Source organism: Corynebacterium sp. ACRPE (assembly GCF_022347435.1).
Lineage (GTDB): Bacteria > Actinomycetota > Actinomycetes > Mycobacteriales > Mycobacteriaceae > Corynebacterium > Corynebacterium tuberculostearicum_D.
The window spans coordinates 1-57,277 of the sequence record NZ_JAKRNA010000001.1; the positions used below are offsets into that span (position 1 = coordinate 1).

The following is a 57,277-nucleotide window of genomic DNA, read 5'->3' on the forward strand; positions in this document are numbered from 1 at the left end:
CCCAAAACAGGTGCATGGACCCGCGTGTGGACCCACCACAACGTGCGCAAGGCCTACAACAGCCTCAACCATCTTTGGCGGTCCGAGATGCTGTTTGTCTACCTCAACCCGCCAGCAGGAGTCCTTGCGCCCGAGCGGATCAAATCCACCACCAACAGCTTAGAAGGCGGCATCAACGCCCAGCTCAAACTGCTCGCCAGAACCCACCGCGGCAGATCAGGCGAACGACAACGCCGCATGCTGGATTGGTGGCTCTACTTAAAAACGGAACTGCCTGACGATCCAGTACGAATCGCCAGGCAGTCCGACTGGGGCCAGGGCCAACTCGCCAAAGTATCCACCCTGACCCAAACCGAGAACCAAGCCGACCACGAAACAGGACGCCCAGCCCTCTACGACAACGCTATCGACACCGACTACACCCACTCAATCGGCATTCAAAAAGGCCAAATCTAACCCCCGCGACACGCCGAGCCAGACACACATTTTGACCCTTAACCCGCTAAACCGCACAGGTCTTGGATAGAGAAAAAGCTGCGAGCCATCTGGCTCGCAGCTTTCCGTTGGTACCCCGTACGGGATTTGAACCCGTGTTACCGGCGTGAGAGGCCGGCGTCCTAGGCCGCTAGACGAACGGGGCGCGTTCGCAGCAATCGCACGCTGTGCGTTGCGGACTTGTTAAGAGTAAACGATGGGTTAATTCAGCACAAATCGCGCGGTCAAGGACGGTTTTGAGGGAAGTCGAAGGAAAACTCAAAAATTCCCGAGTCCGGTACTGCAGTGAGGTTCTTCGTGGCCGAGGTGCGGATCGAATCAGTGGTTATTCCGCAAGCAATCTGTGGATAGTCCGTGGCCGAGAACGCTGTGCTAGTAGGACTCGGGATGGCGCTGTGCGTCGAAGTGCATATGCTGCAGGCTCCTATACTTCGTACAAACGTTGGTGGGAAGGAAGTTGTGGATTATAGCGTTACTACCTGGCTGTGCTTTCGGGCTGTGCGCCTTGGCTGTGGTGCGTTTCGCTTTCTGTCACCCGCTCTCCTTTCTGTTTGTTTTCTGCTGTACTTGCAGTCTATGCCTGCACGTGCAGGACAGGAAGGGTTTTGCACAACTTCGCGGCGGTCTTAGCCCTGGTCTCATTGGCAGCGGGCTGCGGCCTGCGCATATAAGGCGAATGGTCTGGGGGTAGGTTATAACCAGTTACGCTTGCGTCGTGGCCCCACCCCATACTGACGCCAGAAAAGATGACGCTAGAAAAAGACATTGCCCCGAGTATGAAAAATCCTCCAGCTTTTGGGCTGGAGGGATTTGTACCCCGTACGGGATTTGAACCCGTGTTACCGGCGTGAGAGGCCGGCGTCCTAGGCCGCTAGACGAACGGGGCATAGAACTAGTGAGCCTGCCGTTTAAAGCATTTTCACTGCTGGCCTACCAGGACTCGAACCTAGAATGGCGGTACCAGAAACCGCTGTGTTGCCAATTACACCATAGGCCATTTGCTAACTTGCATTGGAAGCTTACTGCTTTTCGGCTGTTCTCCCTTGCTCGCTGCAACGTGTAATAACTATAATGATCATCGCGTAAACTGCCAAATCGCCAGCACACAGCCCATTTTCAGGCCATTAGGATGGTTAATAAAAATGCGGCGAATGACAGCGCTGTAGTTCAGCTGTCATTCACCGCATCGAGGGGCGGGATAGATATCTATCGCCGCCTTACGGGAGGCACTCCTCCTACTGTGCCGCCGGCGCGTAGGGAGTCACTTCACGAGCCGCACGAAGGCGCGCCAGGGTGGACTCCTTGCCCAGCAGCTCCATAGACTCAAAGAGCGGCGGGGAAACCTGAGCGCCGGAAATAGCTACGCGCAGTGCTCCGTAGGCCTTACGGGGCTTCAGCTCGAGGTCTTCAATAAGGGCCTTGGATAGTGCCGCCTCAATATTCTCGGTCTTCCACTCCGCAATACCCTCGAGAGTCTCGATGCCTACCTCGAGCGGCTGAATGGCCTCTTCCTTGAGGTTCTTCTTTGCTGCCTTCTCATCGAGCTTTAGATCGGCATCCGGGGTCACCAAAAAGCTCATGAGGCCATAGGCATCAGACAGAGTCTTGATACGGGTTTGGACAAGGTCAGCGGCGAAGGCAAACTTCTCGCCGTCATAGTCAGCCGGGAAGTCCGTGTACTCGGTCAAGTAGTTGCGCAGACGGAAGGCAAACTCTTCTGGGTCCAGCTGGCGGATGTGGTCCGCGTTGATGGCCTCGAGCTTCTTCTGATCAAAGCGTGCGGGATTACCCAGCACGTCGTGGACGTCGAAGTTTTCAACCAAGTCATCCATGCTGAAGATGTCCTGGTCCGCGGACAACGACCAGCCCAGCAGGGACAGGTAATTGAGCATGCCCTCAGGGATGATGCCGTTATCGCGGTGATTAAACAGGTTGGACTGCGGGTCGCGCTTAGATAGTTTCTTATTGCCCTCGCCCATCACAAAGGGCAGGTGGCCAAACTCTGGGGTGAACTCGGCAACGCCAATCTTCTTAAGGGCGTCGTAAAGCGCGAGCTGACGCGGAGTAGAAGACAGCAGGTCCTCACCACGCAGCACGTGGGTAATGCGCATCAGGGCATCATCAACCGGGTTAACCAGGGTGTAGAGCGGCGCACCATTGGAACGAGCAACCACATAATCTGGCTGGGTTTCAGATTTGAAGGTCATTTCCCCGCGCACCAGGTCGGTCCAGGTCCAGTCCTGCTCCGGCATGCGCAGGCGCCAGACCGGCTTGCGGCCCTCAGCCTCAAAGGCGTCGATCTGCTCCTGGGTGAGATCGCGGTCAAAGTTGTCATAGCCCAGCTTCGGGTCACGGCCAGCAGCCTTGTGGCGCTCCTCCACCTCTTCGGCGGTGGAGTATGCCGGGTAGACGAATCCGCCGTCGATAAGCTTGTCTAGGACCTCTTTGTAGATGTCCATGCGCTGGGACTGACGGTAAGGCTCGTGCGAGCCGCCAACATTGATGCCTTCATCCCAGCCCAGGCCAAGCCAGGTCAGGGAATCAATGATGGCCTGGTAGGACTCTTCGGAGTCACGGGCGGCATCAGTGTCCTCGATGCGAAATACCAGCTTGCCACCGGTATGGCGGGCATAGGCCCAGTTGAATAGTGCGGTGCGCACCATGCCTACGTGCGGTGTGCCGGTTGGGGATGGACAGAATCTAACGCGTACTTCAGTCATGCCAACCATCGTAGTGGAGGTCGCAATCCCAGTCCGCACCAGCCCAAAGCGGCCCTAAAACCTGCCCGGCGCGCAGCAATTTGCAGTCTATTCCTACACGCAAATTGGGGTAACTGGAAACGGGTTTCACTACAAAACCACAGGTCACTGAAACTGACTTTCATTACGTCTAACAGGTTATGGGAATCATTTTCTATAGTTTCTGGTGAACTTGTGAGAACTGTAGAAAGGCCTTCCCAACTGTGGCTTCCCCACGCACCCGTTTCCTTGCCACGCTGAGCACTTTGGCGCTTATCACTCCCGCCACGGCTGTCGCAGGCCCCGATGATGGCAAGCACATCGCTACCAATACCCACGTTGACTCCCCCAAGTCTTTCTGGGAGAACAACGATTTCGTCCTAAAGTCCGAGTTTGGCGGTCAAGAGCCCCCAATTGCAGACACTGTTGCCTGGGTGGGCAAGGGCTACAGCGCTACGGATAACAGCAACCAGTATCTCTATACGCTTCCGGCAAACGGGACCCAAGACTACATTGGGGCCCCTGGCACGACTTACTACACAGCACCGCACCAGGTATCCGGTAATACTTCGCCCATTTGGCTGGGCTTTGGCGCAGATGCTTCCCTGCCCACGGACAAATTTCGGGATGGCGTAGCCTTCCTTGACTTGCTCAACGTCGATGGCCCCGGCGAGGTGGAGCTTTTTACCAATAAAGATGAAGATGAGGACAGAACCCAGCTGCACCGTATGCTCGGTTCCTTCCCGGATTCGCCGCACTCTGCCTACCTTGTTGCCGGCACACATACGCACAACTCCACTCTGTTTACCAAGCCAGGACGATACCGCCTGACCTACCGCACCAGTGCGCGCGGTAAGGACGGCCAGCTCATAGCCAATGAGCCACAGACCACCACCATCCAAGTTGGCGGTCAAAAGCCCAAAGAGGAGAAAACGCCGAGCCTCAAGGAGCGCTTCGCCCAGTCTGCGGCCGGCAACGCCGCTGCTGCAGGCTACAGCCTGCGCATGGCCCCCAAGTCCAATCCTGAAAAAGACGGTGACGACAAGCTCACCACCATTTCCTTCGACGCCAAGAACAAGGCACAAGGCACTCTCACTCTGCTTATCGACGGCTACTTCCTCACCGACCTTCCCGTTAAGGACGGGCATGCTCAGTGGGACGAATATATGGGCCCCGACCCGTCCCAGGTACAGGCCGTCTTCACCCCAGAGGGCGATGCCCCACGCTGGATATCCAAGCCCCTTGATTTCCAACCCGGTAAATCCAGCCACACCGATTCTTCTGCCGCCGCTGATACGTGGCAGGAAACCTCCCAGCCGCGCCAGCTTGCCCCCACCGAGGAAACCGAGCTAAAAGAGCTGGGCTACACCATCCGCATGCGCAAGCAGGGCAATGGGGGCACCAAGATTGTGGTGGATACCGACGATAAAAACTTCAATGGCCTTCTCACCGGCGGGCTCTATGACACGAAGGGGGCTAAATACCCCACCGTGGATCTGGAAACCCCTATTACTAACGGCCACGGCGAGGTCGCCTTTGATGAGGGCGAGTACTTCGACGGCTATTTTGCCAAGGTTAACCTCCTCCCCCATTCCACAGTGAAGGCCGGACACGCTAGCAGCGTTATTACCGAGTCTTTTGCTTTTGGTAAAAACTATGAAGTCAGTGGGAAGTTCTCCACTTCCAATGAGGAACCGGAAGCTACCCCAGGCGAGGAAGACACTCCGTCTTCCGCGCCGCAGCCAGGCACCGAAGAACCGCAAGCCGGCAATGCACAATGCAGCGACAAGTACCTACTAGACCGTGGTCATGTAGACATCAAGGCCCAGCCTGCCGAGGGAGGCTTTGCAACGGTTCTGCGCGATGACACGGCACAGGTGGACAAGAAATCTGTTGACCGCAAACTCGATGACGTGGTGCTCGGCGTACACGATAATGCACTCACCCCGCGCAATAAGAAGCTCGCGGGCAAAGAGTTCGACTTCCTAGGAAAGCCTGGTGAGCGCTTCTATCACCTGCCGCAGACCCAGGACCAAAACATCATTTGGCCCGGCTATAACACCCAGGACCTGGATTATTCCTCAACCAAGGACAATGCCGTCAACCTCAACTTGAAGCCCACCTCCACGCCGGACGGTGCCGAATGGGGCGCATTTATCGATGGCTCCCATGGCAAAGGTTTTTCGGTCCTCGCCAATTCTGCGGCTAAGGACTACACCATCGAAACCAACTTTCCGGCCCATACCCATACGCACTGGGCCTTTTCCAAGCCTGGCTTGTACACCTTTGAGGCTACCTATACGGCCACGGGCACGGACGGCAAGGAACTAAAGTCCGCGCCCCAAACCCTCACCTTTGCCGTAGGCGATAAGACATTGGATTCCTGTTCCTTCCGCGCACCGGGCACGACCGGGAGCGGAAAGCCCAGCGAGAGTCCAACAGACAAGCCTTCTGCGGAGCCTTCTCAGGAGCCTTCCACGCAACCGTCCACCCCAGATACCCCGGACACACCAGCCCACCCCGGCCGGCCAGAAGAGCCTACAGGCTCCTCGTTTAGCCCGTGGAGTTTGGTCCTACCAGCGGTCCTCGTGGTGATTTTCAAGGCCTTTTATAACTTCTTCCGCGATAACGAGGACCTCATTCGCAAGCGCTTCGGCCTCAACTTCTAAGCCTCTTCTACCCCACTAACTAGACGGGAAACCTCAATGCATCATTCACCTTCTTTTGCCCCTCGGCGCATCCCGCTGCGGCGCCGATTCATTCACGTATTCGCTGCCGTCTTTGCGACAGCACTGGCCTTCTTCTCCCCCGCCGCGGCACTTGCCTTTGATGAGGTCTTCGACTCTGGCCACGTAGACGCCTTCTATGTCACGGCCCCAGATGGCCAGCTACACCTATCGATGAAGGAAGACATCACTGGATCGGGCGTTCCACGCTCCGGCGATGATGTGGTGCTCAAGGTTGTCGAGGATGCCTGGTCGGATGCCACCGAGGCCGTGCCAGAGATCGGCCAACCCACCTATTTCCTGCCGCAGACACAAGATCAGCGCATCATTTGGCCGGGCTGGGATACCCAGCCTGCACGCGATGGCGGCTTTGACAACGTTGACCTAGAATTCGCCGAAGTCTCTGGACCTGGTTCAGTGTATGTTTTTGAAACCAGCGGCTTTGGCGATGTCAAGACGGTGACCGATTCCGGCTCAATGGAGCTCACCAGCGGTGAGGTCATCAATCAACCCACTCCGGCCCACAGGCACGTCAACTGGGCCTTTAGCGAGGCTGGCACCTACACCATGACGGTGCGGGCCCACTCCAACGGCGAGTCCAGCAATGCTGTGACCTACACCTGGGAGGTGGGCGACGGCGGTGATGCGTCCACAGCGGATCGATCGGCTGACACGGGCGAGGTTAGCAATGACCAAGAAGCTTCTAGCACCCAACGATCAGCAGACAAGGGCGGCGCTGCAGCTGCCGATAAGTCCGGCGCCTCCGGGAACGAAGAGTGCACCCCGGGCATGACTCCGCAAATCAAGGACGATACGGTTTCCCCTTCCCAGTGGCGCGATGCTGATGGCGCTACCTTTTATCTCTCCGATAAATCCAGCGTCGATCTGCCCCAAGAGGTAGGCCCAGTGCCAGCCGGTCAGGCGTGGATGATTGGTTCTACCCAGGTCGATGGTGTGCCATGGCTCGGCGCTAATACCCAAAGCCCTTCAATGCGCGAGAATATCCCTGGCGATGTCACCTGGGAGTTAGCAGGCTTCAAGGGCCCTGGCCCGATGATGGTCTACTCCCAGGGCGGACTGGGAAAGATTGTGGGCGATGAGTGGTTCCGAGGCAATGCCGATGCGGCGGAGGGCACCTATTCGATTGCCCCCAATACGCACGTGCATCCCAACTGGGTCTTTGGTGCGCAGGGCACCTATGACGTCACCATTCGCCAGGTGGCCAAGACCGATGAGGGCAAGCAAGTTGCCGGTGAAGCGACACTTCACTTCGTGGTCGGCGGCGACAAGCCGGCTGAAGCCTTTGACAATGGTCACTTCGACTTGGGCGCTGCGGTAAATCCGGAGGGCAGCGACTGCGGGCATGGCGCTGCGGCAGGTGGGGCGTCGGCAAGCGCTGGTGGCTCTGCCGCAAGCACCGGATCAAACACTGGCCAGTCCGGGCAGGCACCCAGCAAGGGCGGTTCTTTAGCCAATACGGGGACTCCTATTGTTCCCTTTGGCATCGGAGCGTTGGGCTTGGGCATGCTCTTCCTCGGCCTAGGCATTGCCCGCCTAGCTGTAGCTAAGGCAGCAGACTAATGGCGCGTGCGCTTTCCCATAGCCGCAGGATTCGGACCATAGGCGCGCTGCTGGGCTCCTGCCTGCTGGCCACTGGTTGTGCCCCCTCGGCTGCATTGGATACCGGAAGCGGAGAAGAATTCACCGTGGTGGCCACCACCCCAATCCTCGCGGATCTTGCGCGCAACGTCGCGGGAGAAGATGCCCGGGTACAAAGCCTTATCCCCAGCGGAAAAGATCCGCATACCTTTGAGCCAACGCTGCGCACGGTGCGCGATGTTGCCAATGCCGATTTGGCACTGAGCAATGGCTACTTGCTGGAGCCGCAGTCTCTCATCGATACGCTGCACGAATCCACGGATGCCCCTGTGGTGGAAGTCGCCGATGCTGCCTCCACCCGCGGTGCCACTCTGGTGCCGTTGGTAGAAGATGTCTCGCTCGAGGCAATTTGGCTGGGTCTGCGCATCAGCGGCGCACAACAGCGTTCTTCCGGAGTGGACTTCCGCATGGTCTCTGCCGATGGGCCAGGTAACGTCGCGGCCTATGTGGTCTCTACCTTCGGCACCCCGGAGGTCCTTTTTAACTCGGCCGATGGCATCGATAGAAAAGAAGACTCAGTGACGCTGCCGGCCAACGCCCACACGCACGTCTCTTGGGGATTTTCCCAGCCGGGGATCTACCACCTCGGGTTCCAAGCAGAGGGCACCGACGTCCAACACCTCACTGTGGCCGTGGGAGTAAACCCACCTAAAGGCATGCAAGTAATAGATTCCGGGCACCTGGATATTGCAGGTGACCTAGCCAAGCACCGCATTGACCTGCGCGATCAGGACAAGCGCTTCGACCCTGCCACCACCGTGGTGTCAATCCCCTCTTCGGTACTGCAGCCCATACCGCCGGATCCGGCCTACCGCTTCCTGGGCAGGCCGGGGTCGGATACCTACCTCTTGCCGCAGGCGGTGCTGGGAAAACACATCCACGGCGAGGTGGACCCGCACCTGTGGCACAACGTGGACAATGCCATCGCCTACGTCGATGCCATCGCCGAGGAAATGGCGCAGGCAGATCCTTCCCACGGGGCGTCCTACCGCCAACGGGCGGAGGCCTATACCCAGCGCCTGCGGAATACGGATACCTATGTTGACCGCGCCATTTCTTCTATCCCTAAAGAAAACCGGCACCTCGTAACTACGCACCACGGCTACGCCTATCTGGAGCAAGGATATGACATGTCGGTGGCCGGCTTCGTCACTCCCAATCCGGCCATCGAGCCTTCCCCACGCGAAGTCATTTCCTTGCGCCGCACGCTGGAGAACCTCCATCTACCAGCCGTATTTGTAGAACCCGTGCAGCAGGCAAGCGCCGAGACCCTGAAGCAGGCTGCCGCGGAGCAAGGCGTGGAGCTGTGCCCCATCTACGGCGACACGTTCGATGACACCGTCAGCTCCTATATCGACCTTATGAAATTTAACGCTGATTCCCTGCAGCGTTGCCTGAACCCCAACCCAACCCATGGAGATAAAAATGCTTAAATTCGCTACTCGTACCGCCACCCGCACCGCCGCCTGTGTCCTTGCTGCAGGTCTGGCTCTTTCTACCAGCCCTGCGTGGGCGGGCGACCTCGCCCAGGTGGTCGGTGCCGATGAACACGTTGCCCCGCAGGGCGAAGAAAAGGTCATCGACACCGGTCACGTAGACGTTGGCGCCCTGCTTGATGGCACGGATTCTGAGCTTATGGCGCGCGATGATGCCGGCGATAAGCCAGTCTGGCGTCACTTGGACGACCTCGTGTTTTCCGTGGGCGATAAAGCACAGCAAACCCTTCCCGATACGGATGACTTTGGCTTCGTTGGCGCTGAGTCCGGCGATAAGGTCTGGGTGGTTCCCCAAACCGAGCAAGTCGGCGTTCCCTGGCTGGGCTGGAATACCCAAGCGCCCTCCCTTGTCGACGCCGCCGACCGCGGCGTCACCATGGAATTCCTCGGCCACTCCGGCCCAGGCGATTTCTCCCTCTTCTTACAAAACGGCGGCTTTGAAGCGCCACAGCTCTTGTGGTCCACCGCGCAGAAGAGCGACGAAGACTTCTGGGTAGACCTCAATACCCACACCCATGCCAATTGGACGTTTACAGAGCCAGGCACCCATCAGGTAGGCATCAGAGTCAAAGGTAAGACCAAAGATGGCGCTGATTTCAGTACCGATGGCGTGCTCACCTTTGCCGTGGGCGATGATGCCGACGTCCAAGCGGCCCAAGACACTACTTGGAATCCAGACGATGCCCAGACCGCAGGCTCTTCCATCCCCACTTGGGTCTTTATCCTCGCCAGCGTGGGTGCAGTCGTACTCCTGCTGGCCCTTGGCCTAGTACTGCGCTCTTCCAAGCGGGGCGATAACCGTGGCTAAACCGCTCATTTCCGTAGCCGACCTGGAAGTATCGCTATCCCACCGGCGCGTAATCACAGGTGCGAACCTAGAGGTCCGATCGGGCGAATTCATTGGGCTCTTAGGCCCCAATGGGGCGGGCAAGACCACACTTATGCGTGCCATCTTAGGGCTCATCCCCTCCTCCGGTACCCGAGAGATCGGGGGAATCGTAGGCTACGTGCCCCAGCGGCACGAGGTGGAATGGGGCTTTCCCATCAATGTCTACCGCACCGTACTCAGCGGGCGCACCGGCATCATTGGCTGGCTCAAACGGCCACGTGCCGCGGACCACGCCGCGGCGGCAGAAGCTCTTCGCCTGGTAAACATGGAAGATTTTTCCACCCGCCCCATCGAAGAGCTCTCCGGTGGTCAGCGCCAACGCGTCCTCATCGCCCGAGCGCTCGCCACGCAACCAGACGTGCTGCTGCTCGACGAGCCCTTCACCGGCCTCGACGCCCCCAATACCGAATCACTACTCGAGCTATTCGAAGAGCTTTCCCAGCGCGGCAAGGCCATCCTCATGTCCACCCACAACCTGTCTGAAGCGGCGCACTCCTGCCACCGCTTGGTCCTCTTCAACGGCACCGTGATGGCCGATGACTCCGCTCCGCGCCTTCTTCACCAGACCGCTCCGTGGACGCAAACCTTTGGTGTACGCGCCGGTTCTCCCCTGCTTTCTGCCATTGGAGTCTCCGCATGATAGAAATTTCCTTCCTCGATTTCCTCCGCGACCTTGCTAACCCCCACCTCGACTTTCTCGCCCGCGCGGTAGGTATTTCTGTGCTTGCGGCCATCGTCTGCGGCGTCGTCGGCTGCTACGTGGTGCTGCGCGGCATGGCCTTTATCGGCGACGCCGTCTCCCACGCGGTCTTTCCTGGCCTAGCCATTGCTTTCGCTTTGCAAGCCTCCGTGCTCGTCGGTGGCGCGGTGGCCGGTGCGGTTGTGGCGTTGCTCATCGCCGCCTTTTCGCAGCGCCGCCACGTACGGGCAGATTCCATCATCGGCATCTTCTTCGCCGCGGCCTTTGCCTTAGGCATGGTGATCATCTCGCGCACCGATGGCTATAGTGCTTCGCTGACCAGCTTTCTCTTCGGCTCGCTCACCGGCGTATCCCGCAGCGATATCATCGTCGCGGCCAGCGTGTGCACACTGGTTATCGCCGTCGTCGTAGCTTTTGGCCCCCAGCTCAACGCCACCTGCCTGGACCGGGAAACCGCCCGCGCCATGGGGCTTCCCGTTGTTGTGCTCGACATCATGTTGTACCTGTGCGTCACAGCCGCCGTGGTCATCTCTGTGAGCACCATTGGCAATATCTTGGTCCTCGCACTTCTCATCACCCCGGCCGCGACGGCACGCCTGCTTACCACGCATCTTGCGACCATGATGTGGCTTTCCGCCCTCATCGGCGCGCTGTCCAGCTTCCTCGGCATCTACCTGGCATGGGCCATTGATCTTCCAGCCGGCGCCACCATCGTGCTCACGCTCACCGTCATTTTCTTAAGCGTTTGGGCCATCCATCCACTCCTCGGCGCCCGCAAGCACGCCGGTGCCTCGCTTTCCGACGCCCCACGTCCCGACACCCCACGAAAGGAATCCATTACCTCATGAAACCAGTCTGCCGCACCACGGTGGCCCTAGGCGCTGCCAGTCTCATCGGCCTCGGCTCACTTTCAGGGACGGGCGTAGCTGCCATAGCCCCCGCCTCCGCCCACGCAGAAGAGTCCGCCGCGGCCTGCTCCGCCAGCGACTTCGATCTCATTACCAAGGGCCACCAAGACATGGCGCTTAGCGGCGATTCCGGCGACCTCAGCTTCACCGTCAAAGACGATGACAAGGGAATCAAGCATGACTCTGAGACCTTTGCTATCGAGGTATCCGATGGGTTGAAACAGCCACTATCTGGGCTCGGAGATAGTTCCCTTCCTGAAGAAGGCTGGGTGCTGCCTCAAACCCAAGACCCCACCGCTCCCTGGCTGGGCTTTAACACCCAGGAGCTATCCCAAGACCTACTCGCCGCTGATGACACCGCAACCTTAAGCATGGCGATCGCACAGGGCCCAGAAGATGGGCGCATTGTGGCCTACCAGGCGGAGCTAGGCGAACCCACGGTGCTCATGGACACTGAAGATGGATCCGCCTGGGATTACCCAGGCAATTCGCATTCCCACCCGGCATTTGCGTTTACCAAGCCCGGAACCTACGCGGTGAGCTTTACCTTTGAGCTTCCCGACGGCTCCCGCCACCACCTCCATGCCGGCTTCCTCGTAGGAAAGCAGGCTGAGGCGAAGGACCTGTGCGACGTGGACTATTCCGAAGCAGATGCGGCCACTGGTTCTGGCAACGGCGCGGATAGCCGCCCCAAGCAACTGGAAAAGGACATCAAGGACGTAGACAAATCCATCGCCGGGTTGGACAAGGAACTGGAGAAGACCCTGCAGGAAGGCCAAAAATTCCTTGACGGCGGCGCACCTGACGATGCCGAAAAGGGCAAGCACTCAACACCCAAGAAGCCGGCGAATACTGAAAAGTCTGGAGCGCCACAAAAGTCCCACGCTCCGACATCAACCCGATCCGCTGCACCTGCGCAAAAGTCCAGTTCTGGTTCACAAACTACGACCCACCACTCGGCTAGCCGTGTGAACGAATCTGCCTCCACCGCAAAATCAGGCAAGAGCACGTCATCTGGCTCGCACTCCTCCGCTTCCACCAGCGGTTCTTCCCGCTCGACTGCCAAGAAGTCCGCCAGTAAGAAGGACACAAAATCCTCCTCCCGTACGAAAGCAAAGTCCGCCGACGCCCGCAGTGCACAGCATGTTCCAAATGCAACCGACAAAGAGAACAAGGACAGCAAGAATGTGCTGACCGATGCCGCTGCCTATACCTCTACCCTCGCAAAAAGCAGCTTCTGGGCGGGGACCCTGGCCGGACTGGGCGCATTCGCCTTAGCGCTCGGCATCGGGTTGTTGGTCTATGTCCAGTTCTTCCGCAAAAAGAAGACACCACACCAGCACCAGGCCAGTGATGCCACGGCGAACATACCGGGCGTCGATTAGCGCAGGCCCGGCTTAAGAAAGCACAAAACCCAGAGGATCTCTCCTCTGGGCTTTAGCGGTGGCTAAGAGCTCATGCTTCTATACCCGAGTCTTGGACGACAGGAAGTCCCAGACCACGTTCGGCGTATCTGGCTGCCAGAACCAGGTGTGGTCTTGCGGAACCTTAACCAATTGCACATCCTTTTGGCAGCCGTTAAAGCTCAAGCGTTCCGAGCCGCCTGCTTCCGGAGTGGACTGGAAGGTCATATCGCAGCGATTTCGCTTCAGATAGCCGCCGAGCACCGTACGAACAGGGAGGTATCCAGCCTCGTGCCGGTCACCGCCCTCATAGGTCATCATCTCGTCGTTAACGCCGTGCATGATGAGGGTATTCATCGGCGCATCGGCACAGTTGACCTCAACCGGGTTGTAGAAGGCACCCGAAACCATAGCTACAGCAGCAAAGGTGTCCTGTGCGTGGCAGCCAAGCACCGAGGTAAAGCCGCCTCCATTAGACATACCCATGGCGTATACGCGGTTTCGATCAACGTGGTAGTCCTTGTCTACCGAATCAAGAATGCGCTTGATAAAGCGGATATCCTCCCCATCGCGCGTCTTAGCATAAGGCGCAGCCTCCCAGGCGCGCTCGAATCCCTCTGGATAGACGATGATGGCCTCGTTATTGGCCTCAGTGGTCTGCATGCGTGCATAGCTGGAGTAGTTCTCCGGGGAATCTCCCCACCCACCGAAGCCGAAGAGAACGGGCGCCGCCTTTTCCGGCGAATAGTGGTTAGGAATACGCAACAAGTACCTACGGGTCTTACCCTCGTGCTCCATTTCTAGGGACTGCATGGAACCCGGCGCAAACGGCGGGTTCGGATTGATGCTGGTATCTACCATTGCCGGCCGCGGCGCTGGCTCGGGAAGAGACGATCCCTCAGGACTAGGCGCTGCATTGTCATCGCTGCTGCCGCCTTCTACTGGTGCCGGGGTGGATTCCTTAACACCTTCTGGAACTAGGTGGGACCCATCAGGCTGCGGGGTAACCGGCTTTGCATTTTCGGGAGCAGGTGCTGGAGCTGGCGCTGGCTGTGGTGCATTTTCAGGGCCAGGGGCGGGTGCGGGAGGTGGCCCTTCTTGAGCATGGGCAGGAGCGGCGCACACAAGCGCAGCGCTAGCCAGCGCAGCAGCGAGGATCAGGTATAGAGAACGATAAAGAAACTTAGTAACATTAGCCACAAGGTTAGAATTAACCACATCCTTCACTTGATTCACTGTTTACACGCCCAGTGCACACTCAATTCTGTAAGAAAAGCCCAAGGCACTAAGCTAGATCCCCATGCACGAAGACAGACCAAGCACCGCCCCCGATTTTTTGCTTTCGCGAGCAACGGGGTCTGTCCGTACCCAAGGTGCGCGCCACACTTTTAATGACACCGACGCAGCGGTTTCTGCCCTGCGCAGCAAAGATGTTGACATGGTCGTCGGTGCGATTCCGTTCGACTCTGACACACCCGCCGCGCTAACGGTGCCGGAGGCCATCATCCGCGAAGAGGGCCCCTTGGAGCCGCACGCCTACTACCGCAATAAAAGCCTAAACTCGCGAGTGGTCGGATTCGATCCGGAACCCGAAGAGCACCTACGCCGCGTAGAGGCGGCCATCGGCACGATCGAGACCTCCAAACTGGACAAGGTGGTTTTGGCCCGTGCCGTAGATATCGAATTCCCTGAGGCTATTGATCCGCGCCTGGTCGCGGCACGCCTTATCGACCTTTCCGCCAACCGCGATGGCTTCATTGCCGATCTCTCCCCTGCTGGGCGGCCGGGCGCGATGCTAGTTGGTTCTTCTCCAGAGGTTTTGGTCAAGCGTCAGGGCTCGACGGTGTCTGCTTTCCCCTTGGCCGGATCGTCACCGCGCCGCGCCACAGCGGCTGAGGATCACATCGCAGGCCAAGATCTCTTGCATTCTGCCAAGGATCTCCACGAGCATTCCTTTGTAGTGGAACACCTGCGCCGGGTGCTTAGCCCATTATGCGAGCGGCTAGATATCCCGGACGCCCCGCAACTTATTAGCACCAATGAAATGTGGCACCTAGGCACGCCAATTTCCGGAACGCTCAAGGATAAAGACTTGACTGCGCTCGAGCTTGCCTTGGCAGCGCACCCCACCCCGGCTATCTGTGGCACCCCTGCAGAGGCCGCCCAAGCTCTCATTGAGACGGCAGAAACGGACCGTGGATTCTATGCCGGAGCGGTCGGCTGGTGCGATAGCTCCGGCGACGGCGAGTACATGGTGGCCATCCGCTGCGCGGAAGTGGCCGGCGATGGACTTTCCGCGCGTGCTTGGGCCGGCGGTGGCATCGTAGGCGATTCCGACGCCCAGGCCGAACTGGAAGAAACCACGGCCAAGCTGCGCACCATATTGAAGGCGCTCAGCCTCTAGGCTGCACGCTTCGCGACGAGCACTACGTCGCTGCGGTGGTGCGCACCGGCGCCTTCTGTCAGGTGGCGCTCGCGGCGGGTCAGCTCGACGGCCTCTAGCTCTTGCAGATTCTCCGCTAGCCATTCGGGCATCGCTATCTCAGCCGACTCCATATCGTGATGGACAAAGAGCAGTGTTCCGCCTGGAGCCACCAAACGCTCTAGCTTTTCCACCTCTTCTGGCGTGGCGCGCACCCCACCATAGTGGACGCTGACCAAGTCAAAGGGCTCATGGCTAAAGTCACTAAACGTTGCGACCTGCGCCGCGACACCGCGGGCCCTAGTGCGTGCGACGGCAGTCGGGGCGAAATCAATGCCCAACACATTCCAGCCCTGGTTCTTTAGCCAGAGCGCATCCGCACCTTCCCCGCACCCAATGTCGAGGGCGGTACCGGGCTTAAGCCCCGCGGCGTAATCGACAAGGGTCGCATTGGGATTGCCCGACCACACCTGCTCAGAACCCTGGTAGCGCTCCTCCATTTCCACGGAGGTGGGCACGTAGCCGCGGTGTTCGTGGTGGCTTGGGTTATGCACGGTGGATGGTATTGCGTAGGGTACCGAGGCCGGGGATCTCGATTTCGATGGTGTCGCCCGGGACCATAGGAGCGGTGCCAGCCGGGGAGCCGGTGGTGATGACATCACCAGGCAGCAAGGTATAGGCAGCGGAGATCTCCTCCAAAATGCCGCCCATCTTCACGATCATCTGGTCCGTATTGGAATCCTGCTTTTGCTCGCGAGAACCCTCGTGCGTCAGGTAGGCATTAATCTTCTGATCGTCCAGATTCAAGCTATCCAGATCGGTTTCGATCCACGGGCCGAGCGGGCAGAAGGTGTCAATGCCCTTGGCACGAGCCCATTGACCATCCTTAAACTGCAGGTCGCGGGAGGAAACGTCGTTGCAGATGGTGTAGCCGAGCACATGGTCTTTCCAGTTCTCGGCCTTGATATTCTTCGACGGCTTGGAAATGACCACGGCTAGCTCGCCCTCAAACTCGACGTTGGTGGCGTAGTCCGGAATCTTGATTGCAGCATCCGGGCCAATGACCGCGGTAGATGGCTTAATGAAGATGGTGGGAGGGAGACTATCGGCAGACTTTTTGAAAACCTCGGCAACGTGGTCCGCATAGTTGCGGCCAAGTGCTACCACCTTGGTGGGAAGGGTCGGCGCCAAGAGGCGAACCTCGTTAAGTTTCCACTCGCGGCCGGTTGGCTCCGGCGGAGTAAAGGGCGTGCCGGCAATTTCCTTTGCTACTAGCTCTTCCATTGGGGCGTCTTTTGGCCCATCGATAATGGCGAAACAGATTCCTTCTGGGTGTGCAATTCGTCCTAAACGCATAGCGGCAATCCTACTCAATCGCCTCCTTCACATGTGTGCAAAGGGTACGGTGTTAATTAGTTAATTTGAGTAAATTCCCATTGTCCTTTAATCACCGTTGCTAACCCCAGTGCGGACTACGCCAGGACGCGGGGGTTGGGGACGTCGGCAAGCACCCAGCGCAAAAAGCCCGCTTCTATTCGACGAGCAGCTTGGCGATTCGGTCACCCACTTCGACGGTCTTTACCGGTTCGGCACCGCGGCGGGCAACATCCTGCGCCACCGCATCCTCAATCCGCTGCGCATTAGACTCATCGCCCAGGTGACGAAGAAGCATGGCGGCGGACAAGATTGCCGCCGTTGGGTCTGCAATCCCCTTACCCGCAATATCTGGCGCAGAACCATGCACCGGCTCGAACATGGAAGGATTCGCGCCTGAGGCATCGATGTTTCCGGATGCAGCAAGGCCAATACCGCCAGTTACCGCGCCCGCCAAATCGGTGAGAATGTCTCCAAAAAGATTATCGGTGACAATGACGTCATAGCGCGCCGGATCGGTCACCATATAAATGGTTGCAGCATCAATATGCTGGTAATCCACCCGAACCTCTGGAAACTCGGCGGCGACTTCATCAACGGTGCGCTGCCACAACCCACCAGCATTGACCAAGACATTTGTCTTGTGCACCAAGGTCAGATGCTTACTGCGCTGCGCTGCCCGCGCAAACGCATCGCGCACTACACGCTCCACGCCGAAACGAGTATTTTGCGATACCTCGCTGGCCACCTCGTGCTCAGTACCCTCACGCAAGGTACCGCCGTTTCCGCAGTACAAACCCTCGGTACCTTCGCGCACCACAACGAAATCAATATCGCCCGGTTCAGCCAGCGGGGAGGAAGCGGTGGGATAGAGCTTAGAGGGACGCAGGTTCACGTGATGATCCAGCGCAAACCGCATCTTAAGCAACAGCCCCCGCTCCAGCACGCCCGGCGGCACCTCACCTGGGGCGCCGATCGCCCCCAACAGGATCGCATCGTGTTCTCGCAGGCTCTTCAAGTCAGCGTCCGCAAGAAGCTCCCCATTGCGCAGATAACGCCGCGCACCGAGGTCATACTCGGTGGTTTCGATATCGGAGCGAACCGCTCGCAGCACCTTGAGTGCCTCGGCTGTCACTTCTGGTCCAATCCCGTCGCCGCCAATCACCGCAAGTTTCATTATGTAGGATTCCTTTCTCACAGAGTGGATATGGGATTACCCTACCAAAACAAACCCGCGTAGCGCAGGAAATTACCTAGCACCACGCGGGTTGAGATTCTGTTGCAGTCCGCAGCCTTATGCTTCCATGTTCAACTGTTCGCATTCAGCACCCAAGGCCGCATTAATTTCGGCGATGAGATGCTCTGGTACCTCGGCCTCCACGCGCAGAATCAGCACAGCATCAGATTCCTGTTTACCGTGCGTAAGTGCAGCCGCGACGATATTGATTCCCGCAGCACCCAACTTGGTACCCACCGTTCCCAGTGCACCTGGGGCGTCCGCGTAGCGGAAGAAGAGGTTGCGGCCGGTAGCACGCATATCTACGCCGCGGCCGTTGATGCGAATGAACTTTTCGGTTCCATCGATGCCGATAAGCGCGCCGGTGAGCGAGGAGACCTCGCCATCAGCACCAATAACCTTCACCTGCAGGGAAGAGCGGTGCCCCTTGGACTCCGCATTAGTAGATACCTCAACCTCTACCCCACGACTATGCGCGATCTGCATTGCATTGACAAAGGTCACCGGCTCCGAAGTCACGCCGCTAAACAGACCCCGGACGGCAGAAAGTCCTAACACTTCCACGTCTTCGGTAGACAACTCGCCACAGGCCTCCACCTCGACGGCCACGGGGGCCTGACCCAAAAGGCGGCCAGCAGTAAGTCCTAGCTTGCGGGCGAGGTCCAACCAACCAGCGACCTCTTCTCTCACTGGCCCGCCGGAGACGTTGACCGCATCCGGCACGAACTCTCCTTTAAGCGCCTTCAAGACAGACTCCGCCACATCGGTTCCCGCACGGTCCTGGGCCTCTACAGTGGAGGCGCCTAGGTGCGGGGACACGGTGACTTGCAGCAGCTTAAAGAGCGGAGAGTCAGTGCACGGTTCTGTGGCATAAACGTCAAAGCCCGCACCTCGATGATGTCCCGACTCGATAGACTCAGCCAGAGCCGCTTCATCTACCAAACCGCCTCGCGCTGCGTTAATGAGAATCTGTCCTGGCTTCGCCTTGGCCAAAAGTTCCTTATCAAACATTCCGGTTGTCTCCGGAGTCTTTGGCAGGTGAATGGTCACGAAATCGGAACGCGACATCAAGTCTTCTAACTCAACCAATTCCACGCCCAACGCTGCCGCGCGAGCCGGGTTGGCATAGGGATCGTGCGCGATAATGGTCGTCTCAAAGGACTTCAGACGCTGGGCAAAGAGCTGGCCAATGTGCCCAAAGCCAACAATACCGATGGTCTTTCCGTAGACCTCTACGCCCTTGAAAGAAGAGCGCTTCCACTCCCCTTCGCGCAGGGCCTGGTCGGCCGCTGGTATCTGGCGCGCCGTCGCTAAGAGCAGTGCAATTGCCTGTTCACACGCAGAGTGAATATTCGATGTTGGCGCATTGACCACCATGACGCCCTTGTCTGTGGCCGCCGGAATATCGACATTGTCCAGTCCCACCCCGGCACGGCCCACAATCTTGAGCTTTGTAGCCGCTTCCAATAGCTCTGCATCAACGGTTGTGGCAGAGCGCACCAGCAAAGCCTCTGCCTCCGGAACCGCGGCGAGGAGCTCGGCACGATTCGGCCCATCCACCCAACGGACCTCAACAGAATCCCCCAAGGCCGTAACCGTGGACTGGGCTAATTTATCGGCGATAAGGACTACCGGCTTCGACATATCTTCCTTCGCTTAAGTGTGATGCGGTGTACGCGGTATAACCGCGTGTCAAGGAAGTGTAGTTCAGTCAGGGGTGCCCTGCTTGATTTTTGCCTTAAATTCTTTCACTCGACCGAATTCCGGCCCCAAAGCTACTACGGCGCCGTCCTCACGGCCCGCTACAGCAGCCATACTGTGCTTATCCGCTAGCGGATCAGCAGTCGGCACGACCAAAACTCTTCCACCGTAGGCTGCCGCGGTAATTACGTTCGCGATGGGACTATCCTTAGTGGCAACGATATTTGGCGCCATCTGGCCGTCCCTGCGGGACTGTGCTGGGATGGGTTGGTTCTTTTCCTCTCCGGCATCAAGTTCGCCTTCATACGGCACCCAGGCAGGACGCAGCTCCATATGGGGAGTCTTATCCAGCCGTGCAATATCCTTTACCATCTGCTCCGGCGAGGCTACCACCTTGGAACCATATTGGAATGCCGTGAACTCCCCTAGTGCCTTATGCGTTCCTGGATCCTTGATCACGCTGAATTCACCAGAGGTTTTCGTCCACGGCACGTCACCTACTACCACCAAGCGACTTACTCCCAAGTCCGTGAGCAACTTATGGATTTCCAAACGCCTAGCATCCTCATACTGCACCGCTGGCAAATGCTGGTTTACCGCCAAGGTTGCTGCACGAAGAATAGATTTATCGTCCGGGGCAAAAAGGACAAGCGAATCCGAATCTTCAAAAAATAGTCGGCTGGCTTCAATTCCAATGGGGTCATTAACAATGACCAACTTGCCATCAAATTTCGGATCAATAAGACGGTTTTGGTTTTCCGCCTTGGCCTTGTTGAGATCGATTTCGGACTCGTCCAAGTCGGACAGACCACGCCTGACCAGCTTGGATTCTGTGACCGGAGTGCCACAGGCTGCTAGCGCAAGAGAAGCAACAAGCACTGTAGCGGCCAAGCGCACAGATTTAGCGATCAAAAGCTTGCGGACCTTCCTCTCCACCAAAAAGGTTTGCTTCATCCACATCGCGGATAACGGGTTTACCTAAAGCATATTCCACGATGCCCAAGAAACGGTGACGGCGGTCCGCAAGGAATTCACGCGGCTGTGATGCGCGCAGGAAATCCAGGTTCATTTCGTGGGATGCTAGCACCTCATCAAATTGCGCATCTTCCATGATGGACTTGGACTGAACACGAGGTAGGTAGCGGTTGGGGGCGAAACCGTCGAGCACTACCTCGGTTCGTTTGCCCATCGGGGTGTAGTTCATCACCGACCCAGCCAAGACGGGATCGACGCCGTGACGCTTGCACCAATTGAGCGGGAACACAGGGAAAAAGCCTGGCTTGAGCTCTTCAAAGGTATGCCGAGTGAAGGCCTTTCCGGTGCGCCAGTCCTTCGCGCCGCGCGCCATGAGGAGGGCATAGAGTCCGTGCCATACGCCATCTTTGCCATCTACGGAAAGCAGACGGGATTCACGGAAGGTGGCATCGGTAACGGTCTTCGGCGCCTCATCCGTTGCACCGGCTACCCATTCGGTGACCTCATCCACGTCGCGAGCAGCACGTAGCTGCACCGCAGAAGAGCCGTAGAGCTCGCCAAAGACGCCACACCAGAACCATTGGTTGATGCGGTTCCAGGACTGCTCGGTAGAAAGCGCTCCCCCGCGCTTGGCCAAGCGAGCGATAATGACTGCCAGGGGAACAATCTGCTCATTAAACGGAACCTGATCCATGCTAAGGATGCAGCGCTGCGCCAAGAACTCTGATACCTCGCGGAAGGTGATGCGCAGATCGTTGGCTGCCGACTTGTACTCCGCCAATGACAATTTCAAAATATCCTCGCGCTGGCCACCGGCACAGCCCTTTTCACCGGAGACCAGAAGCGATACTGCGGAGAGAAACTCGGTGCGGCCAATTCCGTCCAAGGCTGGAGACTTCCGCAGGTCCTTTTCCACTTCGTGCCAATCAGCGGCCAAGTGGAAGCTGGGGTCCTCAGAGGCAAAGACGGCAGTAAGCAGATCGAATACGTCCATCTGCAAACCAGCCGAGTTCGCTTGAGCGAAAATCGAGCCGATTCCGGCTCTCTCCGTCTCGCGGGAAAGTCGAATCATTGGCAGGTCATAGCCGGACAAAGGTCGAACGATGCGATTATTAAAGGCAGCCAGTTCCGCGCTGTATTCCTGCTTGGTCGCCGCAAGTTCAAAAAGCATGCCCACGCCGTCTTCACTGAGCAAAGAAGCCACGGGAATGCACATATTCTCTAGTGCATCTTCGCGCGTTAGGATATCGCCCTCAATTGCTGGTGCAAAGTGCGAGCGAATCTTACCGTCTTGATTGACCGCGAAGATGGCATCATCCGGCATTAGATCTCCGCGAACGGCCGCGCGAATATCGATAAAGAAGCGGCGGTGAATCTTCTTCTTGCGGAAGTCAGTGGTATCTACAAAGCCCTCGCCGTTGAAGCAGTGATACAGGGTGGTCAGGCGCTGCTGCCCGTCCAAAAGGAGCAAGCCGGGGTCGACGCCGGTTTCAGGTGCGCCGGCTAGGGCACGGGGACGGAAGCGCATCTTTTCGTTTCGGGTATCAAGAGCCATGAGCGCACCGATGGGATAGCCGCGCAGCACGGAAACAATGAGAGAACGGATACGATCTTCATCCCAGGCATAACTGCGCTGGAAGTCAGGTAACTGGATATCCCCGCGATCAATTCGTGCAAAGAGGTCTTTGAGATCATAGCTTGGCGTCGTAAAACCCATGGCCCTCATCCTACTCCCTGCACTGGAGTTTTACCTGAAACAAATAAAGCTAAACCCACGGTAAACATGCCTGTTCACCGTGGGTGTGCGCTACAGACACCGCCTTTTATTCCTAGGCAGTAGCATCCAGCGGGTTCTTGACCCAGCTCATCAAATCGCGCAACTTGGTGCCGGTCTTTTCAATTTCGTGCTGTGCAAATTCCTCACGCAGACTCTCCAGCTCCTTGTTGCCGCCCTCAATATTGGCCAGCAGGCGCTTGGTGAAGGTGCCGTCTTGGATATCGGACAAGATATCCTTCATGCGCTGCTTGGCATCAGCATCAATAACGCGAGGGCCAGAAATGTAGCCGCCAAACTCGGCGGTATCAGATACCGAGTAGTTCATGTTGGCGATGCCGCCCTCAAACATCAGGTCCACGATGAGCTTCATCTCGTGCAGCACCTCAAAGTAGGCCATTTCTGGCTCGTATCCAGCCTCAGCCAGGACCTCGAAGCCGGTGCGAATCAGGAACTCTACGCCACCGCACAGGACAGCCTGCTCGCCAAAGAGGTCAGTAACCGTCTCTGCTTCGAAGGTCGTCGGGATAACGCCAGCACGCGCACCACCGATGGCCGCTGCATAAGACAGGGTCAGATCGTGGCCTTCGTCCTTAGGATCCTGTTCGGTAGCGATGAGGCACGGAACGCCCTTGCCATCAACGAACTGGCGGCGAACCAAATGGCCAGGCCCCTTAGGTGCAACCATGCCAACGGTGACATTGGCTTGCGGTTCAATCAGCTTAAAGTGGATATTCAAGCCGTGCCCAAACAGCAGCGCATTGCCGTCTTCCAAGTTGGGGGCAATTTCATCTTCAAAGATCTGCTTCTGTGAGGTATCTGGTGCCAGCAGCATGATTACGTCTGCCCACTTGGCAGCCTCTGCAACGGTCTTGACCGCAAAGCCTGCTTCCTCGGCCTTGGCCGCCGACTTGGAACCTTCACGCAGACCAATAACAACCTCGACGCCGGAATCGCGCAGGTTCTGCGAGTGTGCATGCCCCTGGGAGCCGTAACCAATAACGGATACCTTGCGACCCTGAATGATAGACAGATCCGCATCATCGTCGTAGAAGGTTTCAATAGCCATGTTGTAGTCCTCAATTCTGTAGTGATTGTAAGTTTAATGAATCAACGTCCCACCTAGCACTATACCACCACATGAGACGGAGTGACCATATAGTGGGATTTAATTTCGCGGGGGCGCCATCGCCTTGGGTCCACGCCCCAAGGCCACGTCACCAGACTGCACCAGCTCGAGCACACCGAATGGCTCCAGGACGTCGAGAAGCGCCGCCAGCTTTCCAGGGGTACCGGTAGCCTCCACCACCACTGATTCTTGTGCCACGTCTACCACGCGGGCACGGAAGATATTAACGGCATCGACCACCTGCGGCCGGTTGGCATTATTCGCAGCCACCTTGACCAGCATCAGGGCTCGCGCCACAGTCGAGTCTGCTTCGAGCTCCACCACCTTGATGACCGGCACAATCTTGTTGAGCTGCTTGGTCACCTGTTCCATAATCCTTTCGGAAGCGTCGACCACGATGGTTAGTCGGTTAATCCCTGGATTTTCCGTTTGCGCAGAAACCAGCGAAATGATGCTGTAGCCACGCCGGGAAAACATGCCGGTCACGCGCGACAGGATTCCCTCTACGTCTTCTACCAGGACCGACAGGGTATGCCGGGAAACGTCACTGGGTGCCATGCCTATACCTCCTGGATAGTCTCGTCGATATCGGCAGGAGTCTCTGCTGCCGATTCATTTTCATCAAACAGCGGGCGCAAACCGCGGGCATATTGAATTTCTTCGTTAGACGCCCCACCGCCAATCATTGGCCAGACTTGAGCGTCCTCACCAACGATGAAGTCAATGACCACGGGGCGGTCATTGATTGCGCGGGCCCGTTCAATGGCCGGCACCACCTCTTCCTCACAGGTGACGCGGATAGCCTCACTCCCCAGCGCCTCTGCCAGGCGGACGAAGTCGGGGGTATAAACATCTCGTTCTCGCAGCTTGGTATTGGAATAGTTCTCATTGAAGAACAGTGTCTGCCACTGACGGACCATGCCGAGGTTGCCGTTATTGATGACGGCAACCTTAAACGGAAAGCCTTCCAATGCGGCGGTGGTGAGCTCCTGGTTGGTCATTTGGAAGCAACCGTCACCGTCAATCGCCCACACTTCCTTATCCGGGCATGCTGCTTTGGCGCCTAGGGCCGCCGGCACGGCATAGCCCATAGTTCCGGCACCACCGGAGTTGATCCAGGAGCGTGGGTGTTCAAAGTCAATGAACTGTGCCGACCACATCTGGTGCTGACCCACACCGGCGCAGTAGATAGCCCCAGGACCTACGGTTTCACTCAGCTTTTCCAACACAAATTGGGGATTGAGCTGCCCATCCGGAGTGGGATCATAGCCACGGGGGAACCGTTCCTTGAGCCCATCGAGGTAGTCCCGCCATGGGCCTACTTCCGGTGAATTCACTCCGGAGTTCTTGCGGTACTCCTTTAAGAGACCTGCCAACACGTTGCGCGCATCACCCACGATTGGCACTGCAGCGTCGCAGATTTTCCCAATTTCAGCCGGGTCAATATCCGCATGAATTACCTGGGCCTCAGGGGCAAAGGTGGAGGCATCACCGGTTACTCGATCATCGAATCGCGCGCCGATAGTAATCAACAGGTCAGCTCGCTGCATGGCCGCAACCGCAGGGACGGTGCCATGCATGCCCGGCATGCCCATGTGCAGCGGATGAGATTCCGGAAAGGCGCCTAAAGCCATGAGCGTAGTCACGACAGGGATTCCGGAAAATTCCGCAAACTCGCGCAGCTCCTTGGCCGCCTCGGCCTTGATAACACCGCCGCCGGCATAGATAACCGGCTTTTCTGCCTGTGCAATGAGCTCAACCGCTTGCACGATCTGGCGATGGTGCGGCTTGGTCGTCGGTTTATATCCAGGCAGATCAAACGTAGCTGGGAAGGAATATTCCAATTCACCGTTTTGCACATCCTTGGGGATATCCACCAAGACCGACCCCGGACGACCCGTAGCAGCCAGATGGAATGCGGCTGCAATGGCAGCTGGAATCTGGCTCGGTTCCGTCACGATGTAGTTGTGCTTGGTAATCGGCATCGTCACGCCGCGAATATCGGCCTCTTGGAAGGCATCGGTTCCCAAGAGGTTGCTGCCCACCTGGCCGGTGATGGCGACGATGGGAACGGAGTCCAGGTTGGCGTCGGCAAGCGCTGTCACTAAGTTGGTCGCACCCGGCCCGGAGGTGGCAATGCATACGCCTACCTTGCCGGAGGCTTGGGCGTAGCCTTCGGCGGCGTGGCCGGCGCCCTGTTCATGGCGGGTGAGCACATGGCGCAGCTTGGTCGAGGTGTGCAAGGCATCGTAGAGAGGAAGCACGGCACCGCCTGGAATGCCGAAGACTAGATCGGTTCCCAGGTCTTCGAGAGTGCGGACAATGGCGTGGGCACCACTCATCCGCTCCGGAGCGTGGGCGCGTGAGGCCGCAGCCACCGAAGCGGGCGTGGGCGAAGTTGTCGTAACCACGGTTAATGTGCTCCTTGGAATGGTCTATTACAGGTCCTGATCATCATCGGTACCGACCCCAGATATAAACAAAGCCCCCGCGGGCTTATCTGTCTGCGGGGGCGAAATGCGTCGACGTCACGAGGCGTCGCGGTCACCACCGCGTTGGTACTACCTGAAGTCGAATAATGATCATGGACATGACTATACCTTGATAGGTATTACCCTCGTGGAGACTACCCCCTTTTGGGATCACATTCCCACGTGATGGGACACGTCTGAAAAATAGGTTCGCCCTTGCCCGCCTTAGTGAATTAGGCTTGCACACTATGACTCCACCACCTAAGGACAACAAACCTCGTCAGTCCACCACCCAGGCAGAGGTTTTCAAGCCATCCCGCGACCACATCTTGGGCATCCTCATCCTGTCCGCCATTGCCCTGCTGAGCATCGGATGGGCCCCCAAATACCTCGCCTGGCTGTTCATTATCCCCATCCTCGGATTGTGGTGGGTCATAAAATCCCGCACCAAGGTCTCCGAATCCGGAATCGCTATCTCCTACGCATTCCGGAAAAATATCCAGATCGCATGGGACGATTTTGCCGGAATCGGCTTCCAACGCGCCCGCGCCTTCGCTCGCACCAAGGCCGGGGCGGAGCACAGCCTGCCCGGCGTGACCTTTAACTCGCTCCCGCGACTTTCGGAGGCCTCCCGCGGCCGCATCCCTGACGCCCTTACCCAGGGCCGTGAAGCGGCAGATGACAAGGTAGTCATTGTCCACCGTGACGGCCAACAAGTCCTCCTCAGCAAAGAAGAGTATGCGGACTACCTCGAGCGCCACCCCGAGCTCAAGCCCTCGGCCGAAAACTAAATACGCCGCCTACACTCTCCCCTCCCCACATCCCTTGAAGGAATGGTGACTGAAAACCATGTTCCCGCTGCGTTCAAAAGTAACTACCGTCGGCCGCCAAGCCTCTGGCGCCCGCGCCCTTTGGCGGGCCACCGGCACCAAGGAAAATGACTTTGGCAAACCGATCGTCGCCATCGCCAACTCCTACACCCAATTCGTCCCCGGCCACGTACACCTTAAGAACGTTGGCGATATCGTCGCCGACGCCGTGCGCGAGGCCGGAGGCGTACCCAAGGAATTCAATACCATTGCGGTCGATGATGGCATCGCCATGGGCCACAGCGGCATGCTCTACTCGCTGCCTTCACGCGAAATCATCTCCGATTCCATCGAGTACATGGCCAATGCCCACACTGCCGACGCCCTGGTATGCATCTCCAACTGCGATAAAATCACCCCGGGCATGCTCAATGCAGCGCTGCGCCTGAACATTCCCACCATCTTCGTCTCCGGCGGACCGATGGAGGCCGGCAAAGCCGTCGTGGTTGATGGCGTAGCCCACGCCCCCACCGACCTCATCACCGCCATTACCGCCTCTGCCAATGACGCGGTATCTGATGAAGGCTTGACCCAGGTAGAGGAATCCGCCTGCCCCACCTGCGGCTCCTGTTCCGGCATGTTTACCGCCAATTCCATGAACTGCCTGACCGAGGCGCTCGGCTTGGCGCTGCCCGGCAACGGCACCACCCTGGCCACCCACACGGCCCGCCGCAGCCTATTTGAAAAGGCCGGCTCCACCATCGTCGATATGTGCCGCCGCTATTACGGCGAGGAGGACGAATCCGTTCTCCCCCGCAATATCGCCACCAAGGAAGCCTTCACCAACGCCATGGCGCTTGACATGGCCATGGGCGGATCCACCAACACCATCCTGCACACGCTCGCGGCCGCACAAGAGGGCGAGGTGGATTTCACCCTCGACGATATTAATGACATCTCCTACCGCGTGCCCTGCCTGTCCAAGGTCGCGCCCAATGGCACCTACCACATTGAGGATGTGCACCGTGCCGGTGGCATCCCCGCCATCTTGGGAGAGCTTCGCCGCGCCGGGCACCTGAACTTGAAGGTGCATACGGCGCTATACGACAACGCCGAGCAATGGCTCGATGACTGGGATATCCGCAACCCGCACGCCACCGATGAGGCCCGCGAACTGTACTACGCCGCGCCGGGCGGCGTGCGCACTACCGAACCATTTTCCCAATCCAACCGCTGGGACGAGCTCGACACTGACGCCGCTCATGGCTGCATTCACGACGCCGATCACGCCTTTTCTTCCGACGGCGGCCTAGTTGTCCTGCGCGGAAACTTAGCTCCAGACGGGGCCATCGTCAAGGCAGCGGGCGTTGAAGAAGAGCTGTGGACCTTCTCTGGACCTGCCCGTGTGGTCGAATCCCAGGAAGAGGCCGTATCGATAATCCTGAACAAGGAAGTTCAGCCGGGCGACGTGGTAGTCATTCGCTATGAAGGCCCGTCCGGTGGCCCTGGCATGCAGGAGATGCTCCACCCCACCTCCTTCCTCAAGGGCGCAGGTTTGGGCAAGGCATGCGCCTTGATTACCGACGGCCGCTTTTCCGGCGGCACCTCCGGCCTGTCCATCGGCCACATCTCCCCCGAGGCGGCCCACCAGGGCCTTATCGGGCTCATCGAAAATGGCGACACCATCACCATCGACATCCACGAGCGCCAACTCACCCTCGATGTGGACGAGGACGTGCTGGAGCGCCGCCGAGCCGCCCAGGAACAGCGCGAGAAACCGTGGACTCCAGTGAACCGCAACCGCCCCATCACCAAGGCACTGCGCGCGTATGCAGCCATGGCCACCTCCGCCGATCGCGGCGCGGTGCGCGTTGTCGATGGCCATGTGAATTAGACAGTAGTGACTGCTAAATCCCTGTGAGCCTCGGTGGGGTGCGCACCCGTTTACCTGCAGATCGCATAAAGTGTACTGCGATGAAACTCGCGCGCACCCCACTTTTTCGTTATGCCTTAGCTCTGCTGGGTCTCATTTTTGGCGCCTGGAAGGTTGTTCAAGACACCCGCATCACGGACTTTCCTATCGATATGGTGGTCTACCGCGAGGGCGTCAAGGCCTTCCTTGAGCACCGCTCCGTCTATAGCGAGCCCATGCTGGCCGGCGATATTGAACTTCCCTTTATTTATCCGCCCTTTGGCGCGCTCGTCATGGTTCCGCTCACGGCCTTTGACGGCATTGACCACGATATGGCGGGCGACATCATGGTTGTCCTGTCCGATCTTCTCCTGCTCGTCTGCCTCTACTTTGTCTTCAAGGCGGTGCTAAAGAAGCCGGATTTCCTCTTGCCCGTTACCGCCATTGCCTGGGCCATTGCCTTGCGCTTCGAGCCGGTTGACCTCAATAACGGCTTTGCACAGATAAATATCGTGGTCATGACGCTGGTTACCCTCGACCTCGTCCCACGCAAGCGCTTCCTACCACAAGGCATCTTGATTGGCCTGGCCGCGGCCATCAAAATTACTCCGCTAGCAATGCTGCTTTACTTCCTCGTGCGCAAGGAATGGAAGCAGATTGCCACGGCTTTCCTCTCCGCAGTCGCTGCCACTCTCCTCGCCGCAGCCTTCCGCTGGGACGCGTTCGTGGAGTTCTTCAGCTCTAAATTGCTCGATATGGGCTCTGGCGGCGACTTCGGCGTGGCAACCGATTACCAGTCCAATAGTTCCATCAAGGGAGCCATTCAGCGCATGTATTCCTCTACGGAGGCCATGGACGCCAATGGACTGACCATCAATCTTGCATGGCTCGCAGTTTCCCTAGTGGTGATTGCCTTTGCTGCGTGGCTTATCAAGCGACTGTGCGAGGAGCATCTGCTTGTCGACGCCCAATTGGTCACCGCCCTCACCCTCCTCCTCATCTCCCCTGTTTCCTGGTCGCACCACTGGGTCTGGCTCACGCTCATCATCCCGGTCTTTATCTACCGCGCGTGGACCTGGCTGCCGTCTGGATGGGCCGCGGGCAGCCTCCTGACCGTCCTTATCGCCTGGGCAGCCATGCTGCTGACCGTTCCACCTAAGTGGTGGTGGGGCGATCAAGTCGATGTCCACGCCATGGAGCGCTACCAAAAGTTCTGGGTGGATGACTTTGTCTGGCTCACCGTGCTTACCGTCGCGCTGTACGCGGCCGCGTTCTACGCCGCCCAGCGCAACCGCCCTCCGAGTACCGCTACTCCTGCCCCGATAGCTTCTTAAGCGCTGCAAGGTGCGAATCGAATGCGGCCTTACCCTTAGCCGTGAGCATCACCCATACCGTGTCCTTGCCACGCGAGGATCCATACTCACGAAAGCGGCTGATATACCCCTCTTTTTCCAGTGCGCTTAGCTGCTTAGACAGCGTGGCATCGGATTGATTCACCTTGTCTCGAATTGCGGCAAAACGCATCTCTTTGTTGATGGCGCCTTCCACTGCCCCGGCCGCGTTGAGCACCGCACAAATTTTAAAGCGATTAAGCGGGTGGATTACCGGATCAAGCTCACTCATCGCCGCTCGCCCGCTTGCCACTTGCGCTGTCCCGCGTGGACAGATCCATCGCACCGGTGTTCAGGGCCCAAAATACAGCGATGCCCCACAGCGTGAATACCACGGCCGCAGTGACCAGGTGTCCTTCGAGGAAGATCTGGAAGAACGTAGGGCAAAAAATCAGAATGATTCCGAAATAGTATTTCTTATCCGGCTGCGGCTGGGCGAAGGGATCCTGCCTATAACCTGCGCGCACGTTGCGCTTCTGAGCGCCAACCCAAAGAGCTACTCCCCCGCAGACCACCACTAAACCAAGGGACAACCACCACGGTATGTCATTCCCCCATTGGCTCAAGATAAACCAAAGTACTGCCAACGCTGCAGCAAACAAGGCATTAAGCGCAGTCTTCCGTCCGTCGCTTTGTTCCTTCTCCACTTCCTCGTTGAAGGACAGTGCCTCGTGCACGCTTTCGTCCATGATCGCAGTTCCTTTCGCCTTCGACTTTTCGTTGCTTTCCACTTTAGAAAGTATCATACTTTCCGCCATGGAAAGCAAGAGAAAAAGAAAATCCGCCGCAATTGCGACGGACAGCTATTGGCGATTAGTTCAACGGATTAACGCCTGCGCCGAAGAACCAGAGTGTGGCAAGGATGGCGATGCCGATGAGAACAAAGGCCCAGGAAGTACCCAGTGGGCGGCGTGCCCACGAGCGTTTGAAGTCTAGGGAGATAAAGCCTGGGCCAGTAAACTGCAGGCCCACTGCGATGACAAAGAGGACCAAGGAAAGCCATACGGATTCCGGCCAGCTAAAGACGTCCAGGCCGGCATCGGTCTGGGCAAGCTCGTGGACGGCGGTAAAGCCGGTCACTACCAGGCCAATCATGGCCGCCAGCGGCGTGATGAGGCCGAGCAGCAAGAACACACCAGCGATAAGCTGCATGGTTGGCACCGCGATAGACAGTGCGGTATCCCATGCATAGTTGGCAAAATCGCTCTCAAGGCCGGACAATCCCTCACTATCGCCAAGCGTGAAGAAGGTCTTTGCTCCCGCGACGATGAGGTAAGCGCTCAGCGCCAATCGGATGAAAAGCAGGCCGAAGTCGATGGTGCCGCGGCGACCATAGCGTTGGTAGCCTTCCTTTTCTTCCTGTTCCGCTTGCAGGCGTGCCTCGCGCTCCTCTGCGGTTTCGGTGCTGAGGGTGCTCTCCACGGGGGCGTCGGCAGTAGCAAGTGCCGTTTCTTGCTCTGGGGTAGCCGGCGTGGTGGAGTCCGGCTGCGCGAAGGCTACGGTCTCTTCGCCGGCGCCACTGTCCTGGCGTGCGGCCTCATTTGCGCTGGAATAGGACAGCACCTCGGTTTCCGGGTGGTCCTGCTGCGTCTGGGAAGGCTTGATCTCCTGCGGCTCAGCGCGGCCGGCGCGCTCGAAAAGGCCGGGCTTCGACTTTCCTTGGCCGGAGACAGAATCCTTACTAGCGGGCTTCGCGTTGTAGGTAGGCACGTCCATATCCTCATCAAACGGGGTGACTTTATCCGGTTGCTGCTTATCGCTCATAGCTCCAACTTAGGGCACGTGCCTGCACTTTTGTGGTACCCACCACGGCGCGCCGCACGAGCTTGCGTGCTATGTGGCCACCAAGTCGCTCGCAGCTTCGATGACCGAACGCGTTAGTTCGCTCAAGACCTCCGATTCCAAGCGCCACCGCTGCCAGTAGAGGTCGATATCGAGCGGGGAGCCGTCGAGAAGCACCAGCTCCTCCGCCGCCAATAGGGGCAGCGCTTGGGCTTGGGGCAGCAACCCCCACCCCAGGCCAACGCGTACGGCCTCCAGGTAGCCCTCGGAAGAGGGAATCTGTGACACCCGCGCACGGACCACGGCCGAATCAATGAAGCGCTCCCGCATCGCATCATCCAGTACCTGATCGTTGGGACCATAGCCAACAAGGGGCATAGTTTCCCAGGTCAGGTGGCCATTATGGAAGCTTTCTGCAATATGTGGTGCCGCCACCGGGAAGTAGCGCATCGTACCCAAAAAGCTCGACTCACAGCCAGAGACCGGTGTGGCTTCCCTCGTTACCGCGCCAAGCACATCACCCCGCCGCAGCATGGCTAAGGTGCGCGCCTCATCCTCAATCCGGATGCGCAGGGCGACATCGCCCCGCCGCGCGGTATCGCTAAGGACCCTGCGAAACCATGTCGCTAGGGAATCCGAGTTCACTGCGACTGAGAGCGGGACGCGGGCCAGGCGGTGGCCTAGGCGGGCGTCCGTCTCGGCCTGTACTAACGCCATGCGGCGTGCGGATTGCACCAGGATCTCCCCCGCTTCTGTCGCGGTTACCGGAGTGGCACGGCGAAGGAGCACTCGACCGGTGCTCGATTCTAGCGCCTTGATGCGTTGGCTTACCGCAGACGGCGATATGCCGAGCACGGCTGCGGCAACATCAAAGCTGCCTTCGTCCACGATGGCGAGCAATGTTTCTAAGTGCACCGGGTTCATGAAGCTATTCTAAACCAACTGTAGATTCATTAACTCGACTAATTCAGGCCGGGAATTCACACTGGAAGGCATGTCCATTGTGCTTGCTGGTTTCTTCCTGGGATTATCGCTCATCGTGGCCGTTGGCCCGCAAAATGCCATGCTGCTCAAGTACGGCATCCGCCGCGACCACATTGGCCTCATCATTGCCGTCTGCGCGCTTTCCGACGTCATCCTGATTACCGCCGGCACGGCCGGCGTGGGCTACTTGGTAGAAAGATTCCCCAACGCCCTGCAGGTTCTGAAATATGTTGGCGCCGCTTACCTGGCGTATTTCACCTTTACCTGCTTCCGCGATGCGCTCAAAACCAAAGGCGAGGCCATCGAGGTGGAATCCACACAGCCGAAAGTACCGCAGGAAGTCGCTTCCTTCGATGGCTCTCAGGCACGCAGCACGACCAAGACCGCAACTCGCGTCGAGATCAAGCGCTCCCCTTCGTGGGTTAAGCCGCTATTGACCGCCCTGGCCTTAACGTGGCTTAACCCGGGCGCCTATGTGGACGTAGTGGTCATGCTCGGCAGCATTGCTAATCAATATGGCGAATCGGGGCGCTGGCTTTTCGCCGTGGGTGCAATCTGTGCCAGCTTCTCTTGGTTTCCGTTTATCGGCTTCGGTGCAGCCCGTTTTTCCCACGTATTGTCCCGGCCCACAGTGTGGCGCTGGATCAACTTCGGCATCGGCGTCATCATGATCGGCCTAACACTCAAGTTGCTCCTGCTCTAGAGGGCCGGGGCTCGGTAGCGGCCTAGTCGCCGCGAACGCGCGAAGCGGTGGCGCCTGCCCAGCGGTTGATGCCGGCGTCGTGGGCGGCGTCATCAATCGCAGCCAGCTCGTCCGCGCTGAAGTCAAGCTTGTCCAGCGCGCCCAGGTTGTGCTCGAGTTGCTCCACAGAAGAAGCACCCAACAGCGCCGAGGTAAGCGTGCGATCACCCTGATCACGCAGCACCCACGAGATAGCCATCTGCGCCAGAGACTGACCACGCTTGCCTGCAATATCGTTGAGCGAACGGATCATGGAAAGGTTTTCCTCATTGAGCCAATCCTTTTCCAAGGTCTTATTCTTCGCCGCGCGCGAATCTGCAGGGATGCCATCGATATAGCGATCCGTCAGCATGCCCTGTGCTAGTGGACCAAAGCCGATGACACCCAACCCACTGCGCGCCGTGACATCAAGCAGGGACTCGCCATCCTCGCCCGGGCGCTCAATCCAGCGGTTCAGAAGGGAATAGCTGGGCTGATGAATCAGCAGCGGGCAGCCTTCATCTTCCATAAACTCCATGGCCTCCGCGGTAAGCTCCGGACCATAAGAGGAAATGCCCACATAGAGAGCTTTGCCGGAGGCCACGATATCCCGCAGCGCGTACAGGGTCTCTTCCAGCGGTGTGTCCGGGTCCGGGCGGTGGTGGTAGAAGATATCTACATAATCCAAACCCATCCGCTTCAGGGACGCATCCAAGGAGCTAACCAGGTACTTGCGAGAGCCGCCGAAACCGTAGGGCGAATCATTCATTACCCAACCCGCCTTGGAAGAAATGATCATTTCATCGCGGAAGGGGCGGAAATCGCGGGCGAAGATGCGGCCGAAGTTGTCCTCCGCGGCGCCTGGTTCAGGGCCGTAGTTATTGGCCAAATCGAAATGAGTAATCCCCCGGTCATACGCCGCGCGCAGGATTTCGCGCTGCGTGGCCAGGGGACGGTCGTCGCCGAAGTTCTGCCAAAGGCCAAGGGAAATGGCCGGCAGCTTCAGCCCAGAGTTGCCTACTCGGCGGTACTCCATCGAATCATAACGTTCAGCTGCGGGTGCATAGATACTCATGGCACCCATTGTCCGCTTAATTCTTGGAATTGTCAGCCTGTGGCAGTTCCTCAACTTCTTCAGGGTCGCCGGATGCGCCGGTTTCTTCGACCCACTTTTCAATTTCTTCCGGGGTGCGGTCAGTTTCTACCGCATCACGCTCGGTGTAGTAGGAGTGGTCGTGGCGCTTTTCTGCGTACTCCTTTTTGTCAAAGTCCACGTCATCGTCGCCGTCAAGCTCCTCGGTGACCTCATCCACCAGCTCATCATAGAGGGCCTCGTTATCCATATTGGAATCCTCGATGTGCTGGCCAATCTCGTCATCATAACGCTCAGCGTCATAATCCTTGTTGGGGTTCAGCTTCAGGTGCATAAGTGAACGTATGCGCTCGCGACGCACTGCCTCGTCCTTAATCTGGGCTTGGCTACGGAACCAGGCAAATACCAAGATTGCCACCATGAGGATGCCCATGTAGCCGATGATTGGGTAGATGTAGTTCATCAAGGTCTTAAAGCCGGCGAAAGAGACCGCGAAACCAGCCAAGCAGCCGATGACGAAGATAACCGGGAAGCGCTTCTCATGGCCGGCGGACAGGCGTTTGCCTAGCGCGTAGAACATGCCGATAGCGGTATTGAAGATCATCAGGTAGATGATGACCGCCATGATGGAGCCGAGCGTCGGGTTAACGCTATCTACCAAAGACAGCATCGGAATATCGGAGCCTTGCGCCTTGTCCGAGTTCATCAGCAAGGAGAATCCGGCAAGGCCCATCATGATGGAGTAGATGATGCCGCCTACAATGCCGCCCCAACCGGCCTCGCGCGGACTAATATTATCGCCACCGATAACCAGGGACATGGACACGGCGAGCATCAGCGCCAGGCCGTTGTAATTGAGTGCGGAAATGAGCCAGTTACCAATCGGGGTGTCGATCTGGCTGGAGGCGTCCATAGCGGCGCCGATGTCATCCGGCATATTGAGGCCGGTGTAGATGGCAACACCAATGACCGCAATGATGATGGTCGGTGTTACAGCACCGATAACCTTGGATACCTTATCCACGTCGAGCATGCCCACGATAAGCACCAATACCAACATGAGCGTGGAGCCGATCCAAGTCTTCCAGCCAAACTGCTGCTCCATATTGGAACCCGCGCCGGCCAACATCACAAAGCCAATAGCGAAGAGGGTGATGATGACCGCGACGTCCAGCAACTTGGAGACGATCGGGTGGGTGACATTGCGGAAAACGGTATTGTGCTCAGAAGCGTGGAAGTAACTACCCAGCTGCAAGAACACGGTACCCGCAAGGGTCATGATGAGTGCGGCGATAATGATGCCGGGAATACCCCAGGAACCAAAGGCAGTGAAGTACTGCACCACCTCTTGGCCCGTGGCAAAGCCGGCGCCCACCAACAAGCCCACGAAGGACATGGCAATGGCGATAATGTTTTTAGAAGACACGGTTGCCTAACTTTTGTAGCGAATATCTCTCGCATACTGGTGCGCGCGGCCCCTTGTCCCCCACCCCCAGCACGTGGGCTACACAACACCAGTATGCGTTCCTTAAGGAATGGTACGTAAGTGACCCGTTAAACACCTACTGGCACATACCGATGTTGTGGTAAATCACATTCGGGCGTTCCGCGAAATCAACCTAACGCTATAGTCGTCAAAGGTCGCGGTATCAATCACGAAGCGGAACTTTACATCGCCTTCCACCACGCGCTCATAGGCGTCATCTACATCGTTGACGCCGATCTTTTCAATAACGGCGCCGATGCCGTGCTCGGCGCAGAAATCCAGCATTTCCTGGGTCTCTGCAATGCCACCGATGTTATTACCGGTTAGCACCTTGCCGCCGCCGACAAGGCTGCTCATGTGTACTCCCAGCTCCTCCGGCGGAAGTCCCACAACGGACATGATGCCGCGCGGCTTCAGCAGCTGCAGGTAGTCATTGAGGGAGTACTGGGCAGAAATGGTGGACAAGATGACGTCGAATTCGCCGCGGTGGTTATCAAAGAAGTCTTCGTCCTCACCGGTGGCCAGAATGTGCTTCGCACCCAGCTCATAAGCTTCCTTTTCCTTGCGCAGGGAGCGGGAAATTACGGTTACTTCCGCGCCCTTTGCCGCAGCGATCTGCACACCCATGTGGCCCAAGCCGCCTAGGCCTACTACGGCAACCTTATCGCCTTCCTTGACCTGCCAGCGGGCCAGCGGCGAATAGGTGGTGATTCCGGCGCATAGCAGCGGGGCTGCGACATCAAAGTCAATGCCCTCTGGAATAGTGCACACAAAGTTTTCGTTGACGACTACCTTCTGGGCGTAGCCGCCTTGGGTAGTGGTGCCGTCTACGTCTTCGGAGTTATAGGTGCCCACATTGCCATTCAGGCAGTTCTGCTCCCGGCCGTTGCGACACTGTTCGCACTCACCACAGGAGTTGACCAGGCAGCCAACGCCAACGCGGTCGCCGACTTTAAATTTCGTGACCTTATCGCCCACGGCTTCCACGACGCCGGCAATCTCGTGGCCCACCGTCAGCGGGAAGTGGGCCTGGCCCCATTCGTTGCGGATCGTGTGAATATCGGAGTGGCAGATGCCTGCAGCCTTGATATCAATGACCACGTCGTCTTCGCGCGGATCGCGGCGCTCAATTTCTACGACCTTGAATGGTGCTTCAGGGCTTTCCTTTTGCAATACTTTGCTCTTAATTGTCATGCCCACGACCCTACGCGTAACCCCACTGACCTCGCCTAACGAAAATAATCACCAACTCTAACGGGGAAGGAAAACCAAAAAGCCAGCCACGCCCCTCTCGTTGAGGAGGAAAACGCGGCTGGCTATGTGGGGGTCTTAGTTCAGCTTCTCTGCGATGAGCTTATTGACCTGGCCCGGATCGGCCTTGCCCTGGGTGGCCTTCATGACCGCACCCACGATGGCACCGGTGACCTTCTTATTGCCGGCACGGTACTTTTCCACGATGTCCGGGTTGGCGGCCAGCGCGTCATCCACGGCCTTCTCGATGGCGCCATCATCGCGCACGACCTCCAAGCCGCGCTTTTCGACGACCTCGTCGACGTCACCCTCGCCCGCCAACACACCGTCGACGGCCTTGCGTGCGAGCTTGGTGGTCAGCTTGCCCTCGTTGACGAGCGCGATAACGCGCGCCACGTGCTGCGGGGTAATGGACAGACCAGCAAGATCGGTCTCCTGCTCGTTGGCCTTGCCGGCCAGGTAGGAAACCCACCAGGAGCGTGCCTCGTCCGGCTTCGCACCGGCTTCAACGGTATCCACGATGAGGTCGAGGGCGCCGGCGTTGACCAAGTCGCGCATCTCCTCATCCTTGATGCCCCACTCTTCCTGGATGCGCGCACGGCGAACCCATGGCAGTTCCGGAAGGGTCTGGCGCAGCTCTTCTACCCACTCGCGCGGGGCGATGACCGGCGGCAGGTCCGGATCATTGAAGTAACGGTAATCCTCCGCGGTTTCCTTCGGACGACCCTTCGAAGTGGTGCCATCGGTCTCTTGATAGTGACGGGTTTCCTGATCAATGGTGCCGCCATCTTCGAGCACCTGCGCCTGGCGCTGCATTTCGAAGCGAACCGCCTGCTCCACGGAACGCAGGGAGTTAATGTTCTTGGTCTCGGTACGGGTACCAAACTCTTCCTGGCCCACCGGGCGCAGGGACAGGTTGGAGTCCACACGCATGGAGCCTTGATCCATGCGGGCGTCGGAAACGCCCAAGGCTGCAACGAGCTCACGCAGCGCGGAAACGTAGGCCTTAGCCACCTCCGGCGCGCGCTCACCGGCGCCAATGATCGGCTTGGTCACAATCTCAATGAGAGGAATGCCCGCACGGTTGCAATCCACCAGGGATGCCGTGGCGCCGTGAATACGGCCGTCTGCACCACCGAGGTGGGTCAACTTGCCGGTGTCTTCCTCCATGTGGGCACGCTCGATTTCCACGCGCCACTCGGTGCCGTCTTCCAGCACAACGTCCAGGTAGCCGTCGTAGGCAATCGGCTCGTCGTACTGGGAAATCTGGTAGTTCTTCGGCTGGTCCGGGTAAAAGTAATTCTTGCGGGCAAAGCGAGAGGACTCCGCAATGGAGCAATTAAGCGCCAGGCCAATCTTGATGGCGCCCTCCACGCCCTTGGAGTTAACTACCGGCAGCGCACCGGGCAGGCCCAGGGAGACCGGGTCAACGTTGGAATTAGGCGCTGCGTTGAAGTTCGTAGGAGAGGTAGAAAACATCTTGGTTTCCGTATCCAGCTCTACGTGGACTTCCATGCCCATTACCGGTTCGAACTTTTCTAGGACCTCATCGAAGTCCATCAGGTCATACATCGCAGCAGTCATGCGTGCCATCTTAATACGTCGATGCGCCCGCGCGCTCACGCCCCTAAGCTGAATATTATGACTACACCACATAGCGTTGATGCCGCGCTTATCGATGCCCCATTGATCAACATCGCAGTCTTCCGCACTGCCCCTACCCCTGAGGAGGTAAGCGAGCGCCTGACCACCACTTTTGGCGATCGCCTGAGAGATATCATGCCGGGCAAGAATCCGGGAAGCATCATGGTCGAGCTTGATGATTCCTTCCTATTGCACTACCAAGCCATCGATACCCCTCCCACCCGCGATAGCTATGGCCTCCACCCCATTTTGAGCGCGGATGCTCGCGGCCTCGATTCCGCCACCGCACAAATCCTCGTGTCCGTGCTTCCCGGCGAGACCGAAGATGATCGCGCGAAGCAATTCCGCGAAGCCCGCCGCGATCACCTTGAACTGCTCTCCAAGGCCACCGCGGTAGTAGCCGAGCACCCCGACTGCCTGATAGTCCATAACCCGCGCGGCAACGTTTCTATCGCGCCGAATACTTTCCTCGAGGCCGTTCGGGACAACCTTGCCCCAATGCACATCGCTCCGGTGTGGCTTACCCAAAAAGAAAACAAAATCTTGGGCTATACCGTTGGGCTGGTCCAGGCCGGACACCCTGAAATCCAGGCAGCCACCGAATCCATGGATCCCACCGATCTCTATTACAAGCTGGCCAATATCGCAGACCACGTGCTCCAAGGCGCCACCGTCAAAGACGGCGACACCCTATCTTTCGAGCAAGGCCAGCCACCACTGACCGTGCAGAAAGAACCCTGGTTTGTAGACGAATCCTATCCTGCGGTCACGATTAATTTCTAGCGGAATTCCCCTACTTTCGGGAATCCGAATAGCGGCAGATGGCTGCCAGCACCGCACCAGAAAGGTTGTGCCACACCGAAAAGACGGCTCCTGGCAGGGCGGCCAATGGGTTCATATAGGTCGATGCCAGGGAGGTGGCCAAGCCGGAGTTTTGCATGCCCACCTCGACGGCCATGGTGCGCCGGGCGGCGATCGGCTGCTTGGTCAGCATTCCGGCCAGGTAGCCCAAGCCGTATCCGCAGGCGTTATGGATTACCACTGCGGCAAAGACGAGTACGCCTGCGGTAGCGATGGTGTCGTGCGCTCCGCCAACCACAATGCACACAATGGCTGAAATGGCCGCAACCGAGATCCATGGCAGCGCCGCGTTAATCTTCGCCACCACGCGTGGAACAAACATGCCGATGAGAATGCCGGCAACAACCGGAATGAGCACGACCTTCACAATGGACCACGCCATCGCGGAGGCAGAGACCGGCATATACTCCCCTGCCAGCCACAGTGTCAGCAACGGCGTGAGGACCGGCGCCAACAGGGTGGAAATGGACGTCATGGTCACCGACAAAGCCACATCACCGCGCGCAAGGTAAGACACCACGTTGGAACTCGTGCCGCCGGGCGCGCAGCCCACCAAGATAACGCCGGCCGCTACAGCATCAGGAAGATCCATCACAGCGACCACCAACAGCGCCACCAGCGGCATTATGACAAACTGCGCTACTACTCCGATGAGAACGGGCAGCGGACGGCGAACCACCAAGGCAAAATCTACCGGCTTGAGGGTTAGGCCCATGCCGAACATGACAATACCCAGCAGTGGGGTGACTTGCGGGGCGAAGGAAGCTGCGGTCTCTGGCGCGAGGTATCCCACCACGCCACCGATAATCACGAGCACGGGAAAGCCTAGTGCTGCAATGAGCGCTTGACGGTCTTGCGCTGAGGAGGGCGCAGCGGGCGCCTCCACCCGATTATCTGTCATGCTATCGATACTCATGGGCAAAAGAATACGCTCCCACCCAGTGGGAGCGCTATCTTAATATTCGGAACGCAAAATGCCCCTAGCCAAAGAGCGCCTGGGCGTTGCGATAACGCGATTCCGGCACCGTCTTCAGCGTACCCACGGCATCTTCCAACGGGACGAGGTCAATATCCTCACCATGGAGGGCAACACACATGCCAGACTTGCCTTCGTGGATGGCGCGCGCTGCGTGCACGCCGTAGCGAGTAGCAAGCACACGGTCATAAGCCGTCGGCGTGCCGCCGCGCTGGATGTGTCCCAGCACGGTCGTACGCACGTCATACCCGGTGCGTGCCTTGATTTCATCCCCGATTACCTGGCCAATGCCATTGAAAGTCTGGTGCCCAAACTGATCGACGCCGCCGGCCTCGAAGTCCATAGTCCCCTCCTTCGGGAGGGCGCCTTCTGCCACGCAGATAATGCCGTACTTCTCGCCCATCTGGAAGCGGCGTTCCATCGCCTTCGTAATCTCCGCAATATCGAAGGGCTCTTCCGGTACCACGGTGTAGTGCGCACCGCCAGCCATGCCCGCATGCAGGGCAATCCATCCCACGTGGCGGCCCATAACCTCCACGATCAGGATGCGGTTATGGGACTCTGCGGTGGTGTGCAGACGGTCGATAGCATCGGTGGCCACAGAAACGGCGGTATCGAAACCAAAGGTGTAGTCGGTGGCGTTAACGTCATTATCAATGGTCTTCGGCACGCCCACTACTGGCACGCCGTTATCAGAAAGCCACTTTGCGCCCTTGAGGGTACCTTCACCACCGATGGCGACAAGGGCATCCACCCCGGCATCCGCCATGTTGGACTTAATCTGGTCAAGGCCGGCCTTGAACTTATCCGGATGCAGGCGGCCGGTACCCAGGATGGTGCCGCCGCGCAACAAAATACGGTCGATTTCCGCATCGTCATAAAGATCGCGGCGGCGGTCTTCCATCAGACCGACCCAGCCGTCTTCATAACCTACAACGGTATCTCCAAATTCATTGGACGCGGTACGCACTACCGCACGGATTACAGCATTGAGGCCGGGGCAATCGCCGCCGGACGTTAAAACACCTAGACGCATATCTACCAATCTAGCGCGCGATTTTTAGGCCTGCAGAGTGTCCCTAAAACCTAGGGCAGAAACCAGGCCCACCACCAGCGCAGCCACGATGACGAGCAGCGAATTAATAATTGCCGCCTCTGGGTTACCCGTTTGCATAACTGCGGATACCAGGGCAACTCCCACCACGGAACCCACCTGGCGGGAGGTGTTATACACACCGGAGGCAGCGCCCATGAGCTCCGGCGAGATATCGCGCAAGGTGGTAGCTGCGTTGGAACCCCAAATGAAGGACTGTCCCACGCCGAGCCCGGCAATGGGCAGACCGAGGACCCACGGAAGGGCGTCGACCTGCATGACCCACCATGCCGCAAGGAGCGAAAGTATCAGGATGGAAAATCCCAGCACCCCCAGGATCCGCGGGTTAACATAATCCGCCATGATGCCAGCGAGCGGAGATATCAGGAGAGACACCAGCGCCATAGGAGCCACGATGATGCCGGCTTCGCCCGCAGGCACTCCCTGCATGGTCTGCAGCCACAACATGATGGGCAGCATCACTGCGGCCGCCATGAACCCCATTGCAATGATTCCTACCGAGCCCGCCAGGTAATTGCGGTCACTAAATAGCGCCAGCGGCACCAGCGGACTCGACCCGCGGGCCTGGGCAGTTGCCTGCAATCGAATAAACCAGACGCTAGCGACAACTCCGGCGAGCAGGATCAGCCAAATGGTCCATCCCCAGCCAAGCACCGGGCCCTGCTGAATACCAAAGACGATTGCCGCCAAGGCGATGAGCGACACGATGGCCGAGGGCGCATCGATAGACTGCGCGGTCGTGGGCAGCTCAGGCACCCACAGCAGCGCGAAGACAATGGCTAGCACCACGAAGGGAACGTGTACCCAAAAGGCGGCCTGCCACCCAAAGTGCCCGACCAGAAAGCCACCGGCGAGTGGACCGGCAAGTGCAGCTACCGAGCCAATGACGCCCCACACACCCAGTGCGCGCCCACGGCGCTCGCGCGCAAAGATGCGATTGATAACGGACATGGTCTGTGGCATCTGGAGGGACGCACCCACGCCTTGCACGGCACGCGCCGCAATGAGCACTTCCACTGTGGGCGCCACGGCACACGCCACCGCACCGAGTCCGAAAATGCCCACACCCAAACAGAACATCCGGCGCTGGCCTAAAACATCGCCCAAGCGGCCGGCAAAGAGCAGCGGCACCACCACAGCCAACAAATAGGCCGCGGATACCCACATGGTGTGGTTTACGCCTGCGTTGAGCTCGCGTTGCAGGTCAGGCAGCGCCACCGCCACCATGGATTGGTCCAGCAGGGATACAAAGAATCCGAGGGACAATGCAAACATGGCGCGCCATGCTTGGCGCTCGGGCGGCAGATGCGTCTCCACAGTCATGGCCTTAGAGTCTAGCGGGCCGAGAAATGTCGACCTAGACTAGCCACATGTCCATGATCGATATCAAAAAGCCCCAAGACGTTTCTACCGCCACCACTGTTACCCTCGGCCTCATCGGTGGCTGGGTCACCGCCCGCGAGACCGGCATTCGCCCGCTGGGCGGCGTAATCCTCGCCGCCGCCGGTGTATGGGCAGGTCGCTCTTGGGCCAAGAAAACCACCCCAGCTACCACCGCCGGCCTGTGCGCACTCTACGCGGGCGCATTCGGCGCCTCCCACCCGCTGGCCAAGAAGATCGGTGCGTGGCCGGCGGTACTCAGCGTCACCGCAGCCTCGGCGGGCGCGGCTTATGCGCTTTCCGACGCCAAATAGTCCCCACCCACACAAATGCGCACCACGTCCCCAGACATGGTGCGCATTCTTTTATCCTGTGTGCCGCTAGCTTCTACTTGGCCACCGTGAACTCAACTGCAGCATTCTCGCTGCCCAAGGCAACGGTGCCGCCGGGAAGGTTATAGAAGGAGGGGTTGGATTCGAGGAGGCCGCGAAGGGCGTCGGAGAGCTGCTGCGTATGCTCGTCGCAGGCCGCGCGGGTGGAATTGAACTCGCCCACGCTGATGGTGCCATCCTTGGCCACCTCGTAGGTAGTGGTGTAGATATTGCAGCCATCATTAACCGTCAAGGTGCGGTCCTTGGCAAAGGTGACGCTCAGTTTGCCATCTTCCTTGACGGAGTGGAGCTCGCCGGTGATGGTCTGTCCTTCAATTTGAGGCTCCAGCTTCTCTGCGCCCTCCGGGAGCGGAGAAATCAGGTCAGACTGGGTCGGCGCGGTCATGCTAAACCCCGGATCGATGTCGGGGACCTGCGCAGCGTTGGCAGCTCCAGCGCCCATCAGCGCAGCGGCGGACAGCGAAAATAGTGCGGTCTTTTTGAAATGCATACCCAATAATTTACCCCCGCCGAATTTAAATTCAACGGGGGTAAAGAAACCTTTATGGAATCGTCAGGGACTCCACAGGCGACGTTTTACTTATCGCGGCCAGCCTCGTAAGCAGCGCCGACCTTGTACAGGCGGTCATCCGCAAAAGCCGGTGCCATGATCTGCAGGCCAGTCGGCAGGTTGGTATCGCTCGCCATACCGGACGGCACGGACATGCCGCACAGGCCGGCCAGGTTCAGCGGCAGGGTGCACAGGTCAAAGTTGTACATTGCCATCGGATCCTCGGCCTTCTCCCCCAGCTTGAATGCGGTGGTTGGGGTGGTCGGGGAAACGAGCACGTCGACCTGCTCGAAGGCACGGGCAAAGTCCTGCGCAATGAGGGTACGCACGCGCTGCGCCTGCAGGTAATAGGCGTCGTAGTAGCCCACGGACAGTGCATAGGTGCCCAGCATGATGCGGCGCTTTACTTCGGGGCCAAAGCCCTCCGCACGAGACTGGGACATGACCTGCTCCGCGGAGTGGGATCCATCATCGCCCGCACGCAGGCCGTAGCGCATGCCATCGAAACGTGCCAGGTTAGACGAGACCTCACACGGCATGATCAGGTAGTACGCCGCCAGGGCGTCGTCGAAGTGCGGGCAATCAACCTCAACAATTTCGGCACCCTGCTCGCGCAGCTGATCGACGGCGGCGTGGTAATTCTCCATCACGCCCTCCTGCCAGCCATCGCGCTCAAACTGCTTGATGAGGCCAACCTTTACACCGGACAGATCGCCCTTGGCACCTTCGCGTGCGGCGGCGACAACCGGTGCTACCGGCTTATCCACGGAGGTCGCATCGAAGGCATCGTGGCCGGCGATGACCTCGTGCAATAGCGCGGTATCTAGGACCGTGCGGCCACAGGGGCCGGCCTGATCCAGGGAAGATGCAGCAGCAATGAGGCCATAACGGGACACGGTGCCGTAGGTTGGCTTAACACCCACAGTATTGGTCAGCGCGGCCGGCTGGCGGATGGAGCCGCCGGTATCGGTACCAATGCCGAGCGGCGCCTGGCCGGAAGCGAGTGCAGCGGCGGTACCGCCACCCGAGCCGCCCGGGGTGCGCTCGGTGTCATAAGGGTTATGCGCTGGACCAAAGGCAGAGTTCTCATTGGAAGAACCCATGGCAAACTCATCCAGGTTGGTCTTGCCCAGGATGGGAATGCCGGCCTCGCGCAAACGCTTGGTCACGGTGGCGTCATACGGAGAAACGTAGCCTTCCAGCATCTTGGACGCCGCGGTGGTTGGCGCATCGGTGGTAACGAGCAAATCCTTCAGCGCCAGCGGCACGCCGGCCAGCCCGGAAGCAGGCTCTTCGCCGGCATCGAGGGCCTTATCCACGGCGTCGGCAGCCGCGAGGGCTTCTTCCGCACCCACGTGCAGGAAGGAGTTAAGCTCCTCATTGGTCTCTGCGATGCGATCCAGGAAGGCCTGGGTAACCTCGCGGGAGGTAATTTCGCGGGAGTGAATCTTTTCCGCCAGCTCGGCGGCAGTCAGGGAGGTCAAGCCCTCCGCAGGAACGGTCAGGTTAGACATTTATTCTCCTCCCAAAATCTGTGGCACGACGAAGCGCTCATCTTCTACGGCCGGCGCCTGGTCCAAGGCCTGTTCTGCAGTAAGGGTGCGCACAATAACGTCCTCGCGCATCGGGGCGTCCACGGAGTGTGGGTGGCTCATCGGCTCCACACCCTCGGTATCCACGTTTCCTACCGCGGAAACGGAATCAACAATTTCATCAATCTGCGTTGCGAACTGGGCTAGCTCTTCCTCACTGAGGGCCAGGCGGGAAAGCTTGGCGAGGTGGGCTACCTCATCACGCGAAATCTCAGACACGCGAACTCCATCCTTTATCTGCATAATCGACATGCGGGTGAAAAATATTCACACGATGCATGTACTATGTGAATTGCTAACGACCCATGGTACTGCACCTACCGAGACGGCTGCCGCGTCACCCCAAATTTGCGTTGCTTGAAGCCCGCATTGTGACGCACGTATCATGTTTGGGACTACAAACTACCGAAAGCGTGCAAGACCATGTCCTTTTTGATCCGTGTACTGCTCCCCGATGCCCCTGGCAGCCTGGGCCAGCTTGCCGACGCCTTTGGACTCGTCGACGGCAATATCCAATCGGTCGATATCGTAGAAAACTTCCCCGACGGCACCGTTATGGATGACATCGTCATTGAGCTGCCCCAAGGCGCCATGGCCGATGTGCTTATCACCGCCGCCTCCTCCGTCGACGGCGTGGAAATTGACTCCATCCGCCCGTTTAGCGGCCGCGTAGACCGCCGCGGCCAGATCGAGCTGCTCGCGCGTGTAGCTCATGCCACCAATGTCACTGCGGCTATGGAAGAGGTTGTCGCGGCTATCCCGAAGGCACTCACCTCCACCTGGTGCATCGTCATTGACAATAACGAGCCCATCCGCCGCCTGGCCTCCTCCAACGCCGCCCCGGAAGATGACGGCACCGTTCCTCACGACATTGAGGTCGAAAGCGCCCGCGTCCTCCAGCCCGAGCGCGACGAGTGGGTGCCGGAAAGCTGGTCCCTGCTTGACTCCGCACTCGCCGCCGCCCCACTCGGCGATACCGGATTGGTCATCGCCATGGGTCGAACCGGCGGCCCTGACTACCTCGCCTCCGAGGTCGAGCATCTGGGCCACATCGGCACTATCTTGGGCAGCTTCCTAAAGTAACTGGAGCGAATTAGGCTTCGCCGGTTTCTAGTAGTTGCTGGAATTGCGCCTCATTGAGAATCGGGATGTCCAGCTCGCGAGCCTTATCCTCCTTCGAGCCAGCCTTTTCGCCGGCAACGAGGTACGAGGTTTTCTTCGACACCGAACCGGTGGCCTTGCCGCCGCGAGAGACAATAGCCTCTTTCGCGGAATCCCTGGTGAAGTTTTCCAAGCTGCCGGTAACCACAATGGTCAAGCCCTCGAGGGTCTGCTCCTTGTGATCTTCGGCCGCTACCTCCATGGCCACGCCCGCAGCAGCCCATTTGTCCACAATTGTGCGATGCCAATCCACCCCGAACCAATCGTGGAAGGATTGCGCAATGGTCATGCCGACGCCATCGACCTCTGCAAGCTCCTCCGTCTTCGCAGCGCGCAGCTTATCCATGGATCCGTAGCGGGAAGAAAGCGCCCGGGCCGCAATCGGCCCCACGTGACGTATGGACAGCGAGACCAAGACGCGCCAGAAGTCGCGTCCCTTGACCTCCTCTAGGTTGTTTAGCAAGTTCTGGCCTGCCGTATTGACCTTGACGTTGCCCTCCTTCTTGGAACGCTTGTCTTTGGTGTCCCTCTTTGCGGTATAGACATCTGAGGCCAATAGCTTTTCCGCGGTGAGCTCAAAAAGCTCCGACTCATCGACAAGGATGCCGTTGTCGATCAGATCCATCGCGCCCTTCTCGCCCAAAGCCTCAATATCCAGCGCCTTGCGGGAAGCCAGATACTCCAATCGTGCCGAGAGCTGCGCCGGACAGGACTGCGTATTGGGACAACGCCAATCCGCGTCACCGTCCTTCTGCGGGGCCAATTTCGTACCGCATGCGGGACAGTTCTCCGGGAAGGTCCACTCGTACTCGCTACCATCGCGCTGCTCGCGCACCGGCCCAAGGACCTCCGGAATAATTTCGCCCGCCTTGCGGATAATGACGGTATCCCCAATGAGCACGCCCTTGCGCTTGACCTCGGATTGGTTGTGCAGGGTAGCCATCTCCACCGTAGATCCAGAAACGAAGACTGGCTCCATCACTGCGTACGGGGTTACTCGCCCGGTGCGACCAACACCCACCTCAATGTTTTTGAGCTTCGTGGTCACTTCCTCCGGCGGATACTTGTAGGCAATGGCCCAGCGCGGTGCGCGGGAAGTCGCACCCAGCGCTCGCTGCGACGCCAAATCATCCACCTTGACCACGAGACCATCCATTTCAAAGATGGCGTCGTGGCGGTGTTCTGCCCAATGCGCCACCTCGTCCTGAACCTCTTTGGCTGAGTGCACCTGCTTGGTATACGGGGAAACGGGCAGCCCCCAGGCCGCAATCGCCTTATAGGCATCGTGCTGTGAGGTGGGCGAGAATCCCTCGCGCGCGCCCAAGCCGTGGCACACCATCTTCAGGCGGCGCTTTTTCACCTCGGCGGGGTCCTTCATGCGAAGTCCACCGGCCGCGGCGTTGCGCGGGTTGGCAAATTTATCCTTGCCATCAGCCGCGCGGTCCTCATTGATCTCCTCGAAATCCTCGGGTCGCATATATACCTCGCCACGGATCTCGATAAGCTCCGGGACAGGGTATTCAGCAGTTCCCGTCAACCCATGCGGAATATCCTCGATTACGCGGGCATTGGCAGTGATCTCCTCGCCCACCGTGCCGTCGCCACGAGTAGCAGCGGTGGTCAAGCGCCCATTGCGATAAACCAAGTCGATAGACATGCCATCAATCTTCAGCTCGGTGAGATAGGTCTTAGCCGGTGTTCTATCCAGCCAATCCTGCATCTCGCCAGCGCTAAAAACATTGTCCAAGCTCATCATGCGCTCAAGGTGCTCAATATCCTCGCCGGCGCTCGGGGCAGCACCCACCTGCTGGGTGGGCGAATCAGGCACGGCAAGCTCTGGGTGCTCTTCTTCTAGCGCAAGTAGGCGCTGGAAAAGTGCATCAAAGTCGGCGTCGGGAATAGCCGGCTCACCGTTGTAGTACAGGTTGCGGTGGCGGCGCACTTCCTGCGCGAGGTCATTCCATTCACGGTGCAGATCAACTGGATTAGTCACGCTGCCCAAGTGTAGCTATCCCTCGTGTCGGGGCTAGCTACTAAGGTATGGATCATGAATTTCGACGCCTCCCGCATGCTCGCCTTCGACCTTGAGACCACCTCGGCTAACCCTAAAGAAGCCCGCATTGTTACCTCCGCCCTAGTCCGCATTGACGGCCGCGATGTGCAAAAAATTGAGCACCTAGCCGATCCCGGAATCGAAATTCCGCAGGAAGCAACCAATGTCCATGGAATTACTACGGAAAAGGCCCGCGCCGAGGGCCGCCCGCACGAGGAGGTGCTAAAAGACACGGTCGAAGCCATCAAGGCCGCATGGGAGGATGGCCTGACGCTGATCGTCTACAACGCAGCATTTGATCTCACCGTATTGCGCAGCCTCACCGGCGATTTTACGGTGACCGGCCCAGTCTACGACCCCTACGTGATTGACCGCGTCAGCGATAAGTGGCGCAAGGGAAAGCGCACCCTTGGCGCCGTGTGCGAGCACTACGGCGTCGAGTTGGGTAATGCCCACGAAGCTACTGCCGACGCCCTCGCGGCCGCCCGCGTGGCCTGGAAGCAGGTTCGCCAGCACTACCCCAACCTGGCACAGATGGAGGAAAACGAACTCATGGAGTTCCAGGCCGTCAAGTGGTACGAGGACCGCGTCGCCTTCAAGAAGTACCTAGAAGGCAAGGGCCGCGATGCCTCGGATGTCTCGACGGCGTGGCCGCTGATTTCTTAAACCCATTGCCATAGTTCTAGAGTTTTGGAATTCTAGAACTATGGAATCTTTAGAATCCCGAGTTTCAGCTCTCGAGGAGCGCGTCGCCAAGCTCGAAAACCCCACACCAACTCAGGCGGAAGCTCCCACAGGCGAGTCCACCATGTGGCTTGCGGACACCCTCGAGCCTTCTGAAGAGCTTCCCGAGGGGTCCGTAATCTTTGGCGGCAACCTCACTATCGGCGAGAGCTCTTATACCTACCAATGGCAGCGACCAACAAGGGCAGTAACCAATGGAGACTGGTCCGAAAACCTCGACCGCCTTGCTGCTCTGGCCCACCCCATTCGTGGCGAGATCCTGCGCCGACTCCTTACCGCACCGGCCAGCGCCACAGAACTTGCCGAAGAAGAAATCGTCACGTCTACCGGCACGGCCTATCACCACCTCAGCGCCCTCACTAGCGCGGGCTGGACCACCAAAACAGGCGGAAAATACGCACTTCGCCCCGCCCGAGTGGTGCCCCTCCTGACCATCATTACCGCAAGCGAGGCCCACTAATGCGCAAATTAGCCCTCGCCGCCGTCGTAACCGTGGTATCGGCCACCTTCTTACTCATTGTTGGACCCCAGCGAATCTCGATGGCCGATACCGCAACCGGAGATCTAGGACTCTCCACGCACCTACGGGAACACTCAGAAGCTGGTTTCAACAACCTCACCGCCTTCACACTTGATCAGGGAAAGGCCACCTTCGCCGGACTCGGCGCCAATGAACACACCGAGGTAGAGATCGGTTCTGTCACCAAGATGTTCACCGGAGAAATTGCCCACCAACTGGTAGAAGAGGGAAAAATTCGCCTCGACACCACGATGGGTGAAATCCTCGAGGTTGGTGACTCACCAGTCTCCGACGTAACAGTTCGGGAGCTACTCGATCACACCTCGGGCTTACCCAGACAGGCAAAAGCCATGACTTTCTCATCTGCTGTCTCTAGCATCACCGGTTCAAACCCGTACGCAGGTGTATCCACACAAGATATCGTCGATTCAGCAACCGAATCGGAGCTTGCAGATCGTGGCACAGAATCCTATTCCAACTTGGGCTACGCGCTGCTCGGCCACGCCTTAGAAACGGCTGCCGATACGCCATACGAACAATTACTCCACGAGAGAATCCTAAAGCCCGCCGGAATGAAGGAAACCTACCTCATGACACCAGGTTCCGTCCCCGACGAAGCCCCTCGCGGACTCACAGCCGCAGGCCGAACTGCTGAGCCTTGGGAAATGGAAGGCTGTTCCGCCGCAGCTGGAGCCATTCGGTCCACCGCTCATGACATGGCAGCTTTCGCTACATGGTTTATGGAACATGGCGACACTAGCTATGGATGGCAGGAGAATGATGACGGCAAGAGCTTTTGGCACAACGGCGGCACCTACGGCTACTCCACAATGCTCATCATTGATCCGAAGGAAAATCGCGCAGCCTTCGCAAATAATGACTCGCCGGCGGGAACTGAAGACCTCGCAGAAGCACTTTTCGAGAGGATTTAGGAAACCACAATGCTCCTCACATTAATCCCTGCCGCTATCACTGCGTTCGAGCTCTGGTCTGCATGGAAGACCCTAAAGAAGCCAGTTTCTTCCCCTATGCTGGTTATAGACGCAATCTTCACGGTCGCCATCATTGCTCTTGTCGGCATCGCAATGCCGTGGTACCGAGCAGTAGATTTTGGATGGTGGTACGCGATTGTTACCGCTGGCTCCCTGCACATCGGTGCCATCGCTTGGCGCCTAGACTCTCTCCACAGTAAGAAACCTACAAACCACAGTAAGAAATCTACAAAGTCTCCCAAATCTCCACATTGAGCGGAAAGTCTCCCAAATCTCCGGCAAACGGGTTACACTAGCCGCATGGACAACCCATTCCGCCCGACATTCGGCGCCCCTCCTTTGTTCTGGGTCGGCCGCGGCGTCGTGCTCGATAGTTTCCGCACCGCCCTCGATGGTTCAGCAGGCAATGCCTCCCGTTCCATGGTGCTAAGCGGCGCTAGGGGCATCGGCAAAACGGTCCTCATCAACGAGTTGGAAGATATTGCTGAAGCGCGCGGTTGGGTAACGCTACGCGCATCCGGGCGCTCCACCATGGTGGAGGAACTGGTCAACACCACGATTCCGAGGCTTCTCGAGCGGCTTTCGCCCAGCGATAAGAAGAAGGTCAGCCGCATCGGCATCGGCGGCGTAGGATCGATTGGCTTCGACCACCAGAAGGAAGACCGCTTCACCCCCACGTTGAATACCCGCCTACGCGAGCTTTCCGCCGAGCTAAAGGGAACCGGAATCCTCCTCACCATCGACGAGGTCCAAGACGCCGACGTCGAAGAGCTCACCACCATCGCCGTGGCCTACCAGGACTTAGTGCGCGATGAAATCGACATCGCCTTGGTGGCCGCTGGCCTGCCGCAGGGAGTCAACCACTTGCTAGACCTGCCCGGGGTAACCTTCCTGCGCCGGGCCCAGAAATTCGTGCTCGGACCCTTGTCGCCGGCCAATGCCGAGCAGGCGCTCGAGCATACTGCCTCGGGCTCAGGGCTGGAGTTTAGCCAGGACGCGATTACGGACGCCGCCGCGCTCACCCGCGGCTACCCATACCTCGTGCAATTGGTCGGCTCACTGGCGTGGGAGCGCAGTCGCCGGAACCAAGAAAGCGGGATTTCCCAGCAGACAATTGCCTCCATCGCCCCGGATGCAATATCTATCATGGGCGCGCAGGTGCACCAGCCTGCGACGCTAGCCCTGCCGCCGGCGCAGCGGGAGTTCTTGGAAGCGATGGCCGCAGTCGAAGTCAATGGCATCGCCACCATCGCAGACATCGCGGGCCACATGGACCGCACGGTGCGCTCCTTGTCGGCCACCCGCCAGCGGCTTATCGACGCCGACCTCATCGAACCCACCGCACACGGCAAGCTGCGCTATGTCATTCCCTATATGGGCGAATACTTCACCACCACGGATAGCCGCGGGCGCGTCGATTAAAGATCGCCGGCGTCGCGAATGAGGATGCCCGCCACCTCAGCGGCAAAAGAATAGCTGGGCGCGGCCTTTTCCACCGGCCACGGGAAGATATCAACCTGTTCTGGAATTCGCTCCCGCGACAATCCCATGCGGTCGAAGTGCTGTGCAATAGAAATAGCCTCCGTGCGAGCATCGTGCCCTGCCACGCCCAATCCGATGCGAGCGCCGCCATCAATCCACTGCCCCAAGCCATCGAGGTGCTCGGGCGAGGCTAGACCAGCAAAATCGAGCAGCACCGTCTTCGCCGCCACTTCCCATAGTGGCTCGCGAAGCCGTAAGTAGTCCGCGCCAAACTCCGCCAACGTCGCATTGACCTGGTCCGCGGGAACAGCCCTAATCGTATCGAAGTCGGTGGTGCCTGGAAGGGTGCCAGAAAGGACGTCGGCAAGCAGGGGCTCGTCCAGCTGGACCCGCACTTCTGCCCCAAAGCGCTGTGCCACCTGCGCCGTGTGTTCCTGAATTCCGGCCAACAGCGCACCACACAAGTCCCGGAACGCACCCGAATCAGTAATCGCGCGGTGCCCGTTTCCTAGCTCCACAGCGGCCGCCAAACTCCACGGGCCTACCGCTTGGACCTTAACGCGCGGAACAGACTCGCCCCACACCTCCTGAATCTCGTCCAGGTCCCGGCTCATCTGGTCACCAATCCGATGCGAGATGAGTTGCGGCCGATCACTGAGCACCCACGAGCGCGGACCGCGGTCAATGGAGACTGCTTCCAACAAGCCCGCGGTTCGTCCAATAGCCCCGGCATGAATCCCGCGGTCCGGCAACTGCGGAAGGTGCGGGAGATCACCCGTCTCGCCCATCACGATGTCTGCCGCCTCACCCATGGAGTACCCCGGCATGGGCCCTAAGCCAAAAGCGTCCATATTCACCTCGGCGCTACTATTATTTCTCAAAATTTTCTATTCGATACGCGACGTATCACTTGGAAAGGAACCTTACTATGGGCGTGGAAAAATACTCCGGCTGGACCTTCTACAACGAGTGCGACATCCCTCAGGACATTTCCACCGTCTTGGCTGAACAGGAATATCCTGTCTGCGCCTTCAAGACCGTCCGTGATGCCGCCGTATTAACCAATAAGCGCCTCATCATCCGCGACGCGCAAGGTCTTACAGGCAAAAAGGTAGAGATGTACTCCCTGCCCTATTCCTCCATCAACATGTGGTCCACGGAAAACGCGGGAAAGCTTCTTGACTTCAATGCGGAGCTACAGCTGTGGACCAGGGCCGGCGAATTCAAAATCAACATTGGCCCCAATATCGATGTCCGTGCCCTAGACCGGCTCATTGCCAACTGTGTGCTTAATTAGTTCCGCAGATGGTGCCGGAGCCGATGACGATGTCTCCCAGCTCGTCCGGCGAAGGCAAGTACAACACCGCCGCTTGGCCGCGGGCGACACCGGATAGCGGCTCCTTGAGTTCGAGGCGCATTTCGTCCGCCTCGCGGTCAACGTGGGCGGTACAGGGCACCACGGAGCCGTGTGCGCGCACCTGAACCTCGCACTCGAAATCCCCATCCATGCCCGGGTGGAGGTACTTCAGGCGATCGGCCTGAATCGAGGTTACGGCCAAGTCCTCGCGGGCGCCGACGGTAACCGTGCCGGTAGCAGCATCAATATCGGTGACGTAGCGAGGGCGGCCGTCGGCAGCCGGCGCCTTAATGTCCAGGCCCTTGCGCTGGCCGATGGTGTAGTTCCACGCGCCATCGTGCTCCTTGAGCTCCGTACCCTCTTGGTCCACGATCATGCCGGGGCGCAGCCCAATGCGGGCACCCAAAAAGGCCTGCGTATTGCCGTCTGGAATGAAGCAGATATCGTAGGAATCTGGCTTCTTCGCGGTGGAAAAGCCATGTGCCGCAGCCTCTTCGCGGATCTGTGGCTTGGGAGTATCGCCGATGGGGAAAAAGCAGTGCTCCAACTCTTCGGCAGAAATCACGCCGAGCACATAAGACTGATCCTTATTCTCGTCCAAGGACCGGCGCATATATCCGTCCTCATCGAGGGTGGCGTAGTGGCCCGTCGCAACCGCATCGAAGCCAAGCGCCATGCCCTTTTGCAGCAGCGCCCGGAACTTAATCTTCTCGTTACAGCGCAAGCAGGGATTGGGCGTCTCACCGCGGGCGTAGGAATCCACGAAGTCCGTAATGACCTCTTCTTTGAATTCTTCTGAAAAGTCCCACACATAAAAGGGAATGCCCAGCTTATCGCAGATACGACGGGCGTCGGCCGAATCCTCCAACGAACAGCAACCGCGGGCCTTTTCCCTGGTCTGCTGCGCGTCTTTGTGCAGCGCGAGGTGAACGCCAATCACCTCGTGGCCGGCTTCTACTGCACGGGCGGCGGCAACCGATGAGTCCACGCCGCCGGACATGGCAACCAATACTCGCATTGTGCTCCCCATTTCACCTTGACTACAGGCCCGAAAGTCTACTCCCTAGCCCCAACGCGGTTTAAATCGAATCCATTCCCTAAGCTTGTGTGACATGGGCAGAAAGCGAGCTTCCACCGAACCGGGAATCACCGGCACCTACGACATTTCTACCGGCACGGCCGAGGTGGTGCCGGATGAGTTCCGCGATGGTGCCTATATCCTCAACGTTAATGGCGTGCCAAGCAGCCACATTGTGCTCGGCGAACCGGAGGAGCTCGAGTTCGAGTACATGCGCTGGATTGCGGCGGCGGTTGAGCACCTCAATACTCGGCCCTCAAATAAGCTCCGCGTCACCCACCTAGGCGGCGCGGGATGTTCCCTCCCGCGCTACTTCGCTAGCAGGCTCCCGGGCAGCCGACACACCGTGGTGGAGTTGGACGCCAAGCTGGGCGAATTGGTGCGTACGCTTTTCGACGTCCCCCGTTCCCCCACCGTCAAAATCCGCGCCGGCGAAGCATGCAAAGAAACCGAGGGGTTCCTTCCGTCCAGCCGCGACATCATCATCCGCGATGTCTTCGCAGGCGATAAGACACCCGCCAACCTCACCACCGTGGAATTCTTTCAGGCTGCAAAGCAGTCGCTGGCGGCGGGCGGCCTCTACGTAGCCAACTGCGGAGACCATTCCGATCTCCAGCTGGCAAAGAGCGAGCTCGCGGGCCTGGATAAGGTATTTGACCACCTCGCCGTCATCGCGGACCCACCGATGCTCAAAGGCCGGCGCTACGGGAACATCATCCTGGTGGCCTCAGATACAGAAATGCCAGCCGAGGGCTCCGTCGAAGCCGCCCAGCTGGCAAAGGCACTCCTTGGCGGGGCAGTGCCCGCCCATTACAAAGACGAGGCCTGGACCCGCGCGTTTTTCACCGGCGCTACTGCAGCACGCGATTAAGCAGCGTAGCTACCTGCGCCGCGTCGAAATCAGGCACGTCAGCGCCGGCGTTCTTGGCGGCATTCTTAGCTTCCGATACCTCCGACTCGGAGACGTTGCCAGATTTCACGTTGTTTACGTGACCAGCATTGTCCAGCAGGATAGCTAGGTCGCTGATGGAGAAGTTGCCCTTGGCCATATCGCCTAGGTCCTCCACCGGAAGAGCATCCTTGTCCTTAAGGGTCTTTACGAAGCCAGCCAGGCCCTCCGCCGCTTGGGGATCGAGGCCGGACTTTTCGGCGGCGTCGGCAAGCTGCGGAATCGCAATCAGCCCCGCCGCCAGGGCCAAAATAGCACCGATGAGCGGCGTACTATCCGAGCTCAAGTCAAGCCCATCGCTGACAACCAGCTGCTCTAGCGCGCCGCCGACGTCGACGTAATTGCCGTCACTGAAAGACTGCAGCTGCTGCTTGGAACCATTAAACAGGTTCATATCGACGTCGGTAGAAATGCCTGCTACCTTGCCAGAACCAGAACGCTGCCAGAAGGAAAGTTCCTTCCATCCGCCCACCGCTTCAGGCGCCTGGTCCTGATAGGCTGCAAGCCACAGTGGCATATCCGAGAACTTCTGGGAGTTATTCATCTGCCCCATCCAGAAGTACTTGTAGGTGTAAATCATGGGCGTGCGGCCGGTAAGACGCTTGAGCTCGCTAGTAAATTCTTCGATCCACTGCTCCAGCTGCGCGGCAGACTTTCCTTCCGCCACCTCGATATCAAGTGCAGGAGGCAATGTCTGATCTGGGGCAAGGGCGATCTGCGCGGCAAAGTTGGCCGCCTGAGTCTTGGCGTCGCCAGCCGGACGTGCGTAGTGGTACGCACCAGTCTTGAGTCCAGCAGCATTAGCCGCCTGAATATCCTGTACGTAGTGGGGGTTTACCCAGTCCCCACCTTCGGTAGCCTTCACAAATGCAAAGGACTGGCCGTCGGACCGCACTTTAGACCAAT

The 57,277-nt window shown here is 58.5% G+C and carries 51 protein-coding genes, 3 tRNA genes and 1 pseudogene (1 of these 55 cut by a window edge); 22 read left to right on the plus strand and 33 right to left on the minus strand.

What is annotated here, in order from left to right:
- A pseudogene (locus tag MHY13_RS00005) lies at positions 1-456 on the plus strand (IS256 family transposase); the annotation flags it as partial.
- A 108-nt stretch (positions 457-564) separates the two neighbouring features.
- Here MHY13_RS00005 and MHY13_RS00010 read toward each other — a convergent pair.
- The 5 genes from MHY13_RS00010 to gltX all read right to left on the minus strand — a co-directional run bounded on the left by MHY13_RS00010 (position 565) and on the right by gltX (position 3,224).
- Positions 565-640: transfer RNA gene (locus tag MHY13_RS00010), tRNA-Glu, on the minus strand.
- A gap of 429 nt (positions 641-1,069) precedes the next feature.
- A complete protein-coding gene (locus tag MHY13_RS00015; RefSeq protein ID WP_239279902.1) occupies positions 1,070-1,261 on the minus strand; it encodes a hypothetical protein in 192 nt (63 codons plus the stop codon).
- A 47-nt stretch (positions 1,262-1,308) separates the two neighbouring features.
- Positions 1,309-1,381, minus strand: a tRNA-Glu gene (locus tag MHY13_RS00020).
- A gap of 39 nt (positions 1,382-1,420) precedes the next feature.
- A tRNA-Gln gene (locus MHY13_RS00025) sits at positions 1,421-1,492 on the minus strand.
- 238 nt (positions 1,493-1,730) lie between these two features.
- Complete coding sequence (gene gltX / locus MHY13_RS00030; protein WP_239279904.1) at positions 1,731-3,224, minus strand: glutamate--tRNA ligase; 1,494 nt, start codon at positions 3,222-3,224, stop codon at positions 1,731-1,733.
- 233 nt (positions 3,225-3,457) lie between these two features.
- On the opposite strand from gltX, the gene MHY13_RS00035 reads away from it, so the two are divergent.
- Genes MHY13_RS00035 through MHY13_RS00065 form a run of 7 tightly spaced genes read left to right on the plus strand, consistent with a single transcriptional unit; the run spans position 3,458 to position 12,996 of the window.
- Entirely contained in the window at positions 3,458-5,902 is a 2,445-nt protein-coding gene (locus MHY13_RS00035; protein WP_239279906.1) for a choice-of-anchor M domain-containing protein, read from the plus strand.
- Between the two features lie 36 nt (positions 5,903-5,938).
- Positions 5,939-7,540, plus strand: a complete 1,602-nt coding sequence (locus MHY13_RS00040) for a choice-of-anchor M domain-containing protein (RefSeq protein ID WP_239279908.1) — start codon at positions 5,939-5,941, stop codon at positions 7,538-7,540.
- Complete coding sequence (locus tag MHY13_RS00045) at positions 7,540-9,051, plus strand: anchored repeat ABC transporter, substrate-binding protein (protein WP_239279910.1); 1,512 nt, start codon at positions 7,540-7,542, stop codon at positions 9,049-9,051. The genes MHY13_RS00040 and MHY13_RS00045 overlap by 1 nt, the downstream gene beginning before the upstream one ends.
- Entirely contained in the window at positions 9,044-9,922 is an 879-nt protein-coding gene (locus tag MHY13_RS00050; RefSeq protein ID WP_239279912.1) for a choice-of-anchor M domain-containing protein, read from the plus strand. Before MHY13_RS00045 ends, MHY13_RS00050 begins: the two co-directional genes overlap by 8 nt.
- Positions 9,915-10,643 carry an anchored repeat-type ABC transporter ATP-binding subunit gene (locus MHY13_RS00055; RefSeq protein ID WP_204609299.1) on the plus strand — a complete coding sequence of 243 codons (729 nt, stop codon included), beginning with the start codon at positions 9,915-9,917 and terminating at the stop codon, positions 10,641-10,643. Before MHY13_RS00050 ends, MHY13_RS00055 begins: the two co-directional genes overlap by 8 nt.
- Positions 10,640-11,551 carry an anchored repeat-type ABC transporter permease subunit gene (locus MHY13_RS00060; protein ID WP_239236374.1) on the plus strand — a complete coding sequence of 304 codons (912 nt, stop codon included), beginning with the start codon at positions 10,640-10,642 and terminating at the stop codon, positions 11,549-11,551. The genes MHY13_RS00055 and MHY13_RS00060 overlap by 4 nt, the downstream gene beginning before the upstream one ends.
- Entirely contained in the window at positions 11,548-12,996 is a 1,449-nt protein-coding gene (locus tag MHY13_RS00065; protein WP_239279914.1) for a choice-of-anchor M domain-containing protein, read from the plus strand. The genes MHY13_RS00060 and MHY13_RS00065 overlap by 4 nt, the downstream gene beginning before the upstream one ends.
- A gap of 78 nt (positions 12,997-13,074) precedes the next feature.
- Here MHY13_RS00065 and MHY13_RS00070 read toward each other — a convergent pair whose 3' ends face one another.
- Positions 13,075-14,214, minus strand: coding sequence for a PHB depolymerase family esterase (locus MHY13_RS00070; RefSeq protein ID WP_239236378.1), 1,140 nt, complete (start codon positions 14,212-14,214; stop codon positions 13,075-13,077).
- A 100-nt stretch (positions 14,215-14,314) separates the two neighbouring features.
- Between MHY13_RS00070 and MHY13_RS00075 the strand changes: the two genes are divergently transcribed.
- Entirely contained in the window at positions 14,315-15,418 is a 1,104-nt protein-coding gene (locus tag MHY13_RS00075) for an isochorismate synthase MenF (RefSeq protein ID WP_239279916.1), read from the plus strand.
- On the opposite strand, the gene MHY13_RS00080 is transcribed toward MHY13_RS00075, so the two are convergent.
- The 9 genes from MHY13_RS00080 to MHY13_RS00120 form a co-directional block, all read right to left on the minus strand.
- The gene (locus MHY13_RS00080) at positions 15,415-15,990 is read right to left on the minus strand and encodes a class I SAM-dependent methyltransferase (protein ID WP_239279918.1); all 576 of its coding nucleotides are present in this window, start codon (positions 15,988-15,990) and stop codon (positions 15,415-15,417) included. The two genes, MHY13_RS00075 and MHY13_RS00080, sit on opposite strands and share 4 nt — an antisense overlap.
- On the minus strand, positions 15,983-16,792 hold the full coding sequence (locus MHY13_RS00085; protein ID WP_005327736.1) for a fumarylacetoacetate hydrolase family protein: 810 nt from the start codon (positions 16,790-16,792) through the stop codon (positions 15,983-15,985). Before MHY13_RS00085 ends, MHY13_RS00080 begins: the two co-directional genes overlap by 8 nt.
- A 175-nt stretch (positions 16,793-16,967) precedes the next feature.
- Positions 16,968-17,987: a 3-isopropylmalate dehydrogenase gene (locus MHY13_RS00090; protein ID WP_239279920.1), complete on the minus strand. Its 1,020-nt coding sequence runs from the start codon at positions 17,985-17,987 to the stop codon at positions 16,968-16,970.
- Between the two features lie 117 nt (positions 17,988-18,104).
- Positions 18,105-19,691: a phosphoglycerate dehydrogenase gene (serA, locus tag MHY13_RS00095; protein ID WP_239191421.1), complete on the minus strand. Its 1,587-nt coding sequence runs from the start codon at positions 19,689-19,691 to the stop codon at positions 18,105-18,107.
- Positions 19,692-19,754: 63 nt separating this feature from the next.
- Complete coding sequence (locus tag MHY13_RS00100) at positions 19,755-20,660, minus strand: hypothetical protein (RefSeq protein WP_239191423.1); 906 nt, start codon at positions 20,658-20,660, stop codon at positions 19,755-19,757.
- Positions 20,650-22,440 (minus strand): DUF262 domain-containing protein, encoded by a 1,791-nt coding sequence (locus MHY13_RS00105; protein ID WP_239191425.1) that lies wholly within the window; start codon positions 22,438-22,440, stop codon positions 20,650-20,652. Before MHY13_RS00105 ends, MHY13_RS00100 begins: the two co-directional genes overlap by 11 nt.
- 112 nt (positions 22,441-22,552) lie before the next feature.
- A complete protein-coding gene (gene ilvC, locus MHY13_RS00110) occupies positions 22,553-23,566 on the minus strand; it encodes a ketol-acid reductoisomerase (protein ID WP_239191427.1) in 1,014 nt (337 codons plus the stop codon).
- Between the two features lie 99 nt (positions 23,567-23,665).
- Positions 23,666-24,184, minus strand: coding sequence for an acetolactate synthase small subunit (ilvN, locus tag MHY13_RS00115; RefSeq protein WP_005327728.1), 519 nt, complete (start codon positions 24,182-24,184; stop codon positions 23,666-23,668).
- A 2-nt stretch (positions 24,185-24,186) separates the two neighbouring features.
- Positions 24,187-26,037, minus strand: a complete 1,851-nt coding sequence (locus MHY13_RS00120) for an acetolactate synthase large subunit (protein ID WP_239279922.1) — start codon at positions 26,035-26,037, stop codon at positions 24,187-24,189.
- Positions 26,038-26,345: 308 nt separating this feature from the next.
- On the opposite strand from MHY13_RS00120, the gene MHY13_RS00125 reads away from it, so the two are divergent.
- The 3 genes from MHY13_RS00125 (at position 26,346) to MHY13_RS00135 (ending at position 30,152) form a co-directional block, all read left to right on the plus strand.
- Complete coding sequence (locus MHY13_RS00125) at positions 26,346-26,888, plus strand: PH domain-containing protein (RefSeq protein WP_150850269.1); 543 nt, start codon at positions 26,346-26,348, stop codon at positions 26,886-26,888.
- Positions 26,889-26,946: 58 nt separating this feature from the next.
- Positions 26,947-28,800, plus strand: a complete 1,854-nt coding sequence (ilvD, locus tag MHY13_RS00130; protein ID WP_239191429.1) for a dihydroxy-acid dehydratase — start codon at positions 26,947-26,949, stop codon at positions 28,798-28,800.
- A gap of 80 nt (positions 28,801-28,880) precedes the next feature.
- Entirely contained in the window at positions 28,881-30,152 is a 1,272-nt protein-coding gene (locus MHY13_RS00135; protein WP_204609326.1) for a glycosyltransferase family 87 protein, read from the plus strand.
- On the opposite strand, the gene MHY13_RS00140 is transcribed toward MHY13_RS00135, so the two are convergent.
- The 4 genes from MHY13_RS00140 to MHY13_RS00155 form a co-directional block, all read right to left on the minus strand.
- On the minus strand, positions 30,127-30,441 hold the full coding sequence (locus MHY13_RS00140; RefSeq protein WP_204609328.1) for a transcriptional regulator: 315 nt from the start codon (positions 30,439-30,441) through the stop codon (positions 30,127-30,129). The two genes, MHY13_RS00135 and MHY13_RS00140, sit on opposite strands and share 26 nt — an antisense overlap.
- Positions 30,434-30,940, minus strand: coding sequence for a hypothetical protein (locus tag MHY13_RS00145; protein ID WP_239279924.1), 507 nt, complete (start codon positions 30,938-30,940; stop codon positions 30,434-30,436). Before MHY13_RS00145 ends, MHY13_RS00140 begins: the two co-directional genes overlap by 8 nt.
- Before the next feature lie 82 nt (positions 30,941-31,022).
- Complete coding sequence (locus MHY13_RS00150; protein WP_239279926.1) at positions 31,023-31,973, minus strand: DoxX family protein; 951 nt, start codon at positions 31,971-31,973, stop codon at positions 31,023-31,025.
- A 69-nt stretch (positions 31,974-32,042) separates the two neighbouring features.
- Positions 32,043-32,915 carry an ArgP/LysG family DNA-binding transcriptional regulator gene (locus tag MHY13_RS00155; protein ID WP_239279927.1) on the minus strand — a complete coding sequence of 291 codons (873 nt, stop codon included), beginning with the start codon at positions 32,913-32,915 and terminating at the stop codon, positions 32,043-32,045.
- A gap of 70 nt (positions 32,916-32,985) precedes the next feature.
- On the opposite strand from MHY13_RS00155, the gene MHY13_RS00160 reads away from it, so the two are divergent.
- Complete coding sequence (locus MHY13_RS00160) at positions 32,986-33,678, plus strand: LysE/ArgO family amino acid transporter (protein WP_239279928.1); 693 nt, start codon at positions 32,986-32,988, stop codon at positions 33,676-33,678.
- A 22-nt stretch (positions 33,679-33,700) separates the two neighbouring features.
- On the opposite strand, the gene MHY13_RS00165 is transcribed toward MHY13_RS00160, so the two are convergent.
- The 4 genes from MHY13_RS00165 to gatB form a co-directional block, all read right to left on the minus strand.
- Positions 33,701-34,771 carry an aldo/keto reductase gene (locus MHY13_RS00165; protein ID WP_239235836.1) on the minus strand — a complete coding sequence of 357 codons (1,071 nt, stop codon included), beginning with the start codon at positions 34,769-34,771 and terminating at the stop codon, positions 33,701-33,703.
- Positions 34,772-34,787: 16 nt separating this feature from the next.
- Positions 34,788-36,215 carry a hypothetical protein gene (locus MHY13_RS00170; RefSeq protein ID WP_239279930.1) on the minus strand — a complete coding sequence of 476 codons (1,428 nt, stop codon included), beginning with the start codon at positions 36,213-36,215 and terminating at the stop codon, positions 34,788-34,790.
- 165 nt (positions 36,216-36,380) lie between these two features.
- Positions 36,381-37,469, minus strand: a complete 1,089-nt coding sequence (locus MHY13_RS00175; RefSeq protein WP_239279932.1) for an NAD(P)-dependent alcohol dehydrogenase — start codon at positions 37,467-37,469, stop codon at positions 36,381-36,383.
- Positions 37,470-37,604: 135 nt separating this feature from the next.
- On the minus strand, positions 37,605-39,110 hold the full coding sequence (gene gatB / locus MHY13_RS00180; protein ID WP_040425024.1) for an Asp-tRNA(Asn)/Glu-tRNA(Gln) amidotransferase subunit GatB: 1,506 nt from the start codon (positions 39,108-39,110) through the stop codon (positions 37,605-37,607).
- A 57-nt stretch (positions 39,111-39,167) separates the two neighbouring features.
- On the opposite strand from gatB, the gene MHY13_RS00185 reads away from it, so the two are divergent.
- Positions 39,168-39,953 carry a DUF4261 domain-containing protein gene (locus MHY13_RS00185; RefSeq protein ID WP_204609348.1) on the plus strand — a complete coding sequence of 262 codons (786 nt, stop codon included), beginning with the start codon at positions 39,168-39,170 and terminating at the stop codon, positions 39,951-39,953.
- Between the two features lie 10 nt (positions 39,954-39,963).
- Here the strand turns inward: MHY13_RS00185 and MHY13_RS00190 are convergent, their stop codons facing one another.
- The 3 genes from MHY13_RS00190 to MHY13_RS00200 all read right to left on the minus strand — a co-directional run bounded on the left by MHY13_RS00190 (position 39,964) and on the right by MHY13_RS00200 (position 43,444).
- Complete coding sequence (locus MHY13_RS00190) at positions 39,964-40,947, minus strand: bile acid:sodium symporter family protein (RefSeq protein WP_239235828.1); 984 nt, start codon at positions 40,945-40,947, stop codon at positions 39,964-39,966.
- 64 nt (positions 40,948-41,011) lie between these two features.
- Positions 41,012-42,043 carry an ATP-dependent 6-phosphofructokinase gene (locus tag MHY13_RS00195; RefSeq protein ID WP_005327686.1) on the minus strand — a complete coding sequence of 344 codons (1,032 nt, stop codon included), beginning with the start codon at positions 42,041-42,043 and terminating at the stop codon, positions 41,012-41,014.
- A gap of 24 nt (positions 42,044-42,067) precedes the next feature.
- Positions 42,068-43,444, minus strand: coding sequence for an MFS transporter (locus MHY13_RS00200; RefSeq protein WP_204609350.1), 1,377 nt, complete (start codon positions 43,442-43,444; stop codon positions 42,068-42,070).
- A 47-nt stretch (positions 43,445-43,491) separates the two neighbouring features.
- Between MHY13_RS00200 and MHY13_RS00205 the strand changes: the two genes are divergently transcribed.
- The gene (locus MHY13_RS00205; protein ID WP_239279933.1) at positions 43,492-43,815 is read left to right on the plus strand and encodes a hypothetical protein; all 324 of its coding nucleotides are present in this window, start codon (positions 43,492-43,494) and stop codon (positions 43,813-43,815) included.
- A 73-nt stretch (positions 43,816-43,888) separates the two neighbouring features.
- Here MHY13_RS00205 and MHY13_RS00210 read toward each other — a convergent pair whose 3' ends face one another.
- The 3 genes from MHY13_RS00210 to gatC all read right to left on the minus strand — a co-directional run bounded on the left by MHY13_RS00210 (position 43,889) and on the right by gatC (position 46,254).
- The gene (locus MHY13_RS00210; protein WP_239279935.1) at positions 43,889-44,383 is read right to left on the minus strand and encodes an META domain-containing protein; all 495 of its coding nucleotides are present in this window, start codon (positions 44,381-44,383) and stop codon (positions 43,889-43,891) included.
- Positions 44,384-44,469: 86 nt separating this feature from the next.
- Positions 44,470-45,957 (minus strand): Asp-tRNA(Asn)/Glu-tRNA(Gln) amidotransferase subunit GatA, encoded by a 1,488-nt coding sequence (gatA, locus tag MHY13_RS00215; protein WP_239279937.1) that lies wholly within the window; start codon positions 45,955-45,957, stop codon positions 44,470-44,472.
- Positions 45,958-46,254, minus strand: a complete 297-nt coding sequence (gene gatC / locus MHY13_RS00220) for an Asp-tRNA(Asn)/Glu-tRNA(Gln) amidotransferase subunit GatC (RefSeq protein WP_005327681.1) — start codon at positions 46,252-46,254, stop codon at positions 45,958-45,960.
- Positions 46,255-46,458: 204 nt separating this feature from the next.
- Between gatC and MHY13_RS00225 the strand changes: the two genes are divergently transcribed.
- Complete coding sequence (locus MHY13_RS00225) at positions 46,459-47,118, plus strand: amino acid-binding ACT domain protein (RefSeq protein ID WP_040425027.1); 660 nt, start codon at positions 46,459-46,461, stop codon at positions 47,116-47,118.
- A 10-nt stretch (positions 47,119-47,128) separates the two neighbouring features.
- On the opposite strand, the gene ligA is transcribed toward MHY13_RS00225, so the two are convergent.
- On the minus strand, positions 47,129-49,189 hold the full coding sequence (gene ligA, locus MHY13_RS00230; protein WP_239279939.1) for an NAD-dependent DNA ligase LigA: 2,061 nt from the start codon (positions 49,187-49,189) through the stop codon (positions 47,129-47,131).
- 54 nt (positions 49,190-49,243) lie between these two features.
- On the opposite strand from ligA, the gene MHY13_RS00235 reads away from it, so the two are divergent.
- The 4 genes from MHY13_RS00235 (at position 49,244) to MHY13_RS00250 (ending at position 52,927) form a co-directional block, all read left to right on the plus strand.
- Positions 49,244-49,915 carry a 3'-5' exonuclease gene (locus tag MHY13_RS00235; RefSeq protein WP_204609362.1) on the plus strand — a complete coding sequence of 224 codons (672 nt, stop codon included), beginning with the start codon at positions 49,244-49,246 and terminating at the stop codon, positions 49,913-49,915.
- 40 nt (positions 49,916-49,955) lie between these two features.
- Positions 49,956-50,453, plus strand: a complete 498-nt coding sequence (locus MHY13_RS00240; RefSeq protein ID WP_239235819.1) for a helix-turn-helix transcriptional regulator — start codon at positions 49,956-49,958, stop codon at positions 50,451-50,453.
- Positions 50,453-51,445, plus strand: a complete 993-nt coding sequence (locus tag MHY13_RS00245; protein ID WP_239235816.1) for a serine hydrolase — start codon at positions 50,453-50,455, stop codon at positions 51,443-51,445. Before MHY13_RS00240 ends, MHY13_RS00245 begins: the two co-directional genes overlap by 1 nt.
- 360 nt (positions 51,446-51,805) lie before the next feature.
- A complete protein-coding gene (locus MHY13_RS00250) occupies positions 51,806-52,927 on the plus strand; it encodes an ATP-binding protein (protein ID WP_239235814.1) in 1,122 nt (373 codons plus the stop codon).
- Here MHY13_RS00250 and MHY13_RS00255 read toward each other — a convergent pair.
- Positions 52,924-53,838 (minus strand): methionine synthase, encoded by a 915-nt coding sequence (locus tag MHY13_RS00255; RefSeq protein ID WP_239235812.1) that lies wholly within the window; start codon positions 53,836-53,838, stop codon positions 52,924-52,926. The two genes, MHY13_RS00250 and MHY13_RS00255, sit on opposite strands and share 4 nt — an antisense overlap.
- A 77-nt stretch (positions 53,839-53,915) precedes the next feature.
- On the opposite strand from MHY13_RS00255, the gene MHY13_RS00260 reads away from it, so the two are divergent.
- Positions 53,916-54,284 (plus strand): PH domain-containing protein, encoded by a 369-nt coding sequence (locus MHY13_RS00260; protein WP_239228473.1) that lies wholly within the window; start codon positions 53,916-53,918, stop codon positions 54,282-54,284.
- Here the strand turns inward: MHY13_RS00260 and mnmA are convergent.
- Entirely contained in the window at positions 54,277-55,362 is a 1,086-nt protein-coding gene (mnmA, locus tag MHY13_RS00265; RefSeq protein ID WP_239279941.1) for a tRNA 2-thiouridine(34) synthase MnmA, read from the minus strand. The two genes, MHY13_RS00260 and mnmA, sit on opposite strands and share 8 nt — an antisense overlap.
- A gap of 94 nt (positions 55,363-55,456) precedes the next feature.
- Between mnmA and MHY13_RS00270 the strand changes: the two genes are divergently transcribed.
- Positions 55,457-56,293, plus strand: a complete 837-nt coding sequence (locus MHY13_RS00270; protein WP_239228471.1) for a spermidine synthase — start codon at positions 55,457-55,459, stop codon at positions 56,291-56,293.
- Here the strand turns inward: MHY13_RS00270 and MHY13_RS00275 are convergent.
- A protein-coding gene (locus tag MHY13_RS00275) for a glycoside hydrolase family 25 protein (protein ID WP_239279943.1) crosses the window boundary here: on the minus strand, positions 56,274-57,277 show its 3' portion. Its footprint extends 157 nt past the window's final position; the window shows 1,004 of its 1,161 coding nt (coding positions 158-1,161); its start codon lies beyond the right edge, outside the window; the stop codon is at positions 56,274-56,276. The genes MHY13_RS00270 and MHY13_RS00275 overlap by 20 nt on opposite strands.

Bases quoted from the DNA above. Each gene is read 5' to 3' on its own strand.
- MHY13_RS00190 (WP_239235828.1), bottom strand. From the start codon at position 40,947: ATGAGTATCGATAGCATGACAGATAATCGGGTGGAGGCGCCCGCTGCG.
- ilvN (WP_005327728.1), bottom strand. From the start codon at position 24,184: ATGGCACCCAGTGACGTTTCCCGGCATACCCTGTCGGTCCTGGTAGAA.
- MHY13_RS00210 (WP_239279935.1), bottom strand. From the start codon at position 44,383: ATGCATTTCAAAAAGACCGCACTATTTTCGCTGTCCGCCGCTGCGCTG.
- MHY13_RS00155 (WP_239279927.1), bottom strand. From the start codon at position 32,915: ATGAACCCGGTGCACTTAGAAACATTGCTCGCCATCGTGGACGAAGGC.
- MHY13_RS00235 (WP_204609362.1), top strand. From the start codon at position 49,244: ATGAATTTCGACGCCTCCCGCATGCTCGCCTTCGACCTTGAGACCACC.
- MHY13_RS00250 (WP_239235814.1), top strand. From the start codon at position 51,806: ATGGACAACCCATTCCGCCCGACATTCGGCGCCCCTCCTTTGTTCTGG.
- mnmA (WP_239279941.1), bottom strand. From the start codon at position 55,362: ATGCGAGTATTGGTTGCCATGTCCGGCGGCGTGGACTCATCGGTTGCC.
- gatA (WP_239279937.1), bottom strand. From the start codon at position 45,957: ATGTCTAACCTGACCGTTCCTGCGGAGGGCTTGACCTCCCTGACTGCC.
- MHY13_RS00165 (WP_239235836.1), bottom strand. From the start codon at position 34,771: ATGAGTATCTATGCACCCGCAGCTGAACGTTATGATTCGATGGAGTAC.
- MHY13_RS00175 (WP_239279932.1), bottom strand. From the start codon at position 37,469: ATGACAATTAAGAGCAAAGTATTGCAAAAGGAAAGCCCTGAAGCACCA.
- gltX (WP_239279904.1), bottom strand. From the start codon at position 3,224: ATGGTTGGCATGACTGAAGTACGCGTTAGATTCTGTCCATCCCCAACC.
- MHY13_RS00050 (WP_239279912.1), top strand. From the start codon at position 9,044: ATGCTTAAATTCGCTACTCGTACCGCCACCCGCACCGCCGCCTGTGTC.
- MHY13_RS00195 (WP_005327686.1), bottom strand. From the start codon at position 42,043: ATGCGTCTAGGTGTTTTAACGTCCGGCGGCGATTGCCCCGGCCTCAAT.
- MHY13_RS00015 (WP_239279902.1), bottom strand. From the start codon at position 1,261: ATGTCTTTTTCTAGCGTCATCTTTTCTGGCGTCAGTATGGGGTGGGGC.
- MHY13_RS00140 (WP_204609328.1), bottom strand. From the start codon at position 30,441: ATGAGTGAGCTTGATCCGGTAATCCACCCGCTTAATCGCTTTAAAATT.
- MHY13_RS00240 (WP_239235819.1), top strand. From the start codon at position 49,956: ATGGAATCTTTAGAATCCCGAGTTTCAGCTCTCGAGGAGCGCGTCGCC.
- MHY13_RS00160 (WP_239279928.1), top strand. From the start codon at position 32,986: ATGTCCATTGTGCTTGCTGGTTTCTTCCTGGGATTATCGCTCATCGTG.
- gatB (WP_040425024.1), bottom strand. From the start codon at position 39,110: ATGACTGCTGCGATGTATGACCTGATGGACTTCGATGAGGTCCTAGAA.
- MHY13_RS00205 (WP_239279933.1), top strand. From the start codon at position 43,492: ATGTCCATGATCGATATCAAAAAGCCCCAAGACGTTTCTACCGCCACC.
- MHY13_RS00040 (WP_239279908.1), top strand. From the start codon at position 5,939: ATGCATCATTCACCTTCTTTTGCCCCTCGGCGCATCCCGCTGCGGCGC.
- MHY13_RS00225 (WP_040425027.1), top strand. From the start codon at position 46,459: ATGTCCTTTTTGATCCGTGTACTGCTCCCCGATGCCCCTGGCAGCCTG.
- MHY13_RS00255 (WP_239235812.1), bottom strand. From the start codon at position 53,838: ATGGACGCTTTTGGCTTAGGGCCCATGCCGGGGTACTCCATGGGTGAG.
- ilvC (WP_239191427.1), bottom strand. From the start codon at position 23,566: ATGGCTATTGAAACCTTCTACGACGATGATGCGGATCTGTCTATCATT.
- serA (WP_239191421.1), bottom strand. From the start codon at position 19,691: ATGTCGAAGCCGGTAGTCCTTATCGCCGATAAATTAGCCCAGTCCACG.
- MHY13_RS00260 (WP_239228473.1), top strand. From the start codon at position 53,916: ATGGGCGTGGAAAAATACTCCGGCTGGACCTTCTACAACGAGTGCGAC.
- MHY13_RS00060 (WP_239236374.1), top strand. From the start codon at position 10,640: ATGATAGAAATTTCCTTCCTCGATTTCCTCCGCGACCTTGCTAACCCC.
- MHY13_RS00200 (WP_204609350.1), bottom strand. From the start codon at position 43,444: ATGACTGTGGAGACGCATCTGCCGCCCGAGCGCCAAGCATGGCGCGCC.
- MHY13_RS00105 (WP_239191425.1), bottom strand. From the start codon at position 22,440: ATGGGTTTTACGACGCCAAGCTATGATCTCAAAGACCTCTTTGCACGA.
- MHY13_RS00185 (WP_204609348.1), top strand. From the start codon at position 39,168: ATGACTACACCACATAGCGTTGATGCCGCGCTTATCGATGCCCCATTG.
- MHY13_RS00270 (WP_239228471.1), top strand. From the start codon at position 55,457: ATGGGCAGAAAGCGAGCTTCCACCGAACCGGGAATCACCGGCACCTAC.
- MHY13_RS00085 (WP_005327736.1), bottom strand. From the start codon at position 16,792: ATGCGTTTAGGACGAATTGCACACCCAGAAGGAATCTGTTTCGCCATT.
- ilvD (WP_239191429.1), top strand. From the start codon at position 26,947: ATGTTCCCGCTGCGTTCAAAAGTAACTACCGTCGGCCGCCAAGCCTCT.
- MHY13_RS00135 (WP_204609326.1), top strand. From the start codon at position 28,881: ATGAAACTCGCGCGCACCCCACTTTTTCGTTATGCCTTAGCTCTGCTG.
- MHY13_RS00125 (WP_150850269.1), top strand. From the start codon at position 26,346: ATGACTCCACCACCTAAGGACAACAAACCTCGTCAGTCCACCACCCAG.
- MHY13_RS00075 (WP_239279916.1), top strand. From the start codon at position 14,315: ATGCACGAAGACAGACCAAGCACCGCCCCCGATTTTTTGCTTTCGCGA.
- MHY13_RS00065 (WP_239279914.1), top strand. From the start codon at position 11,548: ATGAAACCAGTCTGCCGCACCACGGTGGCCCTAGGCGCTGCCAGTCTC.
- MHY13_RS00150 (WP_239279926.1), bottom strand. From the start codon at position 31,973: ATGAGCGATAAGCAGCAACCGGATAAAGTCACCCCGTTTGATGAGGAT.
- MHY13_RS00045 (WP_239279910.1), top strand. From the start codon at position 7,540: ATGGCGCGTGCGCTTTCCCATAGCCGCAGGATTCGGACCATAGGCGCG.
- MHY13_RS00245 (WP_239235816.1), top strand. From the start codon at position 50,453: ATGCGCAAATTAGCCCTCGCCGCCGTCGTAACCGTGGTATCGGCCACC.
- MHY13_RS00090 (WP_239279920.1), bottom strand. From the start codon at position 17,987: ATGAAACTTGCGGTGATTGGCGGCGACGGGATTGGACCAGAAGTGACA.